This window comes from Haliscomenobacter sp. (assembly GCF_041740695.1).
GTDB lineage: Bacteria > Bacteroidota > Bacteroidia > Chitinophagales > Saprospiraceae > Haliscomenobacter.
The window spans coordinates 1-41,471 of record NZ_JBGSLK010000144.1; the positions used below are offsets into that span (position 1 = coordinate 1).

The window sequence follows — 41,471 nt, forward strand, 5'->3', positions numbered from 1 at the left end:
CAAAGAAGGCAAAGACCATCTTTGCATTATCAATGCGATGCGCAACAAGATTTTGCTCAGGGTTTTTGCCGTCGTTAAAAATCAAGTTATGTATCAAAAAAATTTGAACAATGTCTTGCTTGAACCATAGAAAACACGACGATTTAAGATTGAGGCGTCGCCTCTCTTTGCTAAAAGCGACAGGATTGAAAACGGATGAAACGGATTGGAACGGATTTTTTATTCCGCCTGCGGCGGATAAGGACGAGCCGAAGGCGAGTCAAAGTCCGTTTAAATCCGTTCCATCCGTTTCATCCGTTTTCCAATCCTGCCGCTCTACGCCGAAGGCGTTAAAGCGCGAAGCGCACAAAAAGTCGTCGTGGTAAAATAAAAACTGAGCAGCGAAGCTGCTTGCTGCGTAATGTGAGTTACAAAATACGCTAGCCCACCATATCCACAAACAAAGCCTCAATCGTCTTCTCCAAATCCACACTAATCCCTGGATGTGGCCGCGAGGTTTGAATCGAGCCGCTGCGCACCGCGGTAAGCCAGCGAAAGCGCTCGGCGGCGTCGAGCTGGGCGATGGGGCTGTTGACCTTCTCTCCGGCGGCAATTTTGCTGAACGCTTCCAGGTTTTTGCGTAGTTCTTCTACATCGGCGTTGGGCCGCAGGGTCAGGATTTTTGCTTCCGGTAGTTGATGGCGCATGCAAACGAGTTTTTGCCTTTTGCAGAACAAAATCACCCCCACATTCACGAACTCTTCCCGTTCCACCGCAGGCACCACCCTGACGATGGCGTATTCATACAAGTGTTTTGGCTGCATCTTGGGCTTCTTTTATGAACTGCTCGGAATGAAGGAGTCTTTGGCTCAGGAAATTGAAATAGGTGTTGCGCATTTGCTCAGGGCTTTCGTCGACCGATTCCCATTTGAGCCACTCGTCGGGTATCCAATGTACAATTTCCTGAATTTTATCTGCCGTGATCGCGGTTCGGCCAAGCTGGTTGGCGGCTTCCAGTTGGGTTGCTTGGGGGAGTAAAACATGCGTTTTGATGTAGGGAAAAGCGGCATTTGCTTTCTGCTCAAAGGTGTCCCAACTGTGGTGAAAAAAGAGGGCGGCCCCATGATCAATTAGCCACATTTCCCGGTTCCACAGCAGCATATTGGTATTGCGGAAGGAGCGATCTACATTGGCAATGAAGGCATCCAACCAGACTACTTTGGAGGCATGTAGCGGGTCCAGTTGCGTCACCGCTGGATCGTAAGTGAAGGCACCCGACAAAAAATGCAAACCCAGGTTCAAACCTTGACTGGCTTTCAACAAATCCTGGATCTCCTCGTCGCCTTCGGTACGGCCAAAGTCTTCATCCAGGCCGGCAAAAACCAATTCGGGTACCTTTAAGCCCAAGAGGCGCGCCAGTTCGCCGCCGATCATTTCAGCAATCAGCGTTTTGACCCCCTGGCCACTGCCCTTGAATTTTACTACGTACTTGAAGCCATCGTCGGCTTCGGCCAAGGCGGGCAAGGAGCCTCCTTCCCGCAGGGGTTGCATGTAGCGCGTGACGGTAACGGTGCGGAGTGTGTTCATTTTACGGAGTAAAAGATTGTGAGTGGGGGTAAAAGTAAGGATTAAGTGGTGAAGGCACACTTTTACCTCATTTTTGTTATGTGCATTGGCTTGTGCTAATGCCTTATGTGTGTGACTGCTGCATGGATTTACAAACTGAAGTAAATTCTTAATGCATTGCCGTTATCTTTAAATAGAAAATAAGGTTGGTTATTCGATTGTAAGGTATATTCAATTATATCATCGCTACATAACAAATTGTTTAAACTGCCGTGATGGCTTACAACAAAAGCACTACTAATAAATGTGCAAGGGGTATCATTTAAGTCATCGTCTGTTGTGAAGAAATTTGGCAATGGAAATAAAGCATTTAGTGCAACTGAATGAGGTTTTGTATGTGATAATTTAACTGAAATATTTCCATTAATAATACTTGCATTTAATATCCAGTTATTCAGGCGAATATCCGTACCAGATGCCCCCCACTCAATAATATCTGATTTATTATGCAGTTTAAGAATAAGTTGGTCAACATCTGTATATGGATTTATGGGATGCAGTGCAGGTTGAGCTGTATTTAAGGAAGCATTTACCTGAAATCTAAGCCAAGAGGCATTTACAAATGCAATTTCAGTACGATAATTAATAGCAGCGAAAAGATCAAATGTTTTTTTCTTAGAATAGTCAGGGATAAAATTATGGCGTCTAATATACCCTGTTAAGCAATTTACCGGAGCACAGTTAGGAACTACAGGTGAACCACAATTTGTTGGCTTACCAGTTGCATCCTTGCATTCAGTTGCATTGAAAGTAGTATTGATTTTTTGAAAATGCATCAGCACCCATTCCTCAAAAGAACGGGAAGAAAATGCAATTTTTACACCAGTGGCGGCAGCATCATTAAAAGTCTCTAACAGCCTGGGGTGATTATCTTTATCAAAAACTATCCAGGCAAAATCAGCTGAACCATCTTCTATTACCCTTTTGGCTTTTTCATACAATTGATAAGGCGTAGTTTTAGGTTTATCTTCGTTTTCATCTGGATAAACATCAACACGGCCAAAAAAATTTAACGCTTCATCGGTTTGAGCCCAGCTTTCAAAATATTGATATTCTGAGGAAGTGCCTTCACAAGCAATAAACAGAATTGGTTTCAGTTTTATTTTTAAATTTTTCCTAGCCATTTAAATTGTTTTCTGTTCTGTCAAAAATGAAATCCAACTCTTTTATTTTTGGAAGACCTCCAAATTTGCCACTCATGTACCATTTATCGAAAGGAACATCATCTCTTAATCCTTCAACATCCAAATCGTACACACTGTATAATTTTGTACAGCCAAATTTGTCTTTTGAAGTAATCCAAATTTGATCTTTTCGGAAATTATTTCTATCTAATAAAGTGGTTTCGTGTGTAGCAAAAATAAGCTGTGCATTATTGGGGTTACTCTTAGGATGATTAAACAAACTAATAAGGAATCTGCACAAATAGGGGTGTAAACTATTGTCTATTTCATCGATCCAAATTGGCCTGCCATGCGGTAAGCTTAATGACAATAAAATTTCTGTACTAAGGCCCACTAATGCAAATGTGCCGGTTGACCCTTGCTTTATTAAATCAAACTGCTTTTTGCCAATTACGTTGTTATTGTCATAAACATCATGATACGTCTTAAATCGCTTTTGCTTCCTGATGCCTGAATAGGTTTCATCTGGTTCATTCAAAGCATTATTATCCGGCTTTACTACCTGTTCTTCTTCAACAAGTTCTAATCCTTTAATGCCTAAATCGGATAACTGGACTAACTTCATTACTTTATTTTTTATAGCGATTGCACCTGCTTCATTACTTTCAAAAATACGTTTTGAATTTTCGGTCATACGATGCATCATACCATTTACAGAGAGATTTAATACAGAGCTTCCAACAATAAAATAATTCCTAAGTTCCTCCCAAAACTCATCCCCACTATTGCCTAATTCGGATAAAAATAAACGTTTTGGGTTTATACTTTCTACATCGTTTTTCCCTTTAAAAAAATCAGGGTTTTTAGACAATATTTTTCTACCCCTTCTTCTATAAATTAATTTTTGTGTTTTCTCAGGATAGTACTTTAAAGTTTCTTCAATTATACCTTCGGTTTTTGAAATAGAAATGAAATAGATGTATTGTTGCTTATCCCATGCAATAAAGTTCAAAGTAAATTCAGTTGGTTTGCTTTCCGTTTCGGGAGATAGCTCAAAGGGCTCTGCAAATAATATTTCATCGTTTACATCATAACGGAATGATGCAGCAATGAGTTGACGGAAAGACCAGTAGGCCCTAATGACATTGCTTTTTCCACTTGCATTGGCTCCATAAATTACAGCAGTTTTTAAAAGCCTAAATTTTTTGCCATTCTTCGTTTCAATTTCAGCTACATTATCAGATTTGCCTTTTGAGCCAGATGCTTCCAGACTAAATACGGTTTCATCCTTAAAGGACCGGAAATTTTTTATGGTGAAATTTATCATCATTTTTTTGTGATTTATGTGCAATAATATGGCTATTTTTTTGTTTTTCAAAAAAAATGATTAAAAATATGCAAATAATTTACAAAAAAAGCAACTTAAGGTCAAATTGTTTTTTGCTGCCTTATCGCTTTTTTTGCTACCCCAGTGTTGAGGGTGACTTTTGCTCTTTTGGTTTTGCGAAGAGTCGGCTCGTGTGTTGGGCAAAACCAAATGTATTATGTATTAATTTGATTTTGATTAGCTCGTATCATGGCTTTTCGGTTCGGTTTTTAGATTTTTGCCAGAAAACTCCGTTTTGGTATCTATCCCCAGAGCAGTGATTTTTTCACCATAAAAATAAACATTAACGAGAAAAAGTATACAAACACCCTGAATTTGTATTACCCTACCACCTATTTTCCCCGCACCTTTGTACCATGATTCAAACACATTCAAACATGAGCAAAGTAATATTGATTACCGGGGCAAGTTCAGGAATGGGCAAAACAACAGCCCTCAAACTCATCGAACAGGGCCATAAGGTCTATACCGCGGCCAGACGCATCGAACAAATGCAGGACATCAAAGCCGCGGGCGGTTTCCCGATCCAAATGGACATCAGTCAGGAGGCGGATGTGCAAAAAACCGTGGACACCATCATTCAGGCCGAAGGAAAAATTGATGTGCTCTGGAACAATGCCGGTTATGGCCTTTATGGAGCAGTGGAGGATATCCCCGTCAGTGAAGCCCGCAAGCAGTTTGAGGTGAATCTTTTTGGCCTGGCCTCAATCACCCAAAAAGTAACGCCCTACCTGCGCAATGCCAAGTCGGGCACCATCATCAATACCTCTTCGATGGGTGGAAAAATGTACACCCCAATGGGCGCCTGGTACCACGCTACCAAACACGCCCTGGAAGGATGGAGCGACTGCCTACGCCTGGAATTGCAGCCCTTCAACATCAATGTAGTGGTATTGGAACCCGGGATCATTGAAACCGAATTCGGTTCCGTGATGTTGGACAGCATCAGCACGTTTTCGGGAAAAGGCCCTTACAAAGGTATTGTCGATAAATTGGTGGTGGCTACGAATAAAATGTACGAGCAGGGCGGTACCAAAACAGCGGTAATCGCCGACACCATCGTCAAAATTGTAAACAGCACAAACCCCAAAACCCGCTACCGGGTGGGCAAGTGGGCGAAACCAATGGTGTGGATGCGTGTTTATTTGGGAGATCGCTTATTCGATCGCATCGTCATGAGTCAAATTTAGCCAGCATGAGCAAGGTCATTCACCTGGAAACCATTTCCGATTTGCACCAGTTGTTGCAGCAACCCAAAGCGAAACATCCTTTGCTGAGCGTGGTGGATTTTACGCAATTTGACGAGCAATTTGGCGCGGGCCTTAAAATGAGTTCGGGTTTTTATACGATCATGTACAAGAACTACTGCGTCAATACCCTCAAATACGGACGCCACCATTATGATTTCCAGGAGGGGAGTTTGATGTGTATTGCGCCCCAACAAGTGATTACCCTGGATGAGGCGGTAGAAAAAAGGGCTGACGCAATGGGCTGGGGGCTCTTTTTTCATCCGGATTTGATCCGGGGAACGGCTTTAGGGCAGCGCATCAAAGACTATTCCTTTTTCTCCTACGAAACGAACGAGGCCCTGCACTTGTCGGAAAAGGAAGAACGCACCTTATTCGATTGTGTGCAAAAAATCAACGCCGAGCTAGCCGAAAACATTGACCGACACAGCCAAACGCTGCTGGTTTCCAACCTGGAATTGCTGCTGAACTACTGCACGCGCTACTACGACCGACAATTCATCACCCGGAAAAACGCCAACAAGGACATCCTGAGCAAGGTGGAAGAGCTGTTGACCCAGTATTTCCAGTCACCCAACACACCTGAAAAAGGCTTGCCAACGGTCAAATACCTGGCCGATCAGGTGTATTTATCCCCTAACTACCTGAGTGACTTGCTGAAACGAGAAACGGGGATGAACGCGCAGGATCACATTCATTATCATTTGATCGAAACGGCAAAGAACCTTTTGCTGAGTTCCAATCAATCGGTGGGGGACTTGGCTTTTGCGTTGGGGTTTGAATATCCGCAGTATTTTTCGAGGTTGTTTAAAGCGAAGACGGGGATGACGCCGCTGGAGTTTAGAAATGGGAATTGAGAGGGGATTAATTAGATATAGTTTCAATTGTCACTAAACTATTAAGTTAATCAGCCCATTTTGGTGGTCTTTAAATCCAACTATTTTAAGTTTACTTCTTCCTTATTCAAAAATTCCTTTATTGAGGTCCATTTTATTTTTGAATATCTATCGTTGTCATATTTTTGGAATACTACTCTACCCTCCATCATATCCCTCATGTATTGCATTCCTTGCCAAGCTGGATAAAGGTCTTTTTTTGAAGGTGAAAAGAATCTAGTCATTTTAATGAGCACATTTAGAAGATTAATTCCTCCCGGCCTGAATATTTTATACTTTTCACCCGTAAGCTCTGTTAGCAATTTTACGAACTGGTTACAAGTTAATCTGTCTCCTGCTATTCTCAAATATCTTGGAGCGTCTTCATCCATTGCTACTTCGGCAGTAAATTCGGCAACATTATAGGTAGTGGTAAATTCCATAATTTGATTTGGGTTACCCCAGCAAAGTATACTTTTTCGTTTAAACATAATCAAAGGCATATCCGTAGTTAGTAGATCCATAAAGGGTCCGTTAAATATAGTGGTAGCTTTAATGGGTGTTTTGTCAAGATAATGGTGAAATTCCCTTCTTAAATCTAAGTTTCTATTTTGGCCTTCTATTAAATTGGTAAAATCAATTGAATAATCACTTGGTATAAATCTTCGCACATTAGCTTCAATAGCAGCATTCAGAATAATTTTTTGAGTATCCAAAATGGTTTCTTCTAAACCAGCCAAAGCGGAAACAACACAATGTGCACCGACACAATGCTTTGAAATTTCAGATTTATTGCTAATATCCACTTGGCAGACTTTGACACCTTTTTTTTCTAACTCATCTATCTTTTTCATATCTGTTTCTAAACGTACAATGGCCTTAACCTCCGCTCCCTTTGCTAACAATGCATTTGTAATTTTTACTCCTAAATTTCCGGTAGCACCTACCACTACTATTGTTTCCTTCATTTCTAAATCGTTATATTTTTTGATTGTGTATTCAGTCCCATGGTACAATAACCACCAACCGCCACAGCTTTACAAAGCTCCGAAAAAAAATGGAACGAAGCGAAGATTTTTTCGGAACTCCGCAAAGTCGCGGTTGGGTTGCGTCCTCATCCTACCCAGTTTTGCGCAAAGCCGCTTTTGGGCAAGGTTTTTTACTTAAATAATTTATCTAAATTCAGGTATTTTGTTTCTAAAAAGAAAATGCTCCATTCACCATATTCATAGTTACCTAAATTCTCTGCACGGCTAAAAAAGAAATATTTGCCATCTCGTGAAAATCGCGGACTACTCTCTTCATCCTTTGAGTTGACTATTTTTCCAATTGATTGTGCTTTGCTCCAACCTTTTTCTGTTTTTTTTGAAACAAAAATATCTTCGCCGCCTTCTCCACCTGGTGCTCCAAAAGAATTGAAAACTAAATATTTTCCATCCGGTGAAATTACTGCTGAATAAACCCAATACTTTTCATCATCAAAAAAGCCATCTATCAATTTTGGCTCAGAAAATTCCTTGTTGTTGAATTTTGTTTCATAAAGATTGATTGCCTTGGTTCCACGTTTCATTGATGTGAAATAAAATGTGTTGTTGTCATTTGTGAAAAACAAATTATTATTCGATGATGGCCATTCTTCACCTGCTACTTGAACCTCGTTGATTGGTTCCGGCAATGGTTTTGGTTCGCTCCAACCTTTGTCGGTTTTTTCCATCATCCAAATATTCATATCAAAGTTGCCTTTATTGGGTTGGTTTGGGATTGGTCTTTCAGAACCAAAGAAAAAGAAATCACCGTTTGGTGTGATAAAAGGTGTTTCATCTCTGCTTGAAGAAAAGTGTGCAAGTTTTGGGGTTGACCACCTGCCATCTTCAAAATCACTCTCATAAATCATTTGTTTACCTTCACGTGGTCTTCTCGAAAAATATACTTTAAGCCCATCAGTGGAAAAAGTCAATTCAAATTCGCTGTTGTCTTTTGTGGATATAACTCCTTCTGCAAAGGGAATTGGACGCGAAACTATTTCTTTCGAGTATTGAATTTCGGGTATTTTAAGCTCATTTTTGCAGCTTACATGGCTAAAAAAAATGAACAGTAATAAGCTATTTGATGTCTTCATTGCTTTTGTTTTTAAAATGGAAGAACACAATTCAATGTGTAAGGTTTTTGATCCCGAATAAAAACAAAGCACTATGCCATCTTTAGTTTTTCGCACCAGCTCCGCCCGGGTCAGCAATTTTGCTTTTTGCAGAACAAAGTCACCCCCCATTCACAAATTCTTCCCAACCCAACCCAATCTAAGTATTTCTCTAGGTTGTTTAAAGCGAAGATGAGATGACGCAGGTGGAGTTCAGGAATGGAAATTGAGAGGGGGGTGACTTTTTTAGTGTTCAACTAAAATTGTCTGATGCGCTTTTCCTTCAATCGCCGTATCTATTTATTGTATTCTTCAGATGTTACCGGCTTTAACCATTGAACGATACCTTTCTCTGTATTAGGTATAATGTATAACTGGTATAAACCTGTATCAGGACTTGCACCATGCCAGTGCTCTACGTTTGGTGGACACTTTATCACATCACCTTTTCTGATTGTTTGCTTCGGCTTTCCTTTAATTTGATGAAAGCCTACCCCACTTGTTATAATCAGAATTTGACCGGCAGGATGTATATGCCAGTTGCTTCTGGCTCCTGGTTCGAAGTAGACGTTTCCAATAACCGTATTGTACGTGCTGTCATTTGCAACCAGTCGTGTATTCCACGCATTTCCAGTAAAGTTTTCGGCTGGACCTAATTCACCTTTTGGGAAAATGGCTTGCACTTCGGTCTTGTTGTTTTCTTTTGTGTCTGTGCAAGCCTGTCCCAAAACCAGGAGGGGCATTAATGCTAGGATTGTTATTCTTTTCATAGTTTTAATCATTCATAACCATTGGATTTGATCACATAGGGCAAAGGTCAGCCAATAACAACCCGTGCTGATAATGATAATCAAACCAATAAGTAAGAATTTCAAACTTCTTGCAGTCTTACCGATTTGGGGTTAGTGCCAGTGAGCTTTTTGAAGAAGTTGTTAAAGTAGGTGGGGTACTCAAAACCAAGGGCATAGGCAATATCAGCAATATTCCAGTCGGTATGCTGTAGTAGTGCTTTTGCTTCACTGACAATTCTTTCTGTGATATGCGTAGTAGTAGGTTTGCCTGTCACTTCCTTAACAGCACGGTTGAGATAGTTAACATGGACATTCAGATTGCCAGCGTAGTCCTGGGCTGTTTTTAATTGCAAGGAATTATCAGCACTTTCAATGGGAAATTGCCTTTCTAGCAGTTCAAGGAATACAGAAGTTAGTCGGGTAGCTGCATTAATATGCTGATCCTTGTGTTCTGAAGGCTGTAGTTTTAGTGCCTCATGGATAATCAGGTTGATGTAATTACGGATTAGTTCGTCTTTATACACATAATTTGCCTTTTGTTCTTCAATCATTTTTTGAAATAACGTACTTAAAAACTCCCGTTGGTGCTCGGTTATTTTCATAATAGGTGTGCCGCCAATTTTAAATAATGGGGAATGTTGCAAGCTTTCGGAACGGTCTGATTTTAAAAATTCTTTTGAAAACAGGCAGGTGTAACCTACATAGCTTGTGGTGATTGTCTCCCAAGAATAAGGAATATTTGGGTTGCCGAAAAACAAAACTGTTCCGTCCTGCTCAAAACTTTTGTCGGCATAATGAATAATGCTCTTTCCTGTTGTGAGGCAAATTTTAAAAAAGTCTTTTCTGCTATAAATACGTGTGGCGTTTCCATCGCCTTCTATTTGGAAAACATTAAAGCCCTTTAACTTTAATTCATTGTTGAATTCTGAAACGGAACGTACATTCTTGTTTTGCATAAAGCAAAGTTAAGAAATTCAATCCTTAAAGTCAACCTAACGGAATGCCTCCATAGTTCAATTTTCTACCTACCACGGGCCATGCTGCTTAACCTGATAAAAACGTTGACCATCAAACCGATAGAGCCCTTGCCCTGCACCCCACCACATGTTTCCAGCCTTATCTTGATACATACTTTGCACACAGCAATTTAAACCGTCAGCAGGCGTAAACACGGTAAACGCTTGTGGATTGGGTAAGGGAACGGAAGGGTCAAATCTCGTGGTACTGCCTCGGGCGGTAACCCAAATGATACCCGACGGTTCTTCTATGTAGATACCCCAAATTTCAGTTCCACCTAATCCGTCTTTGGAGGTGTATTCCGTTAAAGTTTTACCGTCTGCCCTGAGTTCTGCCGAAGGGTCATATTTGCAAATGCCGTTTTTCATCGTAAACCACATATTTCCATCCTTGTCCTGTGCTATGCCTCCCGCATAGTTTTCCCCTAATTCTTCCTTTTCTACAATATTGGTAATTGTTTTTCCATCATAGCGAAAGACACCATTGTTAGAAGAAGCAAACCAAATGTTTCCACTCCGGTCTTCCATGATGCCCGCAACATTGATCGGAGGAAGGGCTTGAAACAAGGAGAAACTTGGCTCCCCTTTGCTATCAGCAATTGGGTCATAGCGGAAAACGCCGCCATGTGTGCCTACCCAAATCGTACCCGATTGGTCAACAACGATGCTTTTGCGGCTGATATTTATATGGCTCAGGCCATCTTTTTGGTTGTAATTTCTAAAGGTTTTTCCACCCGCCCTGAGCGCAGCCGATGGGTCATATTTGTAAACGCCCTGGTCAGTCCCAAACCAAAGATTACCGTTTTTATCTTCATTAATAGAAAAAACAGAATTGCTATAAAACCATCAGGATTAGAAAAGTAGGTCAAGGTTTTGACGTCATACCTCACTACACCTTCGCCTAAGGTGCCAAACCATAAATTCCCTTTCGAATCCTGAAAAATACTGCGAATGTATTGACTGACTAAGGTCGTGTCAAAATCGGGGGCCAGAGCAGCTGCCTTAAAGTTTTTGATTACGGTTGGGCCTGGTTCGGAAAGAATGAGGTCTCTAGGGGTGTTGGTTTTTTCTTGTCCCTTGCAGGCAGAAAAAATGGTCAAAAAGCTAAAAAGCAATATTTTGTTCAGTGCCATAGTTGTTTTTTTCGCCTCCAAAGATATTGGACGTCAACTATCCTGACGCTTTTTAATTGTAAAAAGAAGTAACAGAGATGTAAATGTGTGTAAAACCACCGAAAACTTTGTCTATCAGGAGCGTATTGTTCTTTCTGCGTCAAAATTTGTCCACCAAACAGTTTAGTCGTTTAGTGAATCAATACCTTCTTGTTTAAGTTTTTCCAATGCGTCTTTCATTGCTTTAACTTGCTCGGGTGGGTGGGCTTTCCACACGGAAACTTCTCCTATAACCCTGAAAGGTTCTGTCGAACGATAAGATTTTGTTGGGTTTCCAGGGAATTTTTTGTCGGTCAAGTCGGGGTCGTCTTCAATCTCGCCGGTTGGTTCTACCAAATAAATTCTCTCCTGCCCGTCACCCACTGCAAGCTCTGCGCCCCAAATTGCAGCATCCAATGTGGCAGATAAGAAAATATATTTTGCATTTTTTCTTTGCCCGTAGTTTGAGTTAAATCCAACTTTAATCAAGTCGCCAACATTCAAGTCAGCTTTTGTCCCGTGAAAATAGGTCTGTGCGAAAGGTGTCGCACCTTGCCCAATTGATTGATGTTCGTTTTTGTTGTTTTGGTTCATGATCAAAGTTGATGTTTTGTTCGGCTTCCTTAGAGCATGTCTAAATATTTTTGTTTTAAGCGAAAATGAGGCCGATTTAGGGTGAATGAGGCACGAAAAGCGGAGTGTAGCAGCGCTACATGAGCATTTTCGGAACGAAATTCACCCTAAATCGGGCCATTTGTAGCAAAACAAAATTTTTTAGACATGCTCTTAATCATTGTCATTGCTCAATCGGCCATGTAATACCACCAATTGGTATGATCAGTAGGGTGATTTTCATAATTTCCTTTTATGCCTTTTTGCGCCAATGTATTGTAAATCACCACTTCGGTAGCGTTCCAGTGCCAGAGTCGCTCAAAAGTGAGTTGGAAAGAGCTGTTTCGTTTCTCATATTGATAGGCTCTCGTGCCCATAATATTTAGTTTTGGAATCTCTTGAATATACTTTCCTATTAAGGATTCTAAATTTTCGGGGTATTCGCCGTTCTCGGTTTTGTATTTTTCAATTGCTGAAATAAGGGGTTCAGTCTTTACGATGGCTTTTTCACGGGTGAAAGCTGCTACATTTTCCACCGCAAATTTGGAAGAGAGCAAAGCAATAACAGGAATTAAAACAAGGTATAAAGGGGCGGGATTGAACTTATAGTCAGTCTTCTTTTTTAGTTTTTGGATAAGGTAAATGAAAAAGGCCACTATTGAGATAATGATTGTCAAAGGCAAAATGCTGAATGTTTCACCTTCGAGAATGCTTCTTGTTATTTTTATTGGCAAAAACAGAAAAACAGGAATCAGTGCCAACCACGATGGATAATAACCGTTGGTCTAACGGTTGAGTTGTTGACCATTTTTGTTTCGCATCTCGATGATGAGCCAACCCAACCCAAAGGGCACAAAAGGTAAAGCAATGTATCCTATCGTTTGAGCAAATTGAGAAATGCCATGAGCAAAATTGTTGCTTGAACCCGGTAAGAACGGTGCAACAGATGCTACTGCAACCAACAGCGATAGGAGTAAAAGTGGTAGCCAGTTTTTTGGTTTCATTGTATTGCGGTTTACATTAAAAATAAGATTGGGTTTTACAATTGAAAACAGTTCAGCATACAATCGCCTGCGGGCAATTTTCAGTCCGTATTTTTGCAAGTCACGATGATATTTTTCCTGTAAATCGCCTTCAATTTCTTCCTGAAACTCAGGGTGAACAATGATGCGTAACAACGTCATCGCCCAACTTGGTGGTTGTTTTTCAAACTGATCCATAATTCAATCCAAGTTTTGGGATGGCTTCCCAGAGACTGTTGCGTTTTTCTCTGTTTTCAGTCACTATTCTTTCACCTTCGGCAGTAATGGTGTAGTAGCGTTTGCGTTTTCCGCCACGTTCTTTGGTAGCTTCGCCAAACTGTGAGGTTACCCAGCCTTTGTCTTCCATCCGTTTGAGTACAGTTTGTACCGCACCTATTGCTGCCGACCTGCCCGTGCGCTTTTCCAACTCTTCGATGATGCCGATACCATAAGCCTTGCCATTCATTATGGCTACGATTAGAAGTATCAACTCTTCAAATTCTCCCATTGGTTTATTTTTACCACAAATGTAGGAATAATATTGATATTTACAAGTTTTGTAGTAAAAATAATTCTTCGTTTCGTTTTTTGGATTTTTTGCTAAGTTTTCAAACACCCCCCTAAATCCAATTGATCTTCTTCAACAGCAACTCCCGATGCCGTTTGCTCAGTGGAACTTGATGTTGGTTGATCTGGATAAGGCTGTCCTGCAAATCAATGTTGAGTATTTTGCTGGCGTTGATAAGGTAGCTGCGGTGCACCTGGATGAAGGAAGTAGCAGGCAATAGGCCATTTAAATCCTGTAAGCTCAAGCGGACCAGGAATTTTTTCCCTTCTGTACAAATCTGGCAATAACGCCCATCCGCTTCGATAAAAAGGATGTCCACAATGGCGATTTTCTCCAGTTTCTGGCGCACTTTGATGAAGAGATGATTTTTGAATACCAAGTCATTGTCCCAATCTTCTGCTTCGGGTTGCGCCAGGTTACGGATGGTCAGTTCGATGCTGCGTTGGAGTTGTAGGTCGCTAAACGGCTTGGTGAGGAAATGAATGGGGTTGGTACGTGCTGCTCGATTAAAGGTCAGGTCATCTTGTATGGAGGTAATAAAAATAATCGGGATGTCAAAACGCTGCTGGATTTGCGCGGCGAGTTCGATCCCATCGTATTGCCCCTGGATGTGAATGTCCATCAAAATGAAATCAGGAGGGTTTTTTTCAATGATTTTAAGGGCATCGGTGCTATTGTCCACAATGCCGACCAACTCGTATTCCAGTTTTTCGATCAACATTTCCAGTCGATCTGCATACAGTTCTTCATCTTCAACGATGAGTATCTTCATGCTTTGGGATTTAAATAAGCTCTAAGATGCAACCAGGGGTAGTGATATGGTAAAACTCGACCCTTCGTTGAGTTTGCTTACGACCTGTACTTTTCCTTTGTTCAAGGCGACCAATTCTTTTACCAGCATTAGGCCCAGGCCGGTTCCCTTTTATCGAGCATCAAAGCCATACAAAGCTAATAACAATCTACCAAAATCCGCTTTTGCCTTTTCAACTCATCAGGATGCGGCAAACCCTGAGCTTCCGTCATTTTTTCCAATATCTCCCATACGCCCTTCAGCATGGTCAAAGAGCCACAAATCATCATGACTCCGTTTCCGGAAAGTAAGTCTACCACCTGCTGCGGTTGCTCTACCAGCAAATCTTGCACATAACCCGATTTTTCACCCCGAGAAAACTTCAACAAACAATCATTTTCGTTAAAATAAGGTCGATACAATTCAAAATCAGCGGGGTATCTACCGCCCCAAAACAATTGGTTTTCGCCACTTTGCATGCCCAAAAACGGCGCGATACCCGTGCCATTGGCTACCATCAAAACCGGAACATTGGCCGCAGGCCGGTGGAAAGTGACATTGCGTTTGACAAATGCTTCAAAGTGATCACCTATAGATAAATTGCCTAGGTAATTGGAGCACAAACCCGTTCTTTTGATGACCAAAACCAGTTCATTTCCCCCAAGCGCGGCAATGGAGTAATAGCGTTCTATATTTTCATCCGGCGGATATACGCCCAACAAATCACCCGAAACGATGCCAAGATTGACTGAATGGGCAATGCGCAACAGGAAGGTTTCACCCTCTTCCTTTTTTTCAAGGATATGGAAGGATTCCAGGCCTTTTTTGCGGACTGGTTTCAGTTTTTTGGTATCCACCATCAATTCAGTGCCACTGTACTTGTTGAGTGCTTTGACCCAATCCATAAACTGCACCACCGATTGATTGTCGACGGTCAGGTAAGGGGTTATTTCCTGGGTGTTTGGGATGGATTTGAGTTGGTCGCGCAAAGTGGCGGCATAAGCGCAAAAGGCTGGATAAGCACTGGAACCAAAACCCAATACGCTGAACTGAATGGATTCGGCAGCTGCGAGTTTTTGCTCTAATTGTTTCAACATGCCTTGGGCATTTTCGGGCGCATCACCGTCGCCGTAGGTGGAGCTGAGAAAGAGCAAAGTTTTTTTGCCGCTGAGGGTAGGAATTTTATTGATGCTGAGGGTATTGGCCACTACGCCCATTTGCGCATAGGCTTCTTCCAGCGCGGTGGCAAAGCGCCAGGTATGACCCGTTTCTGAGCCGACTAGAATGTAAGTGTCTGAATTCGGGTCGTGAGGGTGTTTTTGCTGCTTGGTTTTCCATTTTTCGACCACCATTTGGAAACCGGTTACCCCAAGGAAAAGCATGACGAGCGAAGACAACAACAAGACACCAGACCACCACATGGAACCTTCACCAGTATGGAGGATAAAATTGAGTAGTCGGAGGCGTTCGTTTAAAGTGACTTGCTCAACTTTGGTGATTTTTCTACTGTTTTTATCAAAATACAAATGGCGATCCGCTAGCTCAATGACCAGCGGGTCTTCATCCAAAACGGGAAAGCTCACCTTTTTTACTTCACGCAAAAGGATGCCATCGAGTGGCGTGCGGGCAGCATCGGCTGTAAGCTGGACGGCCTGTTTTTTAGGCGTCGGGATAAAACGTACGACCGATAAATAGGTACCCGAAACCGCAACGATCAGGATGGGAATAAAAAACCAGCGGCTCCACTTGGCGTGCCCATCTCTTTTGAGTTCCAGAATTTTGATGGGATTGAGCACAGCGCGAATGCCTCCAGCTCTTTTGATGTGTAAGGCGATGCCGCTAATGGCCAGGAAGACCAAAGCCAGGGAGGCCAGTCCGACCAGAATACGGCCTGGGGTTTTGAGAAACAACGAGCGGTGCAAATCGCGGGAAAGGTTAAAAATAGAGGATAAGGCTTTGGGTGCCTCAAGCACCTCTCCCGTCCGGGCACTTACGTACAAGGCGCCCTCTTTTTCCATGCCGATTCCCTCCACTTTGATGTTGCCATAAGCGTTGGTTTCCAGGCTGAATATTTCGAGGAAATGTTCTCCTAGTTTTTCCTGAAAAGCAGTCAATGTCAAATCAGCTGTTGGCTTGCCAGAAACGGCATTTTGACTGAGGAACCAGGGTTCCACAGCCAAAATGCATCCGGTCAAAGCCGCTAGTAAAATAAATCCCCCGGCAAACAGGGTGGAGATGTAATGAATAACCCGCCAACTCTTGTTCATCAAACTACTGGCCTTTGATCAATTTTACATAACGGATGTATCCGGTGCCTTCGACGGTTTTCCCCACATTGGCTTCCGAAAAGTCCATTTCTACGTCTTTTTCTTTGTAATCCTGGTTTTCCACGGCGGTTTCAAAGCGCAAGCGGTAACCCTTGTTGAAGTATGCATCGTCCAAGCTGAGTGAAAACACCTTGCGCGTACCGACAGTGATGGAGGCACCCGAAATGCCATCCAATTGCTCTTTCTGGGTAGTGTGGAACTTGTACCAGGAAACAATATCGTCGTACCAGCGGCTTTCCTTGCCAAATACTTGCAAGGTCTTTTTGTATTTGCCCTTGGAGTCGATTAATGACACCACCGCATAAGCACCTTCTCCTGTATAGTTAGTGAGCTGAATCAGGCATTTTAAAGAGACCTGTTGGGTTTTGTTTTTGAACCCAAATCCGAGTAAGATGCTGAAGATCAAAACGCCGCCAAGGCTCAATTTTAGCCAGTTGCTTTTGTTCATGTGTTTATTTTTTCAGAAAATCAAGATTCAGTTTTTGCTTGCCGAGCACCTCATTTTCGGCAATCAAATCTAATACGGTTTCATCCAACTCGGTGGTGATGCCTGGATCAGCGCCTTTTTGAACCAAAAATTGCAGCAAGTCCAGGTTTTTGGCTTTCATACTCGCATAATGCAAAATCGTGTAGCCATCCTTGTCTTTGGCATTGACGTTCAGGCCCAGTTCAAAGAGTTTGCCCAACAGCGCGGTGTCGTCTTTTTCCAGCGCCGTATGTAGTAAAACACCTTGGTTGGCGCTGCGGCGAATATCGGCACCGGAGGCTTTCAGGAGCTCAATGATTTCGTTGGTACGCTGGATGCTGCCTTTGCGGTGGTTAAAAACCAGATGGTAGTACAAATCGTGCCCTTCTTTGTCCAGGATGCGCGTATCAGCGCCCTTGTCAATGAGCAACTTGACCACTTCTGGTTTGTTAAAAGCTACTGCGTTGGTCAGTGCAGAGGCACCCTTGGCATTGATTGCTTTTACATTGTTGGAGGCAAGCCAGTACGTTACGTTGGTCAATTCACCTCTGGTGGCCGCCAACATCAGCGGGGTATTGCCATCCTGATCCGCTTGGGTCAGGTTTACGCCCGACTCGGTGATGAACTTTAAAATTTGCTCGTCCAAGCCCAAGCGGGCGGCGGTATGCGCCAGGGTTTGGCCGTTGGCCGCCTTTCCTTTGGGATCCAGCCCCAGGCTTTTGAGGTATTGCAACAACTCCACTGTTACTTTAGCACGGCCTTTGCCCACAAAAGTGAAGGCATTTTCACCCGCGGTGTTGGGGGCATAACTCACGCCCATGGTCACAAGATCCTGAAGCGTTTTAACGTTCCCACCACCTACGGCGTAATGAAACAGGCCATTGCCTTTTTTATCGGTGTCCTTCAGGCTCAAACCTTTGCTGACAAAGTAATTGAGGAAAGAGATGTCTTTTAAGTTAGCAATGGCTGCTAGCATCACATTGCGCCCTTCTTCGTCTTTGTCGTTTTTGATGTCGCCGCCATTTTTTAGGCAAAAATCATAAATCGCTGGGTCAGCTTTGCCACTCATCGGGGCGTGCATGAGCAGGGATTGGCCGTGGCTGTTGATGATGTCGGTTTTGGAGCCTTTTTTCATCAAGAGTTCCATCACGGGCAGATTGCCTCTGGCGGTGGTCCACATCAGGTAGTTGTTGGAATGGTGGGTGACCACATTGACATCAATCCCGGGTTGGTCTAAAATGAATTGGATGGTTTCAAATTGGCCATCGGCCATGATGGCGAGTAGGGGGCCATCCCAACCGCCGGGGCCCATTTCGAGAATGTTGTGGCCTTCGGCCATTTTTTGTTTCACTTCCTCTACTCCAGGTTTTTTGGCCCAGAATTCCCGGTTGTGGAAAATATTGCCTTGTGCCAACATCTCGCTTGCTCCGAAACTGAGGAGCGAAAGCACAACGAGTAATGCTTTTTGTATTTTTTTCATCATTGAAGATTTATGGATCTGAAGGATTAAGAGCATGTCCAAGCCATGTTTAGTTCACATCCCACCAAACCTTTGCGCTCAGGATGTCGTCACTCCCTTGTCTCGACGCCTCAGTGTTGTTGGTTTGCCGCTCGGATTCAGGGTACATGAAGCGCAATGGACGCACATCTGGTGCCGGTGCATCCAGGGAATTAGGAATCGCCGGGATGCCCAAACGACGATAGTCATTCCAGGCTTCGATGCTGGAAATGGAGTTCAAGGCCAGCCATTTTTGGGTGATAATCTGCTCCAGGCTTTGATTAAAAGCTACATTTTCCTGCGCGAGATAAGGCGCTACTGCGGCAGGAGCAACACCTAAGTACAAGAAGGATTCGGAGATGGCTTGATCGTACAAGGTTTTTGCAGGAGCAATCAACCAGCCTCTCTGCGCAGCTTCCGCCTGCAAAAACAAACTCTCAAATGAGCCCAACAAAATAGAAGCCTGGGTGGCACTTTTAAAAATCCCCCCCGCTTTGTTGGCATTCTCCTGAGGGCCTTTAAATGCGGAAGTACTGGCGCGGTTGTAGATGGTTTCTGCATTTGGATTGCCAAACAACACGCCCTTGTATTGCCCACCAACGGCTGCGTACAATTGCTCCAAACGGGGGTCGTTGCGGCTTACATACTGATCAATCAGGTACTGCGTAGGGCGAATGTCGATGTGATTGGTAGTGCTCACCCCTTGCACGTTGCGGTAGTAGTTTTCCCACAGTGGATTCATTTTTCCCGCAGTGAGTAGGTATCCTGGTTGTATGGAAGCGTGTTGGTTTACACCCAAAAAACCACTGCCTTCCGCTGTGATCTTTTGCATTTCGCTGTTGAGGTAAGCTGTGTTTTGGGTTTCGCTTTGGCGAAGCAGCGCTCTGAGTTTGAGGGTATTGCCAAATTTCAGCCACAGTGGGGCATTTCCTTTAAACATCACATCATCGGTAGTGGGGGTGGAACCCACCGCTTTAGCCACTTTGATGTCGGCCATACCTTCGCTGATCAAATCGATGGATTTTTGGTACACGGTTTTTCCCTCTTCATAAGTCGGGGTTGGGAACACGGTACCTTGCAGTGCCTCGTCAAAGGGCAGGTTGTTGTAAATGTCGACCAAGCGCATGAAATGCCAAGCTTGCATGATTTTGGCGATGCCCGCATAAAAAGAGGCATCTTCAGCGATGGCTTGCTCTTTGATCAATTGGTAGTAGAGTAGGGTAGTGTAGCCGTTTTCCCACACCGGAATCCCGTCGCGTTGGTGGCGGATGGCCGGGCCATTGTAACTTTTTAAATCAGGGAAGAGATTGACCCCTTCACTGGTGGTGCCCCAGTAGCCTGCCCAGAATGCGCCAATTTGGTTGAGTTGGATGTTTTCCTGATTGACTGAGCTGACCAAAGCTGCCGAAAGTTTGGCACTCAATTTCAGGTTTTCGGATACTGGAGCGTTGGGGTTGCTGTTTACGTCCAGGAAATCTTCACAAGCGCTGAAGCTGAGTCCGATGATCAACAGCATAAAAACCAAACGTATATTTTTCATTGGTGAAAATTTAAATTTGTTAAAAAATTAGAACCACAGTTTTAGAAGCCCACACTCAGGTTAAAACCATAAGTACGGTAAGGCGGCACCTGACGGAAACTGATGTAGCCATCTGTTGTGTTGTACAGGTACTCGGGGTCGCCGTAGTTGTTGTCTTTGTGGCGAATGATGAACAGGTTGGTAGCGATCAGGCCTAAAGAAGCTTCTTTGATGAAGCGCCCACCGCCAAGGAATTTTGCCGGAATGGTATAAGAGATGTTCAGTTCTCTCAACTTGAAGTAGTTGGATTTGGCAGCGGTATTGATTTGTACTTCGCCTTGTTTGGTCCAGTACGCCTTGTCACCTTTGGAGTATACCGTAGTGTTTTCGATGTAGGTTCCTTCCACCGTTTTGAGCACTGAATTGGGGAAAATGAAGGGCTCGCGGTTGAACTCCGCAGTGCGAGGGTCGGTACCCGCCGTGTACATGCGCGGCACAATCTCGGAATACAACCAGCCGCCCATGCGCCAATCGAACTGCGCGGCAATGCTCAAACCTTTGAAGGAAAGATTGGTGCTCAGTCCCATTTGATAAGGTGGAACCATGGTGCCCAGGTGTACCGGGTCGGCAGCTACTAGTGGCTCGCCCGTTTTTTCGTTGATGATCACTCTACCTTGCGGATCACGCTGGTAATCACTCACCAAGAGGCTGGGATAAGCCTGGCCGATGTTGGCATACGACTGCCGGAAAATGTTGAACGAAGTCAAACCTTCATACAACTCCTTCACCTGGTTATTGATGTGGGTAAAGGCAAAGCCGAGGTTCCACTTGAAGTTTTGCTGACGGATGATGTCGCCACTCACCGTCAATTCGATGATGCTGTTGGTAAGTCTTCCGGCATTGACCAAAGCGCTGCTGTAACCTGTAGCGCGAGAAGTGGTGGCATTGAAAATTTGCCCTTTGGAGTCCGAAAAAATATAACTGCCCTCCAAGTTCAGGCGATTGTCAAACAAAGACAATTGAGTGCCAACCTCGAAAGAACTTACAAATTCTGGCTGAATATCGGGGTTGGGATAACGCGAACTAGGTGTGAATCCAACCAGGTTGCCAAAAGGAAAGCCGTTGATTTGGCTGTAGGGATTGTTCAGAGAATAAGGATCGAGGGTTACGTTGCCTGTTTTGTTAAAAGAGGCGAAAATTTTGCCAAAATTGATTCCCTTCAGACTTTTGAGGGCAGGAAATGCGTCGGTAAAAATAAAGGAAGTACTGAAGCCAGGGTAAAAGTAGGAACGGTTTTCTTTGCTCAATACCGAAACCCACTCGTTGCGGCCAGTGAGGGTTAGGAAGAGGTAATTTTTGTAGCCCCCGGTAAATTCTCCGTAGGTAGCGGTTGAGCGGTATTGCTTGATGCTCGAACTGCCCGACAACTCACCAATGCGGCTGCCAGGGTTGTACAAATCGGGGAGGCTCAAATTGGATGCACCAATGGAAGTGGTTTTGGTGTTGTCAATTCTTGCGTTTTGACCCACAATGAGTTTGACTGAAAAATCGCCCACATTTTTTTGCGCAGCCAAAATCAAGTCATTGTTAAAACGGCGGAAGTTGTTGTTGCCATCCGTCACCGAACCGTTGATGTTTCTGCGGCCAGCGGCTTCAAATTTGCCTACAGTGTTGCGGGTTTCGTTGGCGCTGGAATAAACGCCCGCGCGTTCAATCAGGCTCAGCCAATTGGTCAGTGGAAATTCAAATTCCAGCTTGCCATTTAAGGTCTGTTGGGTCAAACGGTTGCGGTAGTTGTCAATTTGATGGTAGGGATTTTTCTGCAAATCGGTGAAGAAGTAAAGCGGGTTCGCCGCGCTATTGGGGTTTTGCCAGTCCTTGAGGGTATTAAAATCAAGATTGGCGGGTAGTTGATACGCCGTGATCCAGGGGCCATCGGGCGTGGTTTCGCTGGAAAAATGCACGTAGTTCAGGGTATAGGAAGTTTTTAATTTGCCAAAATTGCGCGTGCCGTTGAATCGTCCACCCGTTCTGCGGCTGACATCAGAAGGAATAATGCCCTTGATGTTGACATCCTGGAGCGAGATAAAGTAAGTCGATCTGGAATCGCCGCCAGAAAAAGACAAGTCGTTTTGTAGGTTCAAACCAGTCTGAAACAAATCCAGGCGATTGTCTCGATCTGGAGCAGCATAGGGCAATTGAGCAGTACTTCCATCGGGCAAGGCCGCGCCAAAGGCTTTGGTAGAACCGTCAAAAGCAGGGCCCCAGGATTCGTACTGGGTGGGATTGTATACGCCATTCACCCCCTGGCCAAATTGCGTTTGCGCTGGAGGCAACATGAATACGTTGGAAAAAGCCGTGGTATTGCTAAAACGCACCGATCCGCGGTCTTTCGAGCCAGTTTGGGTGGTGATCATCAAGGCGCCATTCACGCCTTCCGAGCCGTACAAGGCCGCGGCGTTGGCCCCTTTCAGCACGGTGATGCTTTGGATGTCATTGGGGTTCAAGCGGCTGATGTCGGGTACGGGCACTCCATCCACCACATAAATCGGGGCGTTTTTGGAGCGGTTCAGCGAGCGGGTGCCGCGCATAATGACCTGAATTTGAGGATCAACTTTACTGTCGTACATGTTGATGCGCAAGCCAGCTACTTTGCTCGTCAGCCCAGTAAGTGGATTGACGGTTTTGCCTTGGTTGAGGTATTCATTGCTCAGCACTTGTGAGCCGCCGCCTAACTCCCGAGCGGCTCTTTTGATGCCCAAGGCACCTGTGACCACAATTTCGGAGAGTTGGCTGGCATCGGCGACCAGCGCAAGCTCCAAGAAGCTTTGTTGGAGCTGTAGAGTGATGGTGATTTCTTGGGTTACGAAGCCTACATAAGATACGAGTAGCGTTTGTCCAAGCTCGGCATTGATGGAGAATTCTCCGTTTTCATCCGTAGCAGTTCCAGTGCTTTGACCTTTAATGATCAGGGTGGCACCGGGAAGTTGCTCATTCGATTCGGCCTCAATAATCCTGCCTTTGATCGGCTTACTTTGTGCCCAAACAGTATTTGCAGTTACCAGCAGGCCAATGGCAAGTAAAAAAATATAGAAATTTTTCATGATGCGCGTTTTTGACAGTTCGAGTCTCAGTGCTTAGAGCACAAGTGGAATTAATTCAATTAAGACTAAATCTAAATAATGGCACAAAAATAAACATCGATCCTATAAGTTCTAATGCATCAAAAATGTTTACGGCTTGCTGATGCTAGGCGTGACTTCTGTTACCATATTATTGGGTATTGGGTGCTTTGTGTGGAGTACCTAAACTGAGGGAGGGTATTGTGAACTATTTTTTCGAAAATAGTATTCTATGTATTTGATTTTCAGATACAAATTAGCAAACTATTTGAGCCATTGGCCGCTTGTTCTATTCCATGATTGGAGTTTGTTGCAGTGGATTTTAATTGATCGTACCTAATATTGGTTATCAATTTGAATGTGCTTATACCTAACTTTTACTTAAAGATGGTTAGGTCTCATCGGAATACTCAGGTGGTTTGTTTGTACAAGTTTACCTGTTTAAAAGGCCGGCAATTGATCGATTTTTTTATTTTTGTACCATGAAAGCATCATTTCTCTCCATCCTGTTTTTCCTGGCGCTGTCCATCGGACAAGCCCAAACGACCCCTTCCGTCATTTTCATCGTTCGCCACTGCGAAAAAGCGATGGAAAGCACCGACAATCCCAATCTGGCCGAGGAAGGGAAAAAACGTGCTACACACCTGGCGGAAATCCTGAAAAATACCGGAATTGAAGCCGTCTATTCTACCGATTACAAAAGGACTATGCAGACAGCTGAACCGCTGGCCAATGCGATGAAGCTTAGCCCGACAGCGTATGAGCCTAGGGATGCCAATTTTGGCGAACAACTGCGCAAATCTGGCAAAAAAATACTGGTGGTAGGGCACTCAAATACCGTTCCCGACTTGTTGAACCAACTGACCGGGACTAAAAATTACCAGCCCAATGATGGGTACGGGGATTTGTGGGTGGTGACGATGTTGGAGAATCAGCCAGTAACGGTGTTGAGGTTGAGTTTTTGAGCTACTCAAACTTAATCTTCCGATAAATATCCTTAATCAATACCTCCAGCCCTTCAACCTGCATGACCTCTTCCAGACTGAAAAACTCCTGATTGATCCAGGTATTGGGTTGATCGGTGCGGCGATAGGAAGATACCCGGGCATGATCTTGATTAACGTAAATGATTTGCTGCAAACTATCTTGTTGTTTGTATTCGGGAAGTTTGATGTCGCTATCAAACTGGGCAGTAGTAGGGGAGTGGATTTCTACGATCAAATAGGGGTTGGTAATGATTGCGGTGGAGTTGGGCTTGAAGGTAGGTTCTCCTTTCACCACCATCACATCAGGGAGATAGTAGCCACCTTCAAACTTGGGGATTTGTACCCCCGAGTTGCTGCCCAATACCGTAAATTCATCAGAAAAGGCATATACATTTTGCAGTATTCCTCCAATGGTCATGACTAAGACTTCATGCCAATAAGATGCTAATCCCATGGTAATGATTTCGCTGTTATGGTATTCTACTTTAAAAGGCAATTGTTCGGCTACTGCAAAATAATCCGCTTCGGAGGCGGGTATATGCACCACAGTTTCCGTTTTGAGGCATTCAAGAATGCTCGTTTTTAAATCCTGAATCAATACCATTGGATTCATTTTTTCCAAAAATAGGATAAATTTTGGGAAAAAGCTAGTCTACGATTAACTATGATTTTAGTGCGTTTTTTATTGTTGTATCAAAATTGGGATGCCCCTGTCTTCTATCAAAGCCCTACAAAAAACCGGGCAAACTCTTCTATTTACAAGGTGTGACTTTTGATCTGCGCCAATTTGCTCGAAAAGACATACGCAATTGACTTTGCCCTCAACTTGGTATGTTCAGCTATTTCCCCCGCAAACAATTCATCCATATTCTCCTCAAACAAACTGATCCATCTTTCAAAATGGCTTTGATCCACAGGTAAAGGCACATGGGCTGCAAAAGGATTGCCTTTGTAACTTTGGTTTCCAAAAATTAGGGTATTCCAAAATTGATACATTTTAGGCAAATGACTTTGCCAGTCTACCTCCGCAAAATCGTTGAACACATAGGAAAGTAAAGAATCTTGGTTAACTTTTGTATAAAAGGAGTCTACCATTAATACAACATCTTTCTCGGTGCGGATATCGGGTCTGCTTGTATGCATTAGCTGTTTTTATTTAAACTGAATCAAAAGTAGATCAAGCCAGAATGCTCCACAATGACATTTATCATTCTAATCTTCATTGAGCGATAAAATGCCTTTGTGATGGTTCGACTACCAAACATTAGGTATGTCTCACCTGCTTTTTGGTATCGCCTGACAACCAATTGACTACCTAAATTTTCCTCGCTTTTGATGATTGTTAATTAGACTAAATCTAAATAACTTTGCAACATCAAAAATAGCGACTCTATGAAGTTCAATCCATGTATCCTGAAACAAAGCTTCTTTTTTCTTTTTTCATTCCTGCTTGTAGCTCCCCAATTGACTGCCAACGATCGTATCGTTTCCATCAATGGTGCCGTTAGTGAAATCATCTGCGCCCTGGGCCATGAAAAAGACCTCGTCGGAGTGGATGTCACCAGCAATTACCCGGCCAGCCTGGAAAAATTGGCAAAAGTTGGGCACAACCGCAATGTTTCCGCCGAAGGTATTCTTTCCTTGCGTCCTACGCTGGTATTGGGCACCGAAGGCAGCCTCAAACCTGAGGTATTGAGCCAAATCAAATCGACAGGGGTAAAAGTGATCTTGTTCAAACACGACTATAGCGCTGAAGGTGCACGTAGTTTGATTCGCTCCGTAGCTGAAACCCTCGAGGCCAAAGACAAATCCACGGCACTTATCCAAAAACTGGATCAGGACTTGAAAAAAGCGAAGGCCTTGAGTAAGCCCCTCAAAGTGCTTTTTGTGTACGCTCGCGGCGCAGGTGCGCTCAATGTAGGCGGTACGGGTACCTCAGTAGAAAAAGTCATGCAACTGGCGGGTGCCCAAAACGCCATTACCGATTTCAGCGATTTTAAACCACTTACGGCGGAAAGTTTGGTAGCGGCCAATCCCGATGTCATCCTTTTGTTCAACTCCGGGCTGGAAAGTGTTGGTGGCATCGAAGGCTTTCTCAAAGTACCGGGCGTAGCTCAAACCAAGGCTGGAAAAAACCGCAAAATCATCGAAATGGACGGGCAATTGCTCAGCGGTTTTGGCCCACGTTTGGGTCTGGCGGTGCAAGAGTTGATCACTAAACTGCGCGGAAATGGCAAAGTTTAATCAAAGTATCACCTTAGCCCTAAACCAAATTTTACCAACAAAACTGCCATTGGGTTCTTTAGTGCCGATTCGATTTAAATTTTCTTCTTTGCATCTGTTGTTGCTGTTCTTGCTGGCCGCTGGCACCATTTGGTCGGCAGGAATGGGGGCAATGTACATTGCTCCCGCGCAAGTGGGAGCAATTTTATGTTCCAAGCTGGGTTTGACTTTGGGCGTTGCCTACGAAACCCAACAAGAGGCCGTACTCTGGGCGATTCGGTTGCCCAGGGTGTGTTTTGCCGTTTTGCTGGGCGGAACATTAGGCATTGCAGGGGCTTCCATCCAGGGTTTGTTTCGCAACCCACTTGCCGACCCAGGCTTGATTGGCATTTCGAGCGGGGCTTCCCTTTTTGCCGTGATTGGCATTGTGATCCAAAGCGCTTTTTTGCAGGCTTTGGGCACTTGGTTCGGCTTTTACCTATTGCCCATTTTTGCTTTTGTTGGCGCGGCACTTACCGCTAGTCTGGTTTTTAGTTTATCCCGGGTACAAGGTCAAATTGTGGTGTCCCAAATGCTCCTGGTCGGTTTGGCTTTTAATGCGCTGGCCGCTTCCATCATTGGTTTGATGACCTTTCTGGCGACCGATGCGCAATTGCGCAGCATCACTTTTTGGAACCTGGGCAGTTTGGGTGGTGCTACTTGGGAAACGGTGGGCTTATTGACCCCTTTTGTACTCCTGAGTATACTTGGATTGGCCCGCTTGTCCAAGCCTCTCAACTTGTTGGCCTTGGGCGAAGGGCAGGCCCAACACCTGGGCACCGATGTCAAAAAACTGCGTAGGCAAGTAGTACTCTTTGCAACCCTGGCCGTAGGCGCAGGTGTGGCTTTGGCTGGCACCATTGGGTTTATTGGACTGGTTGTACCCCACCTGGTTCGACTGCTGGGTGGTTCGGATCACCGCAATGTGCTGTTGGGTTCTGCTTTGGGTGGGGCTTTTGCGCTCACGGTTGCAGATACCTTGGCGCGCACCGTTGTTGCGCCTGCGGAATTACCAGTTGGAGTGATTACGGCGTTGCTGGGGGCACCTCTGTTTTTGTACCTATTGATCAAATCCAAAAAAGCCTACCAATGACCATCCAGACCAACAGCATGCAGCAACTCAATTTGCTCTCCACACGTGGCGTAGATTATCAGGTGCAGGGCAAACAACTCCTGAAAGGCATCGATATGCAGGTGCAGGCTGGAGAATTTGTAGCGATTGTCGGCCCGAATGGGGCGGGAAAATCTACGCTGTTGCGCATTTTGAGTGGTGAACTGAACCCCAGTGCAGGCAAAGTGTATTGGCGCAAGCAGTTTTTGAACAAAATGTCCAAAGCGGAGCTGGCGCGAGAGCGGGCTGTATTGTCGCAACAGCATCAGGTTTCGCTGCCGTTTAATACCGATGAATTGGTGATGATGGGGCGTTATCCCCATTTTGATCAGGTACCTACAGTGAAGGATCAGGAAATTGTGACCGCTGCTTTTGACAAAGTAGATGCTCAAGCACTACGTGGCCGCAATTTTTTGCAACTCTCGGGCGGTGAGCAACAACGGATATTGCTGGCCCAAGCTTTTGCCCAAATCTGGGATCGCCCCAATGGTCTTTTGCTGCTGGACGAACCTACCAACAACCTTGATCTGGCCCACCAGCAACACCTGTTGCAGGCCGCACATGAGTTGACCCAAAAAGGATACGCTGTAGTCGCTATCCTGCACGACCTGAACCTAGCCATGCATTTCGCTGACCAGGTTATCCTCCTGCGACAAGGTAGCATCTGGGCGCAAGGCACACCTGAGGCTACGCTTACAGCCAGCAACATCAAAATGACTTTTGATGTGACGGTGCGCTTGATTCAGAATGTAGCAGCGCGGCCTTTGATCGTGCCAGATTTTGCTGCTGCTATTCCTGTGTTTTCAGACCTTGACGCTGGTTCAAGTCTCCAGACTTGAACCATTATCGCCACGTCTCCAGACGTGTAAAAAAGCAGTTAATTGACTATCCATAAGCTTCAAAAAACAACAAGTATGAATGCCGTAGTAGATGCTTCACTTGCTGCACGTTGGCAGCAGTTCAGACAAGATAATCCCAAAACCCGCATCCGTGAGGCCGCCTCCATCCTGGGGGTGAGTGAAGCCGAGTTGGTAGCCCTGGGGCTAGGTGACTCGGCTACCCGCCTCGCTGGCGATTTTCGGGAATTGCTCAAAGAAGTGACCAGCCTGGGCTATGTGATGGCGCTGACTCGCAACGACCAGGTGGTACACGAGCGCAAGGGCGTGTACGAAGATGTTTCCTTCAGTGGCCACATTGGCCTGGTGTTAGGCGAAGACATCGACCTGCGCCTGTTTATGCACACCTGGAAACATGCTTTTGCGGTGCAGGAAAACGACCGCTTCAGCATCCAGTTTTTCGATGGCGCGGGAGTCGCGGTGCACAAAATTTATTTGACTGAAAAAAGCACCACAGTAGCCTATTGGGATTTGGTGAAAAAATACCGCGCCGAAGACCAGGAATCTTTGCCTGAAGTAAGCCCTTATCCGGCGGTAGAACCCGAGTTGGAGGATGCCCTCATCGATGCTGAAGCTTTTCAGCAAGATTGGTTGGCACTGCAAGACACCCATGCATTTTTTGGGATGCTGAAAAAGCACAAAGTGTCGCGCTTGCAAGGTTTGCGTCTGGCCCCGGCTGATCACGCCATCCAGATTGAAATGAGCCAGCTCAAACAAGTCTGTGAAACCGCCGCTGAGCAGGGAGTACCCATTATGGTATTTGTCGGCAATCGCGGTTGTATCCAGATCCATACCGGCGCCATCAAACGCCTGGTGCAAACGGGGCCCTGGTTCAACGTACTCGACCCCGAGTTCAACCTGCACCTGCGCGAAGACGCGGTGGATCAGGTTTGGATTACCCGCAAGCCTACTGCTGATGGCATCGTGACTGGCATTGAAGTATTTAATGCCCAAGGGGAGCAAATTGCCTTGTTTTTTGGCAAACGTAAGCCAGGTATCCCTGAAGACTTGGCTTGGCGGAGCATAGTAGATCAAATTGTACGAGTATAAAGAACTGATTTTTTGCGTCCGGTTTTATTAGTGTCCTGTTTACTTGGGCGGTGGTTTTGCAACCTAAAGTTGCAGCACAAACTACCGCCTAGGACACCTTTTGCAAAGTTACAAACGCTATTATTTTGGGTGTTTTATTCTTGTAGCATTCATCTACCAATGAAGCTTTTGGATACATTTTGACAGGACGTTGTGTAACAAACGGCGTCCTGATTTTTCTAAAATCAATGTTATGTGTGATTTCAGAACCCTTGCCAGCAGTACCTTAGGCATCGTATGCCAATGCCAGCAGTGCAAATCGATTTCGATTACCTTTGGAACGGTTTCCTTGAGTTTAAAGGCCGATGAGTTTGAACGTTTTTGCAAAACCGCAACTTCCTGTTTGCAATACTTTAAGGTAAAAGTGGAAACGTCCAAAATGAAGCAGATTCCCTTTTATCAGTTGACCCCGACCTCGATGATCGTGTTGAGTTTTGAGGAGTTGGAACAACTCAATCGATTGCTGAGAAAGACCCAAACAAAGTTATTGCAGCTCGAATTGGCCAATAGTTTTCCGTACAACCCCTCTTGATTGCGCTGTGTTTGGAGCCTGCTACCATTGTAAAACTCGGTTATTGATCACTCAAACTTGATCTTTTGATAAACATCTTTCAGCAATACGGGCCTATTTTCAATCATTATGGTTTCATCAAGGCTATAAAAATCCTGATTGATCCAGGTATTGGGCTGGTCTGAACGGAGGTAGGAGGAAACCCCTGCTTTTTTCTGATTGATCATAATAATCTGTTGTAAGCTCTCCAAATGTTTGTACTCAGGAAGTTTAGATTCACTATCAAATTTGCTGGTAGAGGGGGATAGAATTTCAATGACGATGTGTGGATTGGTGATAATAGCGGTGGAGTTAGGTTTAAAGCTAGGTTCACCTTTTACAACCAATACATCTGGCAGGTAATAGCCTCCCTCAAACCTGGGGATCTGGATGCCCGAGTTACTACCAACAACAAAAAATGACTCAGGAAGAATGTTTCTCAAAATGAAGATCATATTGGAAACGATTATTTCGTGGAAAAAAGATGCCAATCCCATTGTAACTATTTCGCTATTGTGATACTCTACTTTAAATGGCAACTCCTCAGCCACGGCAAAATAGTCCGCTTCTGAAGCGGGTATATGCACCACTTTTTCTGTTTTGAGACGCTCCAGAATAGTTGCCTTTAAATCCTGAATCAATACCATTGGGTTGATTTTTTCCAAAAATAAGTTAAAACTGGGAATAAAGCTACTCTACTTCAGCCTTTTTAAACCCGTACACACAATGCCGACAACCACTGCCGCAGCAGTTCCCCCGTAGCAAGTGGTACAACTCCGTAAACACCCAAAATCCATTTTCCTTGTAGTAGTGCAAACCCTCGATCAACAGTTCACGCTGAGCAGGAAAGCGGTGCCCCCGAGCCACTTTGATCAAATGCTCATAGTGCGCCAAACAGTTTTTGCACAAACAATCGTACTGCGTAGTGGCCAAAAAGGCATGCGTTTCGGCAGAAACCTTCACCTCTGCGCACTGGCAATTGGCTACATCTCCTACTTTGCAGGTGAATGCAGTACGGCACCTTGGGCAGCACTTTTCTTCGTGCTTGGCCCGCGTGGATTCAGCGGTCATTACTGATTGGCGACGCTTAGTGCGGGTTTTAATGCTGGAATCTGGCGTTGCATCCAGGCAAAAGAGCCAAAGAGTGCGGCAGCGTAGCACAAGTCACCCAACAAAGTACCCTTCAAAAAAGGAAGCCCGGCTGCGTAACAAGTCATTAAACCCCCAAAATTTTGGGCATAAGTGGTACTGCCGATCCAACAGCTGAAATTGGTGACCAAAAAGAAGATCCCGGCAGAGCCGAGCGCACCAACAGCTACGCGTGGCAAGTTGACTTTTTTGAAAATCAACAAACCCAGCAGAGCAATCAACACATAGCTACCGTACTGCCAGTAAAAACCGGAATAAAACCAGGTAAACTCAGGGTAGTACCGCGCGTAAATGACATTGTTGAGGAACAAGTCACTCAACCAGGTGGCGGCGATGGGAATCAAAATCGCTTGCCATTTCTTTTGGAAATGAGCCGCACCAAATAGAGCAATTGCCCCTAAAGGTGAAAAATTGAGCATGTGCGGAATCATCCGACTGAATGCTGCCAATAAAATCATGGCGGCGAGAACGCCAAAACGCAATTGCATTTTGGAGGGAGAGAAATTAGATTGCATTGGATTGACTTTAAGCTTTATACCGCGAAAGCATCGTCAGAGCTCATTTAAATGGACTCTTAACGGAAAAGGCAGGTCTCCTGACTTGTAACATTTTCAACGTCCTTCCCACCTTATGGCAGTGGACATTCTCGGATGAAAACTTGGTTGTTACTTACAGTTGCGCGACAGTTCGTGATTTGCACACGATTCCCTTTTTGTTTACCACGCCGCAAATACTGCGTAGCAAAACCTATCCCGGCTGATGAAGCAATGTGGAAAAGAACGTTATCGAGGGCAAGTTTACGGGTTTTGTAGCAATTTATCAGGATTGGCGATGAATTTTAATTATTCCAGGGCTCGCAGGAATTAACCCACGAACCCTGGAACTAGGAACCTAGGAACTTTGGAACCTTTTTAAAATAGATCATTCGCAGGCCAAGCCGGAATACCATTCACCACATCCCACATCAACTTGTCCATGTCGCCGAAGAAAGCAGCGGCATCACTTTTGCCATTGGTGAAAAATACCCAGCTCAAGCCATTGCCAGCTCTCACCATCACGGTACCTGTACCCGGCAAACTACCCGAGTGGAAGTAATTGTTGCCATTGGTTTGCCAGCCTTTAGCGTAACTGCTGACGGCACTTTTGGTCACCATAGTATTGAAGGCAGCCGCGCCTAGGATATCTGGTTTGGTTGCAAAACCATCTACACGGACCAACAAGCGCAAGAAATCTACCGGAGAAGCAATCCAACCCCCGTGGGCGTCCATACGCGCTACTTTCATGCCGTAGGGGTCGCCGCCACCGAGGTCGTGGTACACCACTTCATTGTGGCGTTTTTGGGCTTTGGTATCGCCACCGATGTGCATGTCATCCACACCACAAGGCGCCAGAATGCTGGTTTTGACATACGTTTGGTAGCCCTGTCCTGTAACTTTTTCGATGATGCGGCCCAGAATGCAGAAGCCAAAGTTGGAATAGGCGTACTTGGTGCCAGGGACATGGCTGGGATCGCGTTGGGCCAAAATGGTCGTGATCAGTTGAGCCTGGGTCATGCCATCGTTGGAGAACATGGGGTCGCCCACGCCGTCGTCGTTGTTGTTGTCCCAGTTGGTGCCACCAGCGGTGTGCTCCAGTAGGTGTTGTACGGTGATTTGGGTTTCCCAGTTGCTCAAGGTTTGGCCGTAAGCGAAGCCCAGGATGCTGCCATTGCCAAATACCTTATCGCTGAGTTTGAGTTTGTTTTGCTCCACCAGTTTCATGATGGCTACACCTGTCAGTGGTTTGGACACACTGGCTACCCTGAAGAGGTCGGTTGGGCTGACAAGCTCGCCAGTGCTCTTATCGGCAAAGCCATAACCTTTGGCGAAAATCAAACGGCCATCTTTGACAATCCCAACGCCAGCTCCTGGCAAACCATACTTGCTGATGTAGGCACCGATGGTTTTGTCGATGTGTTGGATGCCCGCGATGCTGATGCTTTCAGGTGTTTTTTCCCATATGGCTACAAAACGAGCGGAGGGACCATCACTGTAACCATTCACCAATACTGGCTGATAACCCTGGTAATAATGATTGTCAAATTCTGCCTGGTAGTTTTTGGAATCCATCCGGTGGCGGGCAGACCAGGCTGGGCCACCTACTTTTTCAAAAATACAAGCGTAGTAATCCGTCGCACCCTGGTTGTAGCCGCTGACATGGGTTGGGCGGTAGCCATTTTGGGTATTGGTGTTGAACTCTTGCTGGTACTGTGCAGCAGTCAGGTTGTGACGGGCAATCAGCGCTGGACCAGTCGTTTTTTCCCAAACGGCTACGAACTGGATGGCATTGCCTACTCCAAAACCTTCAACCTGCTTGATGCGGTAACCGTTTTGGCTTTGGGTAGTGTATTCTTGCTGATACTGGGCAGGACTCATCCCGTGGCGGGCAATTTGAATCGCAGCGTTTTTCTCCCAAATCGCCGAGTAAAAAGCGGCGCCATTGAGGCCGCAACCATCTACCCAAGTCAAGCGATAACCTTGCTGGGCGTACGTAGTGAATTTTTGCTGGTAATCCGCAGCACTCATGCCGTGGTGGGTCACTAAAGCTGGCCCGGCCACTTTTTCAAACAGGGCAGCGTAAAAGATGCTGTTGCCTGCACTGTAGCAACTTACTTGTTTGGGCCGATAGCCCTGTTGGGTATAGGTGTTGTAAAATTGTTGGTACTGTGCGGCGCTGAGGTTGTGGCGGGCCACCCAAGGGTTGGCAGCGCTCAAAACGGCACTGGTACACAAACAAACCAAAAGGAACAACATTTTTCCAAAATGGAATCTGATTGGACTGAACATGGAATAAGGTTTTAAGGAATTTTGAAAAATATTTTCAGTGTACGTAAGCAGGTGTATTTGGAAAAAGAGTTGGTTCCACGAGGAGAGGATTTTCACATTTTTTTAACAAAAATAAGGAAGATGAAATTCAAAAAATCAAGTTGAAAATGTCGATTAATATTGAACCAGCACTTTAAGGTAGGGTATAAAAAAACAAGGCTGTACTCTGCCACAACGGACTGAATACAGCACTTACTCTTGTTAGTAGGACGCCTTGTAAAATGGCTGAATAGCGTTTGGCCTGAATGGACCTTAGTAAAAATAAAAGGGTTTCTTAATGAGGGCTGAAAAAGGCTAGACCAGCAGTGTCGCCACAATGAAGGGCGGTTCTAGTAAAAAAAAACGCGGGGGGACGCGAAATGGAGATCATCAGGGGAAAAGTCCAATGATCTGCATTTCTAGCGGCGAGCACCCTTGGGTGCAGTATTCATAGCGGTAATTATACCGGCCCCAGCGACAAAAGCGGCAAAGGTTACGATAAGTACTAGCATGACCAACCAGTTTTTTGTTGTGTGTTCGTGATTAAATAATATTGCACTCCATTAAGGGGTTTAAATGGATTGCTCACGGGATAAAAACTGATATGCATTGTGGGACCAATGGGAGGCGAAAAAACCGATGTGATTTTCTCGTGACGCTAAATTGAGAAAAGTTTTTGAAATAACTAGCACAATTTTCAAAACTTTTTTAAAAATTAACACATTCCTTGAATGAATGGAAATGAATTGCTATTTTTGCAACTTTGTTGCATAAAATCCCACAATATGAAAGTCTTTTTTGCTGTAATTCTATTGTTTGGTGGTGTTTTTTCCCCCACAGTCCAGGCGCAAAGTTTAGGCTGGCAAGCTTTTGCTCAGGTAAAATCAGAAACCAAGTTTTTCAAAAACGAAGGGGTTTACGTGGTTACGCCAAAGTTTGATGAAAAAATCAAATCGCTGGAGGGCATGTACTTCAGTCTGCGGGGTTATTACATCCCAACCGAGGTACATTCAGACAAATGGATCGTGATGTCCAAAGTGCCCATGTCACAATGTTTCTTCTGCGGCGGAGCTGGCCCCGAGTCGATTGCGATGATCAATTTTAAGGGTAAGGCCCCAAAGTTTAAAACCGATCAAATCATCACCGTCCGCGGAAAACTCCGACTCAACGATTCCAACCTGGATGAGCTCAACTTCATTTTGGACGATTCGGAAATTCAGGAAAAATGACACTTACAACTCCAATTCACCCGTGGCAAGCACATCCCAGGTATGATCGGCCAGTAGTTTGATGGTGGCCACAAATTGGTAGGGTGCCTTCCTGCCCCATTCGCTGGGTGAAATCATCGACATGACGTCTTTGCCGTTGTCGCGACGGTACAAGTGGTAGATTTTGCCAATGATTGGCCCAAAATTCATTTCGGCCAGGTAGATGCGCTCAGAAATGGAAACGCGGTTTTGGATAGATTTGGCTTGAGAAGCAAGCAGCTCAATTTGTTGACGGATTTGGTCGAGATCCATTTCCGTTTGTTCGTACATGGCGGTAACAGCCCTCCCTTTAACTTTGCCTTTATCTATAGGCTTGATATTCACTCCGCCCCGCGTATGAGCATAGGGCAACAAGTGTGGATTTTCGGCAATTTTATCCTTATCAATTGGATTAATGAATTCCTCTTTCTGATGATCAGACATGACTGCAAAATTGTAATTTCAAAGATAAGGCTTTAGAACAGAAGAGGAACAAAAAAGTTCCAAGGTTCCATGTTCCAAAGTTCCAGGGTTGTTAGCCTAACCTTGGAACTTTAGAACCCAGGAACCCTGGAACTCGGTAGGTTTACTTCAGTCTGAAAGTACCTTTGCCAGAAAGGTAACCTTTGTTGTATACTTCCACCTTGTAATCACCTTCTTCAAAAGGTGCACCAGGTGCAATTGAAGCACAAACTTTAGATTCACCTTTGTTGTAGCTGGTCGATTTTGCTTTAGAGAAAGGTACAGCGTCGCCAGAACCACTGGTGAAAGAACCTTCGGACGCCAACGTTTCACCTTTTGGAGTGATAACGCGTACGTGGAACACTTCCTGACCTACTTCCGCATTGTCATTTGGAATGATCTCGAAGCAAACATCCACTTGGTTTACTTTTTTGGCGCTATTGCTCTTGCTAGGTTTCTTCTGATCTTTGGTGACCAACCCAGTAGTTTCTACTTCCTGAACTCGGATGGCAGAAGCTGCCGTTACTTTTTTAGCCAAGTCCTCTTTGGTTTTTTCCAAATCCGCCTTTGCCGTTTCCAAAGAAGTTTTTTCAGTACTCAGCTGAGTAGTGGTAGCCTTTTCAGCTTCTAGCGAAGTCGCCAGTTGGGTTTTTTCTTCACCCAAACGAGATACATCCCCTTTCAAGGTTTCGTTTTCGCCACGCAGTGTGTTTACTTCTGCCAAAAGTTGATTGATGCGGCCTTGTAGGTTTGCCACTTCAGCGCGGGCTTTACCCAAATTGCCTTTGTCCTTCAGCAATGTTTCGATTCTGGATTTAGAAGCATCCAGTTCTTGTTTTTGTTGGTCGATCAATGAATTCAGTTCTTCATTGGTGCCACGCATACCTTCCAACTCCGACAAAGCAGAATAATACTGCTTATTGAGTTCCTCTTTTAATTTGGTAGTCTCGTCCAAGTCCGCAGTCAATTCAGTGTTCTGCGTTTTGAGCTGGCTGCGGTTGTAAATCATGTAACCGTTGATGCCCAAGAGAACTACAATTACCGCAACAGCGGCAATAAGGAGTGTGCTTTTAGAATTGTTTCCAGATGTGGTTGACATAGTTTTTTGGTTTTTTGTTTAAAAAAGCTTTGGGGAATACAGAGAGCAAACAATTGATAAGACAAAAGGAACTGTTTTCAATACTTTTTTGTATTCCAGAAAAAGCAATTGCACAACGACCCGAAGTTTGCTAATATTGTCTACTCAAATACAAAATTGGATATGCTGGAACAAATCGATATTGCCAATGTCCTATTTTTAGACATCGAAACGGTAAGTGTAACCCACACATATGCTGAGCTTTCGGAAGATTTTCAACACCTGTGGAAGGGAAAAAGTACCTCCCTGTTCAAAACCGAGGCGGATGCGACTGAGGAGGAACTGAACGCGACCTACCGCGACCGAGCAGCCATTTATGCCGAGTTTGGTAAAATCATGTGCATTTCGGTTGGGGTGGTTTATCGGGACAAAGATGACAAACGACTCAAAGTGCGTTTGAAATCTTTTGCCGGGCATGATGAAGCGCAGTTGTTGAAAGATTTTTCAGAACTCATGGCTCAGCATTACCCCAGCCCAGGTAAACATTTCATCTGCGGTCACAACATCAAAGAGTTCGATATCCCTTACCTCTGTAGGCGGATGGTGGTACACCAAATGCCTTTCCCCAAACTTTTGGACCTGGAAGGAAAAAAACCCTGGGAGACCCTCCATCTGTTGGATACCATGGAAATGTGGAAATTTGGCGACCGCAAAAATTACACCTCATTGAAAGTACTAGCGGCCTTGCTCAATTTTCCTTCCCCGAAGGACGACATTGATGGCAGCCAGGTTGGACGCGTATACTGGGATGAAAATGACGTAGAACGGATTTCGTTTTATTGTGAAAAGGACGTACTAGCTACGATTCAACTTTTCCAACGGTATCGGCGGGCACCAATTTTGGAAGAAGACCAGGTGTCGCACGTCAGATGATGTCTGATTTATGATTGTACCATGCTTGTGGTGATCACTGGTAGTGCATGCAGACATAAAATAGATTTGCAATATTCAAAAAATAAGTATATCTTTGACGAATCTTAATTTTTAAGTGAACCTACCTGTACAAATTCTCCACGTCACTTACCGTTTCCTAAAGGGATACTACCGTTCCCTGAGATTCCCTGCCGTTGCCTAAACGAAGCTTGTTGCTCTGAGCTTCGGTTATATCTTTGTTTCAGTTTTCTCATAGTATGTTTAATTCTCCTACACTCTCTATGCTGGGTGTAGGTTTTTTTTTGCCATTTTTTTAAATTTTCTGCACAATTTCGAATCTACTGGAATTATTCCAGCACCTTCCCTACCGCTTCCTAAGTTTAAACAACCACTCAGCACCCGTCCTTGGCATAGCCTAATTGGAACACACTTTATAACTATTCTCATTCTATCTTTGAGACGTAGTTTTCTCATAGTATGTTGTCCGGCTCCCGCATCGGCACCTTCTTGATGCGGGAGTCTCTTTTTTACCCACCTTATTTTCTCTGTTGTTTCAAAATGATTTCAAATCTTTGTTCCAGGCGATAGCCATTTTCATCCACTAAGGTAAGTACATGTTTACCCGCAGGAGGCTCCAAGGCAAACTGGTGGAAGGTTTGGGTAGTGCCGACAAAATCCTGATCGATGTGCCAATGGATTTTAGCATCGGACCGGCGGTGGGCTACCTGAAAAATAGTCTTGGACTTGCTCCCGTCCAAATCAATTGGGACAAATATCCGACTGACTTGGCGGGGATAAATCAACTGCATCGGGCTGGCCTCATTGCCAGCTATCGCCTGGCAGTCGGGGTGAAAAGGGGGTAGTGCTGCGTATTCAGGGTGGCGTTGGCGATAATAAAACTCTTCGAGGGGCGGCAATGCCAACCAGGGGCGATGGACAATTTGGCTGGGCAAATAACATTGCGCATTAACTTGATACTGTTCGGTTTGATCGAGGTGAACCAATTGATGGAACCTACAAACCGGACTATTTAAAGCTTTTTTGGGCACTCTGGAAGTATCGATGGGACAATGTTGACCAGCCCGGAACCCAGTTTCCCGACAAGTCTCTACCTTAGCCAAATCGTCATAGGGCGCATCAAACCAGGAAGTAGGGGGCAACAAACCAAAGGTTTCAAAAAGAACCGGGGCAGCAGCCAATGAACCGACCAAACCCGGCCGTCCTTCTCCATCGGCGTTGCCTGCCCAAACGCCTACCACGTATTCAGGCGTAACCCCGATTGCCCAGGCATCGCGAAAGCCAAAACTAGTCCCCGTTTTCCAGGCTACCCGTCGGCTGGTGCTGAATTGTTGCCATTCCCCCTCGGCACCCGGGCGTTGTACCTCCTGCATGGCTTCAAAAGCCGCCCAAATGCTTCCCGCCGACAAAACCTCGGGATTGGTATTCAATTCATGGAGCTTTGGAACGACCTGCGCGGGAAGGGGAAGATAGGAGAGCGCTCGATAATCGCTCGGGTCGTAGCGTCCACTGTAGCGGGGGAAATGCCCCAAGACCCGAGCAAGAGAGGAATACATACCGCAAAGGTCCCACAATTTAGTCTCCGCACCACCCAAAATCAAGGACAATCCATAGTGCCCCGGAGCTTGAGTCAAAGTACTCATCCCCAATTTTTTGAGCTGAAAATGAAAACGATCATAATAGTATTGGCGCAGTAAATCCACAAAAGGGATGTTTAAGGAACGAGACAAAGCCTCACCTGCGGGCACGAGGCCATCATAACCTTCCTGAAAGTTTTCGGGGCGATAACCATTGATGTTCATGGGCACATCGGGCAATAGGCTGTGGGGCAAAATTAGGCCATCCTGTAAAGCTAAACCGTACAAAAAGGGCTTGAGGATACTCCCACTACTGCGGGGAGCGGTAATAATGTCGACTTGTTCGCCGTGTTCTGCACCTGCCAGCGGGGCATTCCCAACATAGGCCAGTACTTCCCCACTGCGTACATCAGCAACTAAAATGGCAAGGTTGTGGATCTGGCTAAATTTCAACAATTGTTGATGTCGCTGTGCCAGGTTCATGACCTGCTCTTGTAATCCAAGTTGGATGCTACTGCGGATGCGCAAATGCCCTTTTTCGCGCGCAACCCGATCCAGCAAATGGGGTGCCAAACGGGGGAGGGGATGGGGCGCTTCGGGCAATTCCTCCGATTTGGCCAAATCACAGGTCGTTTTATCGATGATTCCTTTAACCGCAAGCCGATCCAGGAGTTTGTTGCGTTTGTTGAGCAGCTTGGTACGATTGCGGCCAGGGTGAATCAGCGCCGGGCTATTGGGCAAAACCGCCAGGAGCGCCCCTTCAGCCCAGGATAACAAAGCCGGAGACTTGCCAAAGTAGCGCCAGGCTGCTGCCTCTATCCCCACTACGTTGCCACCAAAAGGTGCATTGGCCGCGTAGAAGCGCAAAATTCTGACTTTGGAATACCCAAACTCCAAACGAGTGGCCAAAATGGCCTCCATCATTTTTTGGGGAATGCTTCGTGCTGGATTCCCTTTGGCCATTCGGATCACTTGCATACTGATGGTACTTCCACCACTCACAATGCGACCATGACTCAGGTTTTGAAAAACAGCGCGCAAAAGTGCAAAAGGATCAACCCCCTGATGATGGTAAAAATTTTGATCTTCAAATTCAATCAAGGACTGAATGTACACTTCGGGGATACTATCCGGCTCCGGAAATCGCCATTGACCATCGGCTGCAATTCGTGCCGAAAGCAGCTCAAAATGAACATCTTCCACCACTTGGCTCACTGGAACATCAAAAAGAGGGTAGGGTAAACAGAAAATATACCAAAAGATAAAAATAAATCCACAACCCAGGGAAATGCCGAGGGGTTTTACTTGCTGATAGTTGATTAAGAGCGACTTAATGAGTTGTAATCGCTCAGTAAACTCAGCAAAATTGGGCCAAAAAACACGCGAAATAAATGTTTTTATACGATTCATAACCCTGCAAAGTAGGGGTTTTTTAGTTTTTTTTTCCCTGCCCCTTGAATTATTGGTATACAATACCTTAAATTTGAGATGGATTTGTTCGCCTTTAAGTTTAGCTGATTTGATTGAGCGTGATTTATGACTTTACTTTTATTGCTTCACTTAGCGGCTTTACATCATCAAAATCAGTTGTTTTTGTTTTTCATCCATAATTATTTCATTCCTTTATTTTTTTCAAATGAACATTTTTGTTGCAAAACTCAATTTCGGGACATCTAGTGAAGACCTGAGAGAAACATTCGAAGCTTTTGGGGAAGTTGATTCCGCAAAAGTTATCATGGACCACGACACTGGCAAATCCAGAGGCTTTGGCTTCGTTGAAATGCCTAACGACGACGAGGCGCAAGCCGCTATTGATGCATTGAATGAAACTGACTTTGACGGAAACACGATAGTAGTTAAGAAAGCTGAACCACGTGAAGGTGGTGGCGGCGGCAGAGGTGGCTTTGGCGGCGGCGGCGGCGGCAATCGTGGTGGCGGTGGCTACGGCGGTGGTGGTGGCGGCAATCGTGGTGGCGGTGGCTACGGCGGTGGTGGCGGCGGCAATCGTGGTGG

40 protein-coding genes, 2 pseudogenes and 1 riboswitch are annotated in these 41,471 nt (G+C 45.0%); of the genes and pseudogenes, 11 read left to right on the forward strand and 31 right to left on the reverse strand.

Going from position 1 to position 41,471, the window contains the following annotated elements; genetic code table 11:
• Positions 1–419: 419 nt before the first annotated feature.
• From ACEW9O_RS29530 to ACEW9O_RS29545, 4 genes are all read right to left on the reverse strand, one after another.
• Positions 420–803 (reverse strand): DUF3037 domain-containing protein, encoded by a 384-nt coding sequence (locus ACEW9O_RS29530; protein WP_373553841.1) that lies wholly within the window; start codon positions 801–803, stop codon positions 420–422.
• Complete coding sequence (locus ACEW9O_RS29535) at positions 781–1,566, reverse strand: HipA family kinase (protein WP_373553842.1); 786 nt, start codon at positions 1,564–1,566, stop codon at positions 781–783. Before ACEW9O_RS29535 ends, ACEW9O_RS29530 begins: the two co-directional genes overlap by 23 nt.
• A gap of 128 nt (positions 1,567–1,694) precedes the next feature.
• Positions 1,695–2,729 carry an RloB family protein gene (locus ACEW9O_RS29540; protein WP_373553843.1) on the reverse strand — a complete coding sequence of 345 codons (1,035 nt, stop codon included), beginning with the start codon at positions 2,727–2,729 and terminating at the stop codon, positions 1,695–1,697.
• Positions 2,722–4,107: an ATP/GTP-binding protein gene (locus tag ACEW9O_RS29545; protein ID WP_373553844.1), complete on the reverse strand. Its 1,386-nt coding sequence runs from the start codon at positions 4,105–4,107 to the stop codon at positions 2,722–2,724. Before ACEW9O_RS29545 ends, ACEW9O_RS29540 begins: the two co-directional genes overlap by 8 nt.
• A 386-nt stretch (positions 4,108–4,493) precedes the next feature.
• Between ACEW9O_RS29545 and ACEW9O_RS29550 the strand changes: the two genes are divergently transcribed.
• Together ACEW9O_RS29550 and ACEW9O_RS29555 are read left to right on the forward strand one after the other, a co-directional pair.
• Complete coding sequence (locus ACEW9O_RS29550; RefSeq protein ID WP_373553845.1) at positions 4,494–5,306, forward strand: oxidoreductase; 813 nt, start codon at positions 4,494–4,496, stop codon at positions 5,304–5,306.
• A gap of 5 nt (positions 5,307–5,311) precedes the next feature.
• Positions 5,312–6,220, forward strand: a complete 909-nt coding sequence (locus ACEW9O_RS29555) for a helix-turn-helix domain-containing protein (RefSeq protein ID WP_373553846.1) — start codon at positions 5,312–5,314, stop codon at positions 6,218–6,220.
• Between the two features lie 80 nt (positions 6,221–6,300).
• Here the strand turns inward: ACEW9O_RS29555 and ACEW9O_RS29560 are convergent, their stop codons facing one another.
• The 18 genes and pseudogenes from ACEW9O_RS29560 to ACEW9O_RS29645 all read right to left on the reverse strand — a co-directional run bounded on the left by ACEW9O_RS29560 (position 6,301) and on the right by ACEW9O_RS29645 (position 23,239).
• Positions 6,301–7,206, reverse strand: a complete 906-nt coding sequence (locus ACEW9O_RS29560; RefSeq protein WP_373553847.1) for an NmrA family NAD(P)-binding protein — start codon at positions 7,204–7,206, stop codon at positions 6,301–6,303.
• A gap of 191 nt (positions 7,207–7,397) precedes the next feature.
• Complete coding sequence (locus ACEW9O_RS29565; protein WP_373553848.1) at positions 7,398–8,357, reverse strand: TolB family protein; 960 nt, start codon at positions 8,355–8,357, stop codon at positions 7,398–7,400.
• A gap of 314 nt (positions 8,358–8,671) precedes the next feature.
• Positions 8,672–9,145, reverse strand: coding sequence for a cupin domain-containing protein (locus ACEW9O_RS29570; protein ID WP_373553849.1), 474 nt, complete (start codon positions 9,143–9,145; stop codon positions 8,672–8,674).
• Between the two features lie 101 nt (positions 9,146–9,246).
• On the reverse strand, positions 9,247–10,122 hold the full coding sequence (locus ACEW9O_RS29575) for a helix-turn-helix domain-containing protein (protein ID WP_373553850.1): 876 nt from the start codon (positions 10,120–10,122) through the stop codon (positions 9,247–9,249).
• A gap of 69 nt (positions 10,123–10,191) precedes the next feature.
• Entirely contained in the window at positions 10,192–10,710 is a 519-nt protein-coding gene (locus ACEW9O_RS29580) for a two-component regulator propeller domain-containing protein (RefSeq protein WP_373553851.1), read from the reverse strand.
• A 123-nt stretch (positions 10,711–10,833) separates the two neighbouring features.
• Positions 10,834–11,001: pseudogene (locus tag ACEW9O_RS29585) on the reverse strand (regulator); the annotation flags it as partial.
• 113 nt (positions 11,002–11,114) lie between these two features.
• Positions 11,115–11,315, reverse strand: a pseudogene (locus tag ACEW9O_RS29590) (regulator); the annotation flags it as partial.
• A gap of 162 nt (positions 11,316–11,477) precedes the next feature.
• The gene (gene arr, locus ACEW9O_RS29595; RefSeq protein WP_373553879.1) at positions 11,478–11,894 is read right to left on the reverse strand and encodes an NAD(+)--rifampin ADP-ribosyltransferase; all 417 of its coding nucleotides are present in this window, start codon (positions 11,892–11,894) and stop codon (positions 11,478–11,480) included.
• A 242-nt stretch (positions 11,895–12,136) separates the two neighbouring features.
• A complete protein-coding gene (locus ACEW9O_RS29600) occupies positions 12,137–12,706 on the reverse strand; it encodes a hypothetical protein (protein ID WP_373553852.1) in 570 nt (189 codons plus the stop codon).
• 24 nt (positions 12,707–12,730) lie between these two features.
• Positions 12,731–13,165, reverse strand: a complete 435-nt coding sequence (locus ACEW9O_RS29605; protein ID WP_373553853.1) for a permease prefix domain 2-containing transporter — start codon at positions 13,163–13,165, stop codon at positions 12,731–12,733.
• Positions 13,152–13,475, reverse strand: coding sequence for a PadR family transcriptional regulator (locus ACEW9O_RS29610; protein WP_373553854.1), 324 nt, complete (start codon positions 13,473–13,475; stop codon positions 13,152–13,154). Before ACEW9O_RS29610 ends, ACEW9O_RS29605 begins: the two co-directional genes overlap by 14 nt.
• Positions 13,476–13,587: 112 nt before the next feature.
• Entirely contained in the window at positions 13,588–14,307 is a 720-nt protein-coding gene (locus ACEW9O_RS29615) for a LytR/AlgR family response regulator transcription factor (protein WP_373553855.1), read from the reverse strand.
• Between the two features lie 21 nt (positions 14,308–14,328).
• Positions 14,329–14,445 (reverse strand): hypothetical protein, encoded by a 117-nt coding sequence (locus ACEW9O_RS29620; protein ID WP_373553880.1) that lies wholly within the window; start codon positions 14,443–14,445, stop codon positions 14,329–14,331.
• A gap of 38 nt (positions 14,446–14,483) precedes the next feature.
• Complete coding sequence (locus tag ACEW9O_RS29625) at positions 14,484–16,592, reverse strand: PepSY domain-containing protein (RefSeq protein ID WP_373553856.1); 2,109 nt, start codon at positions 16,590–16,592, stop codon at positions 14,484–14,486.
• Between the two features lie 4 nt (positions 16,593–16,596).
• Entirely contained in the window at positions 16,597–17,100 is a 504-nt protein-coding gene (locus tag ACEW9O_RS29630; protein WP_373553857.1) for a DUF2271 domain-containing protein, read from the reverse strand.
• Between the two features lie 4 nt (positions 17,101–17,104).
• Positions 17,105–18,598, reverse strand: a complete 1,494-nt coding sequence (locus tag ACEW9O_RS29635; RefSeq protein WP_373553858.1) for an ankyrin repeat domain-containing protein — start codon at positions 18,596–18,598, stop codon at positions 17,105–17,107.
• 49 nt (positions 18,599–18,647) lie between these two features.
• Positions 18,648–20,156 carry a SusD/RagB family nutrient-binding outer membrane lipoprotein gene (locus ACEW9O_RS29640; RefSeq protein WP_373553859.1) on the reverse strand — a complete coding sequence of 503 codons (1,509 nt, stop codon included), beginning with the start codon at positions 20,154–20,156 and terminating at the stop codon, positions 18,648–18,650.
• A 41-nt stretch (positions 20,157–20,197) separates the two neighbouring features.
• A complete protein-coding gene (locus ACEW9O_RS29645) occupies positions 20,198–23,239 on the reverse strand; it encodes a SusC/RagA family TonB-linked outer membrane protein (RefSeq protein ID WP_373553860.1) in 3,042 nt (1,013 codons plus the stop codon).
• 500 nt (positions 23,240–23,739) lie between these two features.
• Here ACEW9O_RS29645 and ACEW9O_RS29650 point away from each other — a divergent pair, with 500 nt between their 5' ends.
• Positions 23,740–24,222, forward strand: a complete 483-nt coding sequence (locus ACEW9O_RS29650; RefSeq protein ID WP_373553861.1) for a histidine phosphatase family protein — start codon at positions 23,740–23,742, stop codon at positions 24,220–24,222.
• Position 24,223: 1 nt separating this feature from the next.
• Here the strand turns inward: ACEW9O_RS29650 and ACEW9O_RS29655 are convergent, their stop codons facing one another.
• A complete protein-coding gene (locus ACEW9O_RS29655; protein WP_373553862.1) occupies positions 24,224–24,856 on the reverse strand; it encodes a Uma2 family endonuclease in 633 nt (210 codons plus the stop codon).
• A gap of 143 nt (positions 24,857–24,999) precedes the next feature.
• On the reverse strand, positions 25,000–25,386 hold the full coding sequence (locus tag ACEW9O_RS29660; RefSeq protein ID WP_373553863.1) for a group III truncated hemoglobin: 387 nt from the start codon (positions 25,384–25,386) through the stop codon (positions 25,000–25,002).
• A gap of 249 nt (positions 25,387–25,635) precedes the next feature.
• Between ACEW9O_RS29660 and ACEW9O_RS29665 the strand changes: the two genes are divergently transcribed.
• The 5 genes from ACEW9O_RS29665 (at position 25,636) to ACEW9O_RS29685 (ending at position 30,133) form a co-directional block, all read left to right on the forward strand.
• Positions 25,636–26,487 carry a hemin ABC transporter substrate-binding protein gene (locus ACEW9O_RS29665; protein WP_373553864.1) on the forward strand — a complete coding sequence of 284 codons (852 nt, stop codon included), beginning with the start codon at positions 25,636–25,638 and terminating at the stop codon, positions 26,485–26,487.
• On the forward strand, positions 26,474–27,598 hold the full coding sequence (locus tag ACEW9O_RS29670; protein ID WP_373553865.1) for a FecCD family ABC transporter permease: 1,125 nt from the start codon (positions 26,474–26,476) through the stop codon (positions 27,596–27,598). The genes ACEW9O_RS29665 and ACEW9O_RS29670 overlap by 14 nt, the downstream gene beginning before the upstream one ends.
• Entirely contained in the window at positions 27,595–28,455 is an 861-nt protein-coding gene (locus ACEW9O_RS29675; RefSeq protein WP_373553866.1) for a heme ABC transporter ATP-binding protein, read from the forward strand. Before ACEW9O_RS29670 ends, ACEW9O_RS29675 begins: the two co-directional genes overlap by 4 nt.
• Before the next feature lie 75 nt (positions 28,456–28,530).
• Positions 28,531–29,562 (forward strand): hemin-degrading factor, encoded by a 1,032-nt coding sequence (locus ACEW9O_RS29680; protein ID WP_373553867.1) that lies wholly within the window; start codon positions 28,531–28,533, stop codon positions 29,560–29,562.
• 232 nt (positions 29,563–29,794) lie between these two features.
• Positions 29,795–30,133 carry a DUF6686 family protein gene (locus ACEW9O_RS29685; RefSeq protein WP_373553868.1) on the forward strand — a complete coding sequence of 113 codons (339 nt, stop codon included), beginning with the start codon at positions 29,795–29,797 and terminating at the stop codon, positions 30,131–30,133.
• 47 nt (positions 30,134–30,180) lie between these two features.
• Here ACEW9O_RS29685 and ACEW9O_RS29690 read toward each other — a convergent pair whose 3' ends face one another.
• The 4 genes from ACEW9O_RS29690 to ACEW9O_RS29705 form a co-directional block, all read right to left on the reverse strand.
• Positions 30,181–30,798: a Uma2 family endonuclease gene (locus ACEW9O_RS29690; protein ID WP_373553869.1), complete on the reverse strand. Its 618-nt coding sequence runs from the start codon at positions 30,796–30,798 to the stop codon at positions 30,181–30,183.
• A 43-nt stretch (positions 30,799–30,841) separates the two neighbouring features.
• On the reverse strand, positions 30,842–31,222 hold the full coding sequence (locus ACEW9O_RS29695; protein ID WP_373553870.1) for a cysteine-rich CWC family protein: 381 nt from the start codon (positions 31,220–31,222) through the stop codon (positions 30,842–30,844).
• The gene (locus tag ACEW9O_RS29700) at positions 31,222–31,815 is read right to left on the reverse strand and encodes a DUF6580 family putative transport protein (protein WP_373553871.1); all 594 of its coding nucleotides are present in this window, start codon (positions 31,813–31,815) and stop codon (positions 31,222–31,224) included. Before ACEW9O_RS29700 ends, ACEW9O_RS29695 begins: the two co-directional genes overlap by 1 nt.
• A 52-nt stretch (positions 31,816–31,867) precedes the next feature.
• A riboswitch (cobalamin riboswitch) is annotated at positions 31,868–32,066 on the reverse strand.
• A 145-nt stretch (positions 32,067–32,211) separates the two neighbouring features.
• Positions 32,212–34,125, reverse strand: coding sequence for a serine hydrolase (locus ACEW9O_RS29705; protein ID WP_373553872.1), 1,914 nt, complete (start codon positions 34,123–34,125; stop codon positions 32,212–32,214).
• A gap of 803 nt (positions 34,126–34,928) precedes the next feature.
• Between ACEW9O_RS29705 and ACEW9O_RS29710 the strand changes: the two genes are divergently transcribed.
• Positions 34,929–35,372: a hypothetical protein gene (locus ACEW9O_RS29710; RefSeq protein ID WP_373553873.1), complete on the forward strand. Its 444-nt coding sequence runs from the start codon at positions 34,929–34,931 to the stop codon at positions 35,370–35,372.
• Between the two features lie 3 nt (positions 35,373–35,375).
• On the opposite strand, the gene ACEW9O_RS29715 is transcribed toward ACEW9O_RS29710, so the two are convergent.
• Together ACEW9O_RS29715 and ACEW9O_RS29720 are read right to left on the reverse strand one after the other, a co-directional pair.
• Complete coding sequence (locus ACEW9O_RS29715) at positions 35,376–35,834, reverse strand: DUF2452 domain-containing protein (protein ID WP_373553874.1); 459 nt, start codon at positions 35,832–35,834, stop codon at positions 35,376–35,378.
• A 142-nt stretch (positions 35,835–35,976) separates the two neighbouring features.
• Positions 35,977–36,951 (reverse strand): hypothetical protein, encoded by a 975-nt coding sequence (locus tag ACEW9O_RS29720; RefSeq protein WP_373553875.1) that lies wholly within the window; start codon positions 36,949–36,951, stop codon positions 35,977–35,979.
• A 162-nt stretch (positions 36,952–37,113) separates the two neighbouring features.
• Between ACEW9O_RS29720 and ACEW9O_RS29725 the strand changes: the two genes are divergently transcribed.
• Positions 37,114–37,863 carry a 3'-5' exonuclease gene (locus tag ACEW9O_RS29725; RefSeq protein ID WP_373553876.1) on the forward strand — a complete coding sequence of 250 codons (750 nt, stop codon included), beginning with the start codon at positions 37,114–37,116 and terminating at the stop codon, positions 37,861–37,863.
• 536 nt (positions 37,864–38,399) lie between these two features.
• Here the strand turns inward: ACEW9O_RS29725 and pbpC are convergent.
• Complete coding sequence (pbpC, locus tag ACEW9O_RS29730) at positions 38,400–40,868, reverse strand: penicillin-binding protein 1C (RefSeq protein ID WP_373553877.1); 2,469 nt, start codon at positions 40,866–40,868, stop codon at positions 38,400–38,402.
• Positions 40,869–41,094: 226 nt separating this feature from the next.
• Here pbpC and ACEW9O_RS29735 point away from each other — a divergent pair.
• A partial coding sequence (locus tag ACEW9O_RS29735; protein ID WP_373553878.1) for an RNA recognition motif domain-containing protein occupies positions 41,095–41,471 on the forward strand: 377 nt, incomplete at its 3' end.

Coding starts and splice junctions, on each gene's coding strand:
- ACEW9O_RS29530 (WP_373553841.1), bottom strand. CDS start 803: ATGCAGCCAAAACACTTGTATGAATACGCCATCGTCAGGGTGGTGCCT.
- ACEW9O_RS29535 (WP_373553842.1), bottom strand. CDS start 1,566: ATGAACACACTCCGCACCGTTACCGTCACGCGCTACATGCAACCCCTG.
- ACEW9O_RS29540 (WP_373553843.1), bottom strand. CDS start 2,729: ATGGCTAGGAAAAATTTAAAAATAAAACTGAAACCAATTCTGTTTATT.
- ACEW9O_RS29550 (WP_373553845.1), top strand. CDS start 4,494: ATGAGCAAAGTAATATTGATTACCGGGGCAAGTTCAGGAATGGGCAAA.
- ACEW9O_RS29555 (WP_373553846.1), top strand. CDS start 5,312: ATGAGCAAGGTCATTCACCTGGAAACCATTTCCGATTTGCACCAGTTG.
- ACEW9O_RS29560 (WP_373553847.1), bottom strand. CDS start 7,206: ATGAAGGAAACAATAGTAGTGGTAGGTGCTACCGGAAATTTAGGAGTA.
- ACEW9O_RS29565 (WP_373553848.1), bottom strand. CDS start 8,357: ATGAAGACATCAAATAGCTTATTACTGTTCATTTTTTTTAGCCATGTA.
- ACEW9O_RS29570 (WP_373553849.1), bottom strand. CDS start 9,145: ATGAAAAGAATAACAATCCTAGCATTAATGCCCCTCCTGGTTTTGGGA.
- ACEW9O_RS29575 (WP_373553850.1), bottom strand. CDS start 10,122: ATGCAAAACAAGAATGTACGTTCCGTTTCAGAATTCAACAATGAATTA.
- ACEW9O_RS29580 (WP_373553851.1), bottom strand. CDS start 10,710: ATGGAAGACCGGAGTGGAAACATTTGGTTTGCTTCTTCTAACAATGGT.
- ACEW9O_RS29605 (WP_373553853.1), bottom strand. CDS start 13,165: ATGGATCAGTTTGAAAAACAACCACCAAGTTGGGCGATGACGTTGTTA.
- ACEW9O_RS29610 (WP_373553854.1), bottom strand. CDS start 13,475: ATGGGAGAATTTGAAGAGTTGATACTTCTAATCGTAGCCATAATGAAT.
- ACEW9O_RS29615 (WP_373553855.1), bottom strand. CDS start 14,307: ATGAAGATACTCATCGTTGAAGATGAAGAACTGTATGCAGATCGACTG.
- ACEW9O_RS29625 (WP_373553856.1), bottom strand. CDS start 16,592: ATGAACAAGAGTTGGCGGGTTATTCATTACATCTCCACCCTGTTTGCC.
- ACEW9O_RS29630 (WP_373553857.1), bottom strand. CDS start 17,100: ATGAACAAAAGCAACTGGCTAAAATTGAGCCTTGGCGGCGTTTTGATC.
- ACEW9O_RS29635 (WP_373553858.1), bottom strand. CDS start 18,598: ATGAAAAAAATACAAAAAGCATTACTCGTTGTGCTTTCGCTCCTCAGT.
- ACEW9O_RS29640 (WP_373553859.1), bottom strand. CDS start 20,156: ATGAAAAATATACGTTTGGTTTTTATGCTGTTGATCATCGGACTCAGC.
- ACEW9O_RS29645 (WP_373553860.1), bottom strand. CDS start 23,239: ATGAAAAATTTCTATATTTTTTTACTTGCCATTGGCCTGCTGGTAACT.
- ACEW9O_RS29650 (WP_373553861.1), top strand. CDS start 23,740: ATGAAAGCATCATTTCTCTCCATCCTGTTTTTCCTGGCGCTGTCCATC.
- ACEW9O_RS29655 (WP_373553862.1), bottom strand. CDS start 24,856: ATGAATCCAATGGTATTGATTCAGGATTTAAAAACGAGCATTCTTGAA.
- ACEW9O_RS29660 (WP_373553863.1), bottom strand. CDS start 25,386: ATGCATACAAGCAGACCCGATATCCGCACCGAGAAAGATGTTGTATTA.
- ACEW9O_RS29665 (WP_373553864.1), top strand. CDS start 25,636: ATGAAGTTCAATCCATGTATCCTGAAACAAAGCTTCTTTTTTCTTTTT.
- ACEW9O_RS29670 (WP_373553865.1), top strand. CDS start 26,474: ATGGCAAAGTTTAATCAAAGTATCACCTTAGCCCTAAACCAAATTTTA.
- ACEW9O_RS29675 (WP_373553866.1), top strand. CDS start 27,595: ATGACCATCCAGACCAACAGCATGCAGCAACTCAATTTGCTCTCCACA.
- ACEW9O_RS29680 (WP_373553867.1), top strand. CDS start 28,531: ATGAATGCCGTAGTAGATGCTTCACTTGCTGCACGTTGGCAGCAGTTC.
- ACEW9O_RS29685 (WP_373553868.1), top strand. CDS start 29,795: ATGTGTGATTTCAGAACCCTTGCCAGCAGTACCTTAGGCATCGTATGC.
- ACEW9O_RS29690 (WP_373553869.1), bottom strand. CDS start 30,798: ATGGTATTGATTCAGGATTTAAAGGCAACTATTCTGGAGCGTCTCAAA.
- ACEW9O_RS29695 (WP_373553870.1), bottom strand. CDS start 31,222: ATGACCGCTGAATCCACGCGGGCCAAGCACGAAGAAAAGTGCTGCCCA.
- ACEW9O_RS29700 (WP_373553871.1), bottom strand. CDS start 31,815: ATGCAATCTAATTTCTCTCCCTCCAAAATGCAATTGCGTTTTGGCGTT.
- ACEW9O_RS29705 (WP_373553872.1), bottom strand. CDS start 34,125: ATGTTCAGTCCAATCAGATTCCATTTTGGAAAAATGTTGTTCCTTTTG.
- ACEW9O_RS29710 (WP_373553873.1), top strand. CDS start 34,929: ATGAAAGTCTTTTTTGCTGTAATTCTATTGTTTGGTGGTGTTTTTTCC.
- ACEW9O_RS29715 (WP_373553874.1), bottom strand. CDS start 35,834: ATGTCTGATCATCAGAAAGAGGAATTCATTAATCCAATTGATAAGGAT.
- ACEW9O_RS29720 (WP_373553875.1), bottom strand. CDS start 36,951: ATGTCAACCACATCTGGAAACAATTCTAAAAGCACACTCCTTATTGCC.
- ACEW9O_RS29725 (WP_373553876.1), top strand. CDS start 37,114: ATGCTGGAACAAATCGATATTGCCAATGTCCTATTTTTAGACATCGAA.
- pbpC (WP_373553877.1), bottom strand. CDS start 40,868: ATGAATCGTATAAAAACATTTATTTCGCGTGTTTTTTGGCCCAATTTT.